The sequence below is a fragment of the Scytonema sp. PCC 10023 genome (genome assembly GCF_963920835.1).
GTDB lineage: Bacteria > Cyanobacteriota > Cyanobacteriia > Cyanobacteriales > Nostocaceae > Kalymmatonema.
The window spans coordinates 1-57,671 of sequence record NZ_CAWUDP010000061.1; the positions used below are offsets into that span (position 1 = coordinate 1).

The following is a 57,671-nucleotide window of genomic DNA, read 5'->3' on the forward strand; positions in this document are numbered from 1 at the left end:
AGCGGCAGCAAAATACGTTCCAGACATCCTCAATATCCTCAAGGATGAAAAGGTTGACGCTAACGTTCGTGCCTATGCGGCAAGAGCATTGGGCAACATAAAACAACTGAAGTTAGAAGACGTTATTCTCATCCTCAATTATGTTTATGAACCAAATCAGGGAAAGCTTTGGTCAGAGTCTTCTTCTTTTAATGATATAAATTTTGAATACTGGCGGTTTTTAACCCATTTTCTTGGAGGTGGCAATGATGAGTTGAAAACACTGCTAAAGTGGCTTGGTAAATCTGATAAAACAGCAATTCCTGAGCAACTTAAATACGATGAAGGCAAGAACACACTGGAATTATTTCGCAAGATTTGGGTGCCTAGTCAGGGGTTGAATGGATTAAGGGAAGACTTGGAAGAGCAGATTTCAGTTGTTGCATCTAACAAAAAAGTTCTTTGGAAACCGCAGGATATTAGTTTACTTGAAAGTCACTACAAAAATCTGAAAGCAGTTGGTTCCACTAAAGCTCCTGCGGTGAAGTCAGTCATAGATAATCTGGAATTTTGGAAGTGGTTTTTCCTTGCTACAAAAATCATCCTCACTCACCTTGCCATTTGGCTTACCCTCATCCTTGCTTACCCCAAATTTCCCCAAGTGCAAACAATCTTCTGGAACCCCTGGGTAAGGCATATTTTGGGTTTTGGCTACATCGGCTTACTCCTGACTTGGGTTCCTTACCTGCGTCGCCGACTGTTTGAACCATTCAAACCTGTGTTGCTTGCAGATGCGGGATTAGACAATTTCAGTTCTCTAGCATATTTTCCACAATCCGGCGTTGTAGAGACGTTGCATGGCGCGTCTCTACATCAGGATAGGGGTGAAATTCGACCAATTACGCAGGCGATTCCCAGTATCACGGGGCAAATCGTCTTAGAAGGCGACTCTGGTTTAGGCAAGTCGATGTTTCTCCGCCATTTGGTGAAAACCTCGCAGCAAACAGTCGCCTATCTACCCGCCCAAAAGTGTGACAACGGCATCATTGACGCAATTTATGCCAAGCTGCAAGGACAGGTACAAGATGCCAAATTCCTCAGAAACCTGATTTACTATGGAGCTATAGACATCTGCATCGACGGACTCAACGAAGTCACCGCCGACACGCGAGCGAAAATCTCCCAGTTTGCGGAAAGTTATTTCCGGGGCAACATTATTATGACGACTCAGCCCTTGGATTGGATACCCCCCTCAACGGCAAAAAAATATGAATTGCAGCCGTTGGAACGCGAACAAATACAGCAGTTTTTGATTTATCGTCAGCAGCGACTTCTACCAAGTTCGTCTCATAGCCCACCTGACTTTTCACCGGATGTGGAAAACCTCTCTCCAAACCTCTCCCCTGCAAGGGGAGAGGCTTTGAATCTTCCCCCTTCCCTTGTAGGGAAGGGGGCTAGGGGGTTAGGTTTTTCGTGGATTTTTCCACATAACGTGAAAAGTCACAATAGCCCACAACACGAAAACCCCACCCCGCCTTCTTTCCCCCTCCCTGCTAGCGGAGAGCAGCGCTGTGCGGGGGTTCCCCCCGTTGAAGCGACTGCGGAGGAGGGGTTAGGGGTGGGGTTCCGAGACTACGAACAAGCTTGCTCTCGCTACATAGCAGCAGCATTCAACGATCAACAATCCTCAGAAGATTTAGAAGCAGCCAAGCGAATTCTTTCCAACCCAATGGATTTAACGCTGGTTGCCCTGATGCTATCACAAGGTAAACAACCAGATTTGTTTCGCCTGCAAGAACAGCAATATCATCTGATGGCGGAAGAATACCTGCGAGAATGGAATCACGAATTTCCACTCAAGAAGTTCTCGCAAGCAGTTTACCAGATGCGGCTCAACGACGAAAGCGCCATTCCTGCTGATGAATTTAGGCAAGAGTTAATCAGTATGGAAGACGAAAAATATAAAATGGTCATCAGCCGTCAGTGGGAGGATGCTGAGGGAGAACCGCACAAAAGCTGGTACTTTCGCCACGACAAAATTATGGAGTTCTTCCTGGTGCAAAACTTTCTTGGCGAAAGTGAAGAAATTCAAGAGCGTGTCAATCAACACATCAACGACCCACGTTTTCGCGGTGTTTACTTATTGTTGGCAACCTTACTCCCCTTAGATACAGCCCTAGAACTACGAGAAAGATTAATCGAATACGCAGCCAACACCAAAGACCATACATTGAGTGATAAATATGTACAGTTATTAAAGTTACGGTTGCCACAATGGACACAAGACGGTACATTAAAGCAACTGCTACAACAACACGAACAGAAAGCTAAGTGTTTGGATTTAGCAACGAAGTTTCTGGAACTCGTAGGTGCGAAAATAAAACGAGAGAAAGAACTGCACCTGACAATCGAAACTATTGAAGGCAATCCCGACTACGAACGACGCTTAGATAATGATAGCTTCCGCTTGGCGTTCTTAAAAACTATCGAAGAACTTCGCAAGTTAAATTTTCAAGGTGTCTGCTTTCTCATCGATGGCGCTGAATTCATTGTGCGCCAAAATTGGGCAAGCGATGCTTGGTCATATCTACGAGGATTGAAAGATACTGACACTGCTATCAAACCTTTTTTGGGTCTTTTGCTATCAGGTTATCGAGATTTGAAAGAATATCAGCAGCGCGTCGGTTCTCCATTATTAAACATAGCAGAAATTGAATGGTTAACTCCCTTAAGCGAAGAAGAAACAAAGAAATTGATAGGCGATCGCGCAGAACTGGAACAAATTTCTTTCCCCGAGCAAAAAATGACCTCTATTATAAAATGGTCAGGATGCCATCCATATTTAATACAACAAACTCTCAATATTATCTTCGACCACCAAACAGACTCCTGCACGAATTTAATCAATAAATTAATCCAGTATCACGACAAAGACTTTTCCTCATGGTGGAATGAAGAACAGCACTCTGGTTGCTTTGGAGAAACTGAAAGAACAGTTTATCAAGCCCTGGTTGAGAACCGCAAAGGAACTCCTAAAACTTTGGCACAATATACAGGTTTCAGCCAAGGAAAAGTGACAGATGCTTTAGAAGTTATTGCGGGGACTGGTGTGATTCGGCTGTTGGATGAGGAGTATTATGCCGTAGGTTCTCAACTATTCGAGGAATGGGTGACACAACAGACACCTTGAGTTTATATTGATTTATTTTATTAAGGAAAAGTAGCACAAATATCTATTATTAAATTCATCTAGCAGTCCGATTTGATTTATGAAATTTATCAACCGCCAAGACGCCTTAGACGCGAAGCGGCGTGCCGAAGGCTAGGACGCCAAGAAAAGAGAGAAGAGAGAATTTCACGTTCGCGCAGCGTGCCCGCAGGGCTTATCATTTAGGCTTGCTATATAAATATTGAAGAAGACCGCAGAGTAGGAACGCAGAACTCAGAATCACTTTCGTCGGAGTAGCACCCGAAGCAATTGTAGACACCGTGTAGACGCTGGGGATTTCAACCCCCTACTGATCACCAAGTCGTACAGAAGTTCATTCTGACTTCTGACTCCTGAGTTCTGAGTTCTTTTTGTTAACTTTTTTAGAACATAAAAAACAAAAATAAAGATTTGTAAAATTCAGTTTTCTACCTGTTTTGGCGCTACCAAGGTAACCGAGACTATAATTACTTTCAAGACAAAATTTTTAGAGCTAATGGTTGAATTGCAATTTATAAAGGCGCGTATTTTTGCAGTGTTCCGAAACTTGGGTACCCTTGCATTACTGGCGATCGCTTTTCCCTTCAACTGCATCGTCGTCTTAGCAGCGTTGCTGTGGAATTTTTTCACCAGACCGTTCAAGAAGCAAATGGTTTTAACCGAGAATCCCAAAAATATCTTGATCGGTGGCGGTAGGATGACCAAAACCCTTCAGCTAGCGCGATCATTTCACGCCGCAGGACATAGGGTGATTTTAGTTGACATCCACAAATACTGGTTAAGTGGTCATCGATTTTCCAAGGCTGTCGCTGGCTATTACACCGTCCCTGAACCGCAGAAAGACTTAGAAGGTTACAGTCAAGCTTTACGTGCGATCGCCAAAAAAGAAAACATAGACTTTTTTATCCCGGTAGCTATTTTTGCCGTCAGCTACTTTGACCCCGAGAACAAGCCAGTGTTAGCAGGCTGTTGCGAGATTTTCCACTTCGATGGTGAAGTCACCAACATGCTGGATGACAAGTTTGCGTTTGCCGAAAAAGCCCGCTCATTCGGTTTATCAGTTCCCAAATCCTTCAAAATTACTGCTCCAGAACAAGTTCTAAACTTCGACTTTTCGCACGAGAAGAATAAGTACATTCTCAAAAGCATACCCTACGACTCCGTGCGCCGCTTGAACATGACCAAGCTACCCTGCGACACGATTGAACAAACAGCAGCATTTGTCAAGAGTCTGCCGATCAGCGAGGATCACCCCTGGATTATGCAGGAATTCATCCCCGGACAGGAATACTGCACTCACAGTAGCTTACGAAATGGGGAGTTAAGACTGTACTGCTGCTGTGAGTCATCCGCCTTTCAAGTCAACTACGAAAATGTTGATAAACCTGAGATTCTGCAATGGGTGAGTCGTTTTGTCAAAGAACTGGGACTTACCGGAGAGGCTTCCTTTGACATCATTCAGGCTATTGACGGAACTGTTTATCCAATCGAATGCAACCCCCGCACCCACTCCGCAATTACTATGTTTTACAACCATCCAGGGGTAGCAGATGCATACCTTGGTAGAGAGCCTCTGGCTGAACCTTTGCAACCTCTACCAGATAGTAAGCCAACCTACTGGCTGTACCACGAAGTTTGGAGGCTGACTGGGATTAGATCATTAAAGCAATTACAAACCTGGGTAAGAAACATTTTGCGGGGGAAAGACGCAATTTTTGAGGTCGATGATCCCCTACCCTTCCTGATGGTACATCACTGGCAAATTCCTTTACTCCTTCTCGACAATCTACGAAGACTCAAAGGTTGGATAAGAATAGATTTTAACCTTGGCGAGCTTATAGAGTGAGACGGAAACTAAGCTGTTCCACAAATAAGCTTGCATTATCTGGGCGGGCAAAATGCCATCGGTGTCAATTTCAGCCAAAACCCTTCTAAAATCTCGTTTCCAGGTCTAAGCAGGAAATGCCCTTGAAGCGGCTAGTACACGCAAGTAAGAGAGGCAGAGCCTCGCAGTAGGCATTCCCAGCCTGAGGCTGGGAACGAGGCAATCTCTAAAAGCTTGTTCTATAGTGGTTTAGTATCAAACATCGTATCTTGGCTCAAAACTCAAAATTGCTGCATCTACGTGTTGAAGCAGCACTTCGAGAGTAGAGGAATTATCCAACACAACATCCGCACGGGCTATTTTTTCTGTTATTGGCATTTGACTCATAATTCGGGCTTGTGCTTGCTCTAAAGTTAAATTATTTCGTTGCATCAATCTTTCTAATTGCTGTTGTTCAGAACAACTGACTACCCAAATTTCTGTGACTAAATGAGTCATTTCGGCTTCAAACAGCAAAGGCACAACTAATACTAGTGTTTGTGCTGATGATACGGCAATTTCTTCTAGAAAGCGATCGCCCACATACGGATGAATCAAGCCCTCTACCCAGTTACGTTCCTCTTGATTATTAAAAATAATCTCTCCCAACTTCTGACGGTTGAGGTTTCCATCTACAAGTAAAATTTCTTCTCCGTAACGTTGAGCGATCGCCTGAAGAATGGGTGAACCTACAGATACTGCTTCTCTGGCATAAATATCTGCATCCAAAATAAGCAAATTGTAAGCACTAGCCAAATAATTGGCAACAGTGGTTTTGCCTGTAGCAATGCCTCCAGTTAAGCCGATAATGTGTTTTGTCATGAGTTGATTAAAGCTATTAGCAATTAAGCATTAGCAATTAAGCATTATCTGTGTGCAATTGATTTAAGTCAGTGGGTGAAATTAAACATAAAAGCAGGTAAGCTTACTTTGATTTCTCGCTACACGCTACACAAGTGTCCAGATTCAACGAGGGTTTTAGCCGATAACAAGGAGCACTTCGTTTTCTTAACTTTCATGGGGAGCTATTTCACTCCAGTTATACGCCATATAATGAGCAAGTCGAGCTAAAGGGGGGTTCCATTTTTGGCGAAGAGAAATGTACTTTGAAGCACCAGCCTCTAAATCACTTGCTGTCTCTATTCCCTCGGCTTTAAACTTTTCCACCGCCTGATAATACCGCTTTCGCCACACCTGCTCTAGCGTATCATTAATATTTGAACGGCTCTTTGGCAGAACCAAGCTAGACAACTCAACAAGCAGTTGTAGACCGCCACCCCACAATTGAGCTACTGCTGTAGAATGTACTAGTGAATAATACTTTTCGGTATTCAATGCACTTTTAATTAAGGTAGCTGTATCCATTGCCAAAAGTAGTATTCGTGGCAGAGCGTAGTAAGTTTGCCGAAAACGGAAATAGATCAGCGCTGGGTAAGAGTTCTGTGATTCCAAAAGATTAATCAAATCCCTAGCTATGTCAGAAATATCCTGTTGAAGAACACCACAGTGACCATCGGCTTCAAGCCTCGCTATTATTTCCGCAGCGTCTGCTGTACCAGCAGTGCGGTGGTGCAAGCTCAAAGCAAAGGTGTTGCGTCTGATGAGTGCGCTGTAAATCGACAGCAGGTAGGTAATTGTTAAAGTGAAGACTGAGAAGCCAACTGCTGCCTCCAATATCATCAGCAGTCGTTGGAAATTAGTTTCTGGCGTAAAGTCGCCTGTACCAAGCGTTGTCAATGAAAAGCCACTGTAATAAAGCGCGGTTACAAAATCAGTATCTGTCGATCCACGGCTAGATTGTATAGCCCAACCCAGCTCACTCCAAACGATTAACGCAAACCCCCAAAGCAGCAAGCATAGCCATACCACTACAGTTGCAACTACCAATATAGGACCACTGTGAGCAAGCAGTTTTTTGTCTTTAAAGGGAATAATGTATGCAACTAACCAGAACAGCCGCCATAGTCCTTTACTGAGTCGCAAACTAAGTATGCTGCTGCCAAGGCGAGGAAACAGCACAGTCAGGTAGATATCTACCAGGGCAAGAATTACCAGCCCCACACCTATAATCTGCGTTAAAAATCTCATTATTTAACCTGCTGATCCAATTCATGATGACATTAACTTTTGTTATGAGCGTGTCTGAGTGTGACACTACTCCCGGAAATCCAGAGTGTCTTTGAGTGTGAGAATAGCATCGAACCAGTGAATGGCTCGCCGCTTGGTTGCTTCAAAAACAGCTATTTAACGCACTCAATGCCAACCATAGGCGCATAGTTAAGAAAATCTTGCCAAAACTCTTGACTCTCTTGCCTCACCCCATCAGGAGAAACTGTCGGTTTTTGCCACCGCACCTGTTTGAAGCCGACACTTCTCAACGTCGATTCGTAAGTGGCTTGGCTAAGGTAATAGTTATCAAAGCTGAATTTCTCCCCATCAACTTTGAATGTGTATTTTATAGGTGTGCCTTCTGTGAGCGGTTCATGCACGCTTTTGATAAATCCATATTTTTCAGTTATGGGATAGGACGCAGGAGGTTGTTCGCTATTATTGTTGAGAGTGACGAAACGACCGCCTGGTTTCAGGTTGGCGAAGATGCTCTGACACATTTTAAGCAGTTGTTCTTTGGTTTGGGCGTAATTCAGCAGATAGGCAGCCACCACTAGATCGAAGCTGCCAATTTCACCAAGTTCGAGTACATCACCGACAATATATTCAATTTCTTGGGGTTGGGAGGCTTCTTCGTGTCTTGCCAGTTCGATCATTTTGTCGGAATTGTCCACCCCTACTACCCGTGCAGCGCCCTTCTGTTTGAATTGTCTGGTGTAGAATCCTTCACCGCAAGCCAGATCCAAGAGCGATTTTCCGCCCAAATCACCTAACAGATTAAACAATGTATATGCTTCAATATGTAGTCGAAACGGCAATTCTTTGGATTTTTTATATTGCTGGGCAATACTATCATAGTTGGCTGTCATTTTCGTTCCCTGCTGATAACGCTGTTGTCAATATGCAATTGTGCTGAATATTGAGTGATTCAAATATTAAACTAACCGTTGCTTGTGACAATAGATACTTGTCTTACCAAAACTGCAATTATGCTTTTAAAGATTTAAGTAGGAAATATGACATAAAAACAAGTCAATCACTGCAACGTATGTAATAGCCTTGAGCCAAGAGGAAAATAAATTACAAACTGTTGGCTTTCCTCAAAGTATTAAAAATTGTAAATTAGTTTCTTCTATCACTCGGAAGAGTTTCTGTTCTCAATGAGGCATCTTTTAGCTAGAACAAAAAGAAGCCTCACATCTCACAAGCGCGATCGCTGTTGTAGCGCAGTGCCGAACAAAGAGCAATAAACCCTCGTCTTTGCGTCAGAGAAAATAATAATTAAGCGTGTGCTGCAACTAACATTTCCTTCACTGCCCGCACAGATGATTCCACTGCACCTTCTATCCAGGCGTATTGCGTTGAAGTATGTTCCCCCGCAAAATAGATGCGACCTTCAGGTGCAACTATATCCTTATACAATCCCGTTTGCTGATAGGGCTTCATGAAAGCGAAACCCGCTAGGCTCCAAGGGTGATTGTCCCAATACCAACTCTCCATCCGCCGCAGCACGCCTTCGTTATTAATTTGAGGATGAATCAAGCCCAGATATTGCTGGATAACCGCATGGCGTTCCTCTGGGGGCAGCTTCCCTAAATGGCGTGCCAGACTTCCCCAAGTGTAGGAAGCGAGTATCACGCCAGCACCAGCTGAAACTTCCGGGTCTTTAGCAGAGGCGTTGTCATTGGGATAGTAGGTTGTACCAATGGGCAAATCGCTGTACGTCCCGCCACCGTAAATCCCGTCGTCGGTTTCCCAAAAACGGCGGTTGGCTATAGCTTGCACTTTCATTGCAGAGTTATATGACAACCCACGAATCGCTTGTTGTTTGGTTCCAGAAAAAGGTGTATCGAGCCGAGACAAAACTGGGAAGGGGATGGTACAGAGAACAAAATCCCCCTCTTCCCGCTTAGTTCTGCCATTTTTGGTATAAATTGCTGCTGCCTTCTGCCCTTCATCGTCTCGTTCTATTCGGATCACTTCACAGCCCCTTCTGGGTTTCGATTTGAGGAGGTGTGCAATAGCAGCAGGTAAGCGGTCTGTACCGCCGACAATTTCATCTAAATCGTTCTTCAAGTTCTCTTCAATACGGATAATGCTGAGGGCAGAGAAGTCAACTGTGTCACCCACTAATCCTCTAGCTGCTAACATCATTTCGATCGCCTCATCCGACAATCCAGCAGCTTTACACCATTGCAGAAAGGATTGCTCATCCATCTCAAGCACGGCTGCGCTTTGGGGATACTCAGCAAATATCTCTGCTTTTTCCGACTCGGTTAGTTTGGAAAGACGGCTTTCCACTGCAAGATTCCAAACATCATCTGGTGTTAACCCACTCTCAGAACCAGACAGACCATAAATCTCAGGCAGCTTGTCTGCATCCTTAACTCGAAGACGCTGACCGCGCATATAATAGTATGTCTCTGGGTTCTCCGAAACAAATGGACGAAGTTCCAACTCGCACAACTCAATGTAATGGCGCGTCAAAGTGTGCGTTTTGGGAATTCGCATTGCACCCACATCACCATACAAACCATCTTCAAAGCGTAGCGTACGAACCCGACCGCCAATATGGCTGCGATCGGCTTCCAAAATCACGCAGGTATGTCCCCGCTTTTCCAATTCATAGGCGGCGCACAGACCCGCCATCCCTGCTCCCAAAATCACAACTTTTAAGGGTCTACCTGGATTGGGAATAGACTCTAACTCGTTTAGTAAGTTAGCAGAATTGACTGCTGCTCCTTGTGCCTGCGCCCTAGTCAAACTCCTCAACTGAGTTAAACTTGAGAAGAGTGCTGCACCACCTGTAAATGCAAGACCGCGTAAAAACCAGCGACGGTTGAATGAGAGGAATTTGTTTGGTTTACTCATAAACGCAAAATTTGATACAAATATTTTAATTTGATAAGTTTGTACTAGTACATGAGAGCGGAAATAAAGCTACCATTAAAAATCAGCATTCTTGCTTATGGTATTAGTCTTTTGACTTTTGACTTTTGACTTTTGACTTCCGCCCAGCGGTACTAGGCTCTTGAGCGCTTACATAAACATGCTCACTGCTGACTACGAACCCTTGAAAATGAATGCACTCTTACCGCTAAGTTGCTTTGTTTACCTCCAAGGCTACTGCAAACGCCTCCTGCAAAGTATCGCGCACTCGATTTAAGGCGCTTACTAGCACATTCGTCATTTGTTCGGTCTGTTCGGTGTCTTTTCTTTCAATTGCCTCTCGCACTCCTGGAAGGGGTTCGGCATTATACCCAGTGTCATAACCCGGTGCATAGATTTGATGACGATACCAGGGACGACGGGGCAATCCGTTTTGGTCTAAGAATGCTGACTCTGCTCTTAGCAGTAAATTGTTCAATCGGGATATAGCTTTTTGGTTATGTTCTAAGGAGCGATCGCTCATTGTTGCAATCTGGGCTGTTTCTGCATTCAGCTTTTGAGCCGTCGTTCTGAGTTCAATATTGGCGGCGCGAATTCTATCTATGTCTAGTGCAACTGAGTGCTTTTGAGCAACCTCGGAGAGTTCATCTATGTAGCGGTCAATCGCTTCTGAGTAGCTGGCGTAGTCAAATGGCAATACCCGTGCATCTGCCATCCGTAGCAGAAATAGCGATACTAATTCTGTCAACCGTTCTCCATAAGCAATGCCGGGATCGCCATAATTCTTAAAAAACCAGTAACTGTCGTAGCGGGAATGATAGCCGCCATAGTCATCAGCTCCGCCAAATCCAAAGTCGAGCGAGGGAATGCCCAGGTGATGCATAAACACCATATAGTCACTACCTGCACCCAATCCATCTAGACGCACCTCTTGCATACCGTTAACAGTAACAGTATTATTCTGCTGGGATTCCCGCCACGCCTCGAAAATACTCTTGTCACTATCAGGCATCTGTACTTCTTTTGTAATTTGGTTGAGCAAAGGCTGGAGTGAAGCAACACCACTGGCATTAAAGTCGGCAGCTATATAAAACTCTCTGTTCAAATAGACAACAACATTCCCCTTGAGCGTGTCTTGAAATTCTTCGCCGTACTCAGTAGAGCCAATCATGCCGTACTCTTCTGCATCCCAAGAAGCGATCGCTATCGAACGTTGTGGTCGATGTCCTTGTTTGGCAAGTTCACCAATTGTCCGGGCGCTTTCGAGTAATGAGGATTCCCCAGCAACTGGGTCATTTGCGCCAAAGCCCCAAGCATCTCGATGGCTACCCACCATAACAATCTTTTCTGGTTCTGTCTTTCCTCGCAAAATCCCAATCACGTTTACTATCGGACGCACAGACCAATCCGACTGCAACTGCATCCTGACAACAGCTGCATTGTCACCAATACGGTAGGTAATTGGTAAACCTCCCTGCCATTCCTTTGGCACCACCTTACCATCCAGATTCCGCAGGATTGGTAGAGCATCGCCGTAGGAAATTGGCAAAACGGGAATTTTCTCTAGCGTCACAGCTGATGACTGAGTCAGGCGATCGACACCCGGTTTAGAAGGTTGCATTGGTGTCAGCGGATCGCCTGGATATTTGGGTATATCTAGGACAGAACCTGTCTGCACCCCAAATTCTGGTCGCCATTTTCCTTCAGGAATCACCTTGCCTTTAACATAACCATCGTCTGCTGGATCTGAATAGAGTAGACATCCAACCGCTCCACGTTGCGCCGCCAACCTTGATTTGACGCCACGCCAACTGCGACCATAACGAGCAATAACTATCTTACCCTTAACTGAAATCCCCATTGAATCGAGTACCGCGTAATCCTCAGATAGTCCGTAATTCACATAAACTACTGGCGCTGTGACATCGCCATCCGCTGCATAAGGATTGAACGGTGGTAATAAAGCTTGATTATATGAGTCCGGATCGCTTGGAATTGGCGGTTCAATTAACTTTAAGTTGTATGACTCTGGTTGAAGCAGCGTTACCTCGCGCTTGACTGGGCGTGGTAGCAACACTTCATAGCGGTTAAAGATAACTTCATCGAAACCATACTCTCGCAGTTTCTTGGCGTAGTACTGGGCAGTTTTAGTATTGGCATCAGTTCCAGCTTCGTGTGGTTTCGATGCCAAAGCGCGAACGTGTGTTTCTATCTGTTGGGCTATTGGTTTACCAATGAGTTGTTCGAGTGTCTGCTTTTGGGTAGCAGATCCCTGCACCTGTTTGATAGCTATGACGATCACTACACAGGAAAGCAAAACTACAACGCCAAAACGAAAAGTATTTCTAACTTTGAAAAACCGTCTCCACACAACGTCAATCATTGTTACTTCAACTACACCCTATTCGATTCATTTAACCATAATGCGTTGTCCCTGGTAGCTGCCGCTTGAGGTAAACAGGGGCTTTGCATCAAAGGGAGCGAGCGGATTGACATCAGGAGGATAGCCAACACCAGTGTACGTCGAGCTAAGTTGGTTAAAGTCGGCATTGAAGGCGATAATGTAAGTGTAATCAGCTGTGGCGACGACCTGACCAGACTTATTTGCATTGCTGGGGGGAAGATAGTCAAAACTGATACAGCGCGCCGTAATTTCGCGCTCTCCAGTTCTCTTCCAAACACCCGGCTCGTCGGTAAACGACAAGCCATTAAAAAACCTAGTGCCCTGGATGCCGAAAGTATGGATAATGTCCCGTTGTCGTCTTGAGTGAATTCGTTGAAGCTTAGGTTTGCCATTTTTGGGGTGCATCCTGCACTGCTGTCAATGCAAGTGTACTAATTGATTGCTTTTGGGTTGATAGCTGTTTCAGATGTTGAGCAAGCGTCAGGGAAGAGGAACGGTCGAAACAGTAAACGGCAGTTCGGGTGCCGATCCTGATAAAAACTTGTCTAATTGAGTATTGACAACTAGCAGGCGCTTCCTAACTTGAGCAATGGTGGTTGGGACGTCAAATGACGGGTCAGTCGTACTCGAGACCACGGTGCCACTAGAGAAATCATCTTCTAGCTGCACTTTAACGATTAACTCTTCCTGGTTACGCACAACGTACAAAATCTGCTTTTTGTTAAGCAAAATACCATCACCGTTAGTAAGTCTCTCACCGCCTAGATCAATTTCAGTGACTTGCTCACTATCAATATCAATCCGGAAAAGCTTTCCGGTATTGGACTGTACAACGATCAAGTACTTGCCGTCATCACTGGCGACGATGCCATTGAGATTAACGCCTGACTGGTAATCTACAACCGTACCAGTAAAGTCGAGCCAAGCCTCATACTGAAATTCATTTGCTTCGTTGGTCGAAACTTTGTACAAAGTTGGGTCATATGAGTCGGTGAAGTATGCATCTCCACTTGGAGTGATGGCTACATCATTAATTAATGTGGAAGCCTTATGGTTATTGAACTTACTAAGTAGTTCGCCACTGTAGCTGTTGTAGACAAAGATTTGACCACTAGTAGATCCTGCTACAAACAAACGACTTTTGTGGTCGTCCAGTTTTACGTTGGTCGCTGTTGTGCGCCCATCCTCGCCACCAGGTAGGAAAACGTCTGCGAATTTCTTCCGAAGATTTCCTCGGAAAATCGTGCCGTCTCCGTTGCTACACACAAAAAAGTTGCCAGTTTTCGGTTGGTATGCAATACCTTCTGGAAAAACAGCCTCTCCAGGAATGATGTAGCGATCAAGAATGATCACCTTGGCGTGGGCACTGGCGAAATCAAAAGTAATTAATGAGATTGCTACAGCGAAGAGCAGCAAGATGAACTTCAATTTAGACATTGGTGTCATTTTCATCCCTCGCGAATAACTACATCTATGGTTGAGTCAAATAAACGGCTCACTAAGAGCGGCATTCCTACCTGCGAACCGCCCGAAAACGAGACATTCGGAGTAGTTCGTCGATGTTTGGTATCGAAACCCCCAAATCCAACCGAACTCACCCGCAGCAAAAAGCCTTGGGATTGGATTGCCACCCGTCGGTTCTGGACAAGTCTCTGTTTGCTTGAGATGGAGGGCTACAAGTTCCAGACCTTGGGCAGAAGGTAGCCCAGCAAAGGTGAGGTTGGGAATGTAGTAAGATATTGATGGATCTTGTTTGAAGCCATCATAGATTTCCAACTCTCCTCCCAAAGACTCTAGCCAAGCCGAATTTTCCAAAAGTCCCTTCACAAAGGTATCGACAAGTTCAGGCTCTGTTGTGCCGAAGTTAACTTCATTTAAGTAATCGGCGAACTTGTCAGCATCCGCAGTGTTTTTCGGAAAAACCATGTTTGCTGATGACACCAAAGAATTACCACCAGGACATAGCATTTTCTCCAGGATTAAAGTCTCGGCACCGTGTTCATGCGCGGTCAAGGCGGCAGCGGCTCCTGCTGCACCATACCCAACAACAATCACATCAACGGTGATATTAGCTTCACGAAAATTCATCTCAATTCCTTCCGTTTGATAGATGACATTCACACTTACTCATCATCTATGGCGTGTGCAGCAAATCTAAAAGTCAGCGAAAATTTTGCTCGATAATCTCGGTAACATTACGGTGAAGAATTTTGATGATCTCATCTAAAAACGATCCACCATCGGGCAAGTCGCTCAAATACGGGTTCATCATTACCGATCGCAAAACAGGCAAGGAATCCGGCGTCTGCGATAGCCCAAGACGTTTGGCATAGTTACCGATGAATGTCGGTCCGTAATCGTCAAGTTGGAAAACAGTTTTGGTGAGGAAAAATTGATACTTATGAAAGTCTTCGGCTTTACCGTTCTGGTAGTAGTGGACGTGAAAGCGATCGTAAACCAAATCAATCAATTTACTGAACAATTGGGGATCGTCGTTGATGCTATTATCGAGGCGTTTGAAGTTGAAGGCGTAGCAAATGATGTTTTGGTCGGGACCGATTTCACGTAACATCGCCATTGCCTCAGGATCTGCTAGAATCTCCGACTGGGTTTTACCGTACAACCGCTGCCTCAGCGTAGCCAGATAGCTTTCCTTGTCGCCACCAGTCCGCTCGATTGGAAGACGTGGCAATGGTACCATGATAAAGTTGTCCTGTTCCCCTGCCATCAACATTAGGCGCAGGCAGAACAGCTTGGTATTGAGAAGAGATTGGCTGATGATTTTGCCATAGCCGCTTACAGATGGTCTAATGACTTGATGCGATAGGAACACCGCAGCCGCCCTAGCACCAGGCTTAGAACCTTCAAGACCGTAGATGGAAACCGAAGGTTCTTTGGGGCGGATTGACTTGGTACCGCCAATATAGGAACCGGCAAAAATTATGAGATTTTTAATCATACCATTCCGGTAGAGGGTGCCTCCCGCCGGATATGGGATATAGCCTAATTTGTGCGGATCTATCGTTGCTGAATCGCAATTCCTCATCAGCTGCAACTGTTTGAGGGTGTGTTCATTACAGGGTACGCGGCTAAAATCATCTAAAAATAGGGGTGAATTTTCCTCGCCAAATTTGTAATCGCGGCGGATGGTTGACATCAAGTAACCACCCCAAGCAGCATCAACGTGGATGTTGAACTCCAACCCTTTTTTTCGATAGCGATCGCGCAATTCCAAGATGCTATCTATTGGATCAGCAGCGCTCTCTTCAACGCTGCCAAGAATAGCTGCGGTCAAAAGTACCGGATTGCGGGAGTCCAAACACTCAGCTAAGGCTTTGTCGAGAAGAGCCATATCAATCCGACCATCAGCATCAACGTAAACATCGATCTCGTTGTCGGTACCCATGCCAAGAGCAGCTGCCGCCTTCGGCCAAGCATAGTGTTTGGTTGACGCTGTTATGATCTTCAATTCACCAACATCTTGGCAACACTCGCGCGTCATCTTTGACCATCCTCGAGCGTTGAGGCTACGCTTTAACAAAAGATCCCAAACGCTATAGACATCTTTGAGTTTTTCATTCTCACCGCATAGTTCCCAAATTCTTTGCGGTAGGGCGAGAATATCATCCATCCGGATGTTGAACAGTTGCCATGATGTTGCTTCTAGCAATTTAGGCTGGCTACCGTCTACAATCGGCACTTCCAAGTCACGGGCTTTTGCAAGCACTGGTTCCTCCAGAAGGGCAGTTCTTGCCGCAAAGGGGAAGAATTTCATCTCTCGTGTTGCCCACACTGCCTCAATGATGGCAATAGAACCGCCTGCGGTGATATGGCTCCAAGGTTCCATACCGGACAATTCAGGAAAACCGACCATTGCACACAGATCCCGACCTACCTGTAACTCCAACAAAGTTGTTGCTGTTGAACACTGGATAGTGAGTTGGTTGGAATTGTGCAACATGGCAGCAAAGTAGCCAAGCATTGCAGGCATTGTTATGTCCCACAATACATGACCCTGGTAGCGCATACTGAAATAGGGAGTTGCGTATTCGCGCAGATAGTCAAGCAATTTGTCATAGGCGTCCATCAAAGCACTCATACCAGCCTGGTATTCTTTTGAGGCTCTTACCTCTGGTGTGATAGTTTCTGGATCGCCCGGTTGGTATTCCTGCCGATACTGAATAATATGGTCTACAGCTTTGCCAATGAGTTCTTTAAATTCGGCTCCATTTTCCGCCCGTGTACCCAAGAACCAGGTGGAGATATCCCCTGGTGGCTGCGGCGAATTGATGTTGGGAATCCCAGTGACTTGACCAATGGATAACGTACCGTTGTCGTCTTGAATGAATTCGTTGAAGCTAAAGTTTCTAAAACTATGTCCGACCATGTTTATCTGTTTTATTGACTTTGAAACTGATAATGACCAAAAAATTCGCAATCCACGAGGTGTAATTAAATTTATTTAATTGCGATTGTTAATTGTGACGAAGCAATCTGTTTTCGTCTCCACACAAGGTCAATCATTTATCCTGCCACCAACATTTCCTTAACTGCCCGCAAAGATGATTCCACTGCACCCTCTATCCAAGCGGATTGGGTTGAAGTATGTTCCCTTGCAAAATAGATGCGACCTTCAGGTGCAACCACATCCTTATACAATCCCAGTTGCTGATAGGGCTTCATGAAAGTGAAACCCGCTAGGCTCCAAGGGTGTTTGTCCCAATACCAACTTTCCATCCGCCGCAGCACCCCTTCCTGATTGATTTGAGGATGAATCAAGCCCAAAGCTTGCTGAACAACCGCGTGACGCTTTTTTGGGGGCAGGTTCCCTAAATGGCGTGCCTGACTTCCCCAAGTGTAGGAAGCTAACATCACGCCAGGACTAGCTGAGACTTCAGGGTCTAATGCAGAGGCGTTGTCATTGGGATAGTAGGTTGTAGCAATGGGCAGCTTTGTTTCATTTAGACATTAATTCGCTGCTTCTGAGTCAAATACATTGCAATTCTCTCTTGAGAGTAAGCTGCTGAATTGATAAAAATAGGATAGACAGTTGATTCCCCCTCGTAAGCAATTGTTGTACCATCAAAGGACAAAAACATTGGCTCTCCTGGGTCCAAGGCTTGATAATCTCTGTCTTGAAGCTCTGGATGAACCATAGCTCTGACTGTACCATCCTCATTTCTTGGGTAGTCTACATCCAAAAGGTATTTATACAAAGTAAGTGTTTGATTATTTGACTGAATATTGCCGGAATTAAGATTTTCCAGATAGTCCAAAATAGTACAAATAAGTTCTTCCATTTTCTGGAAAACCGTTGCACTAAGAACGCCATGAGCAATTGGACCAGCCTCAATGGCAAATCCCAATTCACACAGAGAATTCAAATATGGGTTTGACTGAGCCGAATCAATAGAGGTGCGATAAACCCGAACCAACGGGTTAATGTGGCTTAAATAAGCAGCCAGTTTCAGGTTAAAAGGATGATTATTTGACAGAATGAGTGTCAAACCCATATTAGCGGTGGTGGTATGCAAATCGAAAATTAAATCCGCCTGTTTATCCCCTTTTAAACCTAAAATTTTATAGATGGATTTGGCGAGCATTTCTTCGTAGCTGTTTTTAGTAGAGTCAAGCAAATCCTTTTGAAGAAAACAGCGATTCAAGTCTTTATCAATATACCGCAAGACTGCGTTGAAAGCTTTGGGGTTTGCCAGCAGAGTCACGGTCTCAAAACTCGCTCTGGTAATCAGGTCAGGAAACTGGGCAAACTTTTTAACTAAATAAACTCCCGTAAACTCATTGCCATGAGTTCCCCCCACAATTGCGACTCGACGTATCTTCACAACTACACCCCTTCCCAATCAGTATGTTTGATCAAAATTGTCACGGATTTTATTAGCGGTGAATGGTTGCAACCGCTCACCACTACCATTGCTCACTCCTTTGCGTAAAGCGCCTTGACTGCGGCGACAACCTGCCCACAATTTGCGATATCAGCTGCTACCTTAGCAATGTGTTCGTCTAGAGCTTGCTCGTGGTCGTTCCAAATGTAGGGACGCTCGGAGTTAGGTGGTTGTCCAACGACATCGCGTACTGCCATATACAAATCTTGAGTTGCGGGTGAAAGGGTGGCGCGGGCATCATAATGCTTGGCAACTTTGTAGGTACGTAAATCAACCGCTTGCACCCCAAACATCAGGGCTATTGCCATATATTGTTGAAAGATTTCTACGCTCACACGCGCTAAATTTGCAGAAGCAAAACCTTGGCTGTTGATATTTTGGTTAAATTGTTCAGCGTGGGTAGGAAATCTGTCAGCTATGGAATTACCATAGAAGGTTAATAACGGCATGATGGAGTTGCCCGTTATTTGCAGACCCTTCAGCCCCATGTTGACATTACGCTCAGTGTTCCCAACTAGAGAGGGTGAAAGTCCGTTGTTAAATTCCGGCGCTACGAGCGAGGCTATTTGTACATCCAGGTGTTTAGCCAATAACCCAATGTAGTAACGCAGCCGATCCATTGCTATACCAACGTACTCACCCAAGAAATTACCGCCGTGATAACTTGCGCCGTTTTCGACATCGATGAGCGGGTTATCAGTGGCAGAGTTAATTTCCACCTCAATTTGTCTTTTAATCTCCTCAATGCCATCGACAATCGGTGCGATATACTGGGGTAAGCAGCGCTGCGAATAACTGTCTTGAATCGGTTGATCGTTGCGGTAGTCGTGAGAACCGTCTAATTCGTCGCGGATTAAACGTGACCCAGCCAGCAGGTTGAGCATAGAGGCGGCAACCCATTTTTGCCCTGGATGTGGTTTGAGCTGATGAATAAATGGGTGGAATGATTGATTGGTGCCATTCAAACCTTGGATAGCTAGGGCGTGTGCCCCCACCGAGAGTGCTAAGAGAATTTTGGTGTCGTACACGCAGTTCGCAGCGATGCCTGTCATGACTGAGGTGCCATTTACCATTGCCAACCCTTCTTTCGGAAGTAGTTGCAGCTTGTCTAAACCCAGCTTAGAAAGGCTGTTGGTGCATCGGTTTCTTCGCCTTGGAAGTCAACGGTAAAGCAACGATCCACACCACTCAACGCCCCAGTGATGTAGGCTAAAGGTGTCAAATCGCCACTAGCACCGATTGAGCCAAACTCATATACGTGGGGTGTGACACCAGCATTTAAGAACGTCTCCATACGCTTGATGAGTTCAAGGCGAATGCCAGATGCACCATGCAAGTGGGAGTTAGCACGCAAGAGCATGGCAGCGCGGACATCCCTCTGCGGTAATCTTTTTCCTGCCCCTACCTTGTGATACCACATTAGGTTGTTTTGCAGCACAGCGGCATCTTCACCGGAAATCGCGACATCTGCCATACCGCCAAAGCCACTTGTTACGCCGTAAATTGGCGTTCCCGATTCCACAGCATTCTGAATGTAGTCACAGGATGCTTGGATACCCTGCAACACCTCAGGATTATCGCTTATGCATACTTTGGCACCATGACGTGTTACACTGACTACTTCGTCTATTGTCAGGTTGCGGTTGCCCAAAACTACGGTTTTGTCTGAACTGCCAAATGACATTGTGTTTTTCCTTGGAAATGCTGTATTCATTTTTACAAACCTTAAATTTTGATAACTTCTGTCTATGGTTGCAGTTTGGGAGCAAGCTGATCTTGTCCTGTTTAATAACCCGCAACGTCTGCTTATGACACCGCTGCCTTCTGCGTAGTCAATTTTTGAAAACGTGATACTTTAAACAGACTAATATCATGTTTAGTTTCACCAAGAAGCAATAACTCAGATAAAATCTTGCCCACCAATGTAGAGAACTTGAAGCCGTGTCCAGAAAAACCCGCAGCAAAGACCATGTTTGGATGCTCAGGATGGCGATCGATAATAAAGTGCTTATCTGGGGTCATGGTATATAGGCATCTACGAGTTGATAATAGTGAACCATTGGCACCAGGAAGGTACTGACGCAAAAAATGCCGCATCCGTTCAACCCATTGTGGATCGGGGGTATAATCTACTTCACTGGGATGGCTGACAGTTTCCCAACCATAAAAAGTAGAAATTTTTACTCCAGAACCTTGATGTGTGGGAATACCGTAAGGTTCTTCGCCGTAATCACGATTTATATGGGCTAAGAACACTGGGAAGCGCCCTGGCTCATAATCTGCGCTATTGTCTGGCGCGAAAAACCCCACCTGAGTGGGCATTATCCTCAAAGGCAGTTCTATGCCAAGTGGTGCTAACAAAGTTGAGGTCCAACTACCTGCAGTAATTACAATTCGAGCAGCGGCATAAGTTTCACTCGCTGTCTGCACTTCCACACTGTTGTTGTTAATCAGAATCTTGGTAACAGGTGTCGAGTCTATCAGCGTTGCGCCCTGCGCCTGAGCCAGACGAGTATGAGCCAATACACACTTTGATGCTGCCAAAAATCCAGTATCTTCCTGATACACCACTTCCATCTCTTCATCAAACCGGATTTGGGAAAAGTGAAGGCTTGCTTCAGTTGCAGTCATTTTCTGGTAGTCAAGCCCAGCAGAGTTTATACTATTCAACAGTTGCTGAAAGTTTGGCTCAGTTGGTAGACCAAAATCAATACCCCCAGTCTTAACGTAGAGTTTCTCAGAAGCTTTTTCCTCTAGGGCAAACCACAGCGGATAAGCAGCCCGCATCAAATTGATGTAAATTGGATTGTCGTAGACATAGCGGATGATTCGCGCAACACCATAAGAACTACCGAGTTGATGATCCACTTCAAACTGCTCTAGCAACAAAACTCGTTGTTTGGCAAGGGTTAGGTAGTAGGCAGCAGCACTACCCATAGTACCTGCACCGATAACGATCGCATCGAAGTGTTGTGTCATCAAGCTTCTTCCTACAAACCAACTATGCTTTTGGAACATTCAAAGCCGGATTGCGAGTAAAGAAACCTGTGGGCAATATCTTAAAGCCAACCGTTTCTACAGGCATGACTGGGTAATCTTCAGGACGAGTGATATGAGTTAACCCTACCGTGTACCACAACACCACATCTTCCCCAACCAAGGATTGATCGTCACTTACATAAGTGGGTAAACCTTGCCCTGGCTGTCCTTGATTCGGATAGTCCCCAGCCGCATATAACTCAGTAGGCTTGTATTGTGTTACCCAAACATGGTTGTTCACGAAACCCGCCCGTTGACGTATATACGATTCCGGTGCGGCATAAGGCACTGTGTTATTTTCCGGTTCTAAAGTGTAACCGATTTCTCCACCCAAAGCATTTTCCTTAGTTGCATTAATCACCGCCCAATGCCGACTGGTTTGGATGTTCAGGTTCCGCGTTGCATTCTGTTCCCCCGTTAACAATGTTTCTGTCTCAACAAAGGCATTGCCAAGTGGATTAGTCTCACTTATTGGCAGTCCCTGAACATTCGACTCCTCTACAGAGTTCTCTAAGCCGTCCACATCAAAATCAAGACGGTAGTTGAAGAAATGTTGGTGATTGGGTCCTAACACGTTCGGTGCGACTATAGGACTATATTTATATTCATCGCTTTCATCTAGTTCAGAAGCGTTTGTGGCATTTGTCCCCTTCAGCCAAAGAATACCCGTCAGATCCACCTCAACTTCAATGCTGCCGTCCTGTTTAAAGATCCAATCAAAGGCATAATCATAATTGCCAATCGTGGCGACTTGAGTCAGAACGAGTTCTCTACCTCTGCGTACTTCAGTGCTTTTGGTTTGGGAATTGTAATGCTGCCAGAGTATGCCACTATCTCGCTCATACACGCCTAACGTATCTTCTGACACATAGGCTTTCCCAAAGTCATCCGCAAAGACGCTATCCAGCAGCACGGCATTACTAGGAACTTGTTGACCTAATTGCAAGGTGTTGGAGAATCGTCCTAGTTGGTAATCACCAACGTCAAAGGAACTTCTGAAGTTCCAGGTAGGGCTTGGATCGGCATAAGGCACTACCATTTCGGAGAGGGAGGCGCGGTACAAGATGGGGCGGACTGTACCGTTGTCGTTGTAGCTGACTTGATCTAGCACCAATCCAGTGCGTGGGTCCATTCTGTAGTGGAAATTCCAGTTGTCCCAGGTGATTTGGTTGCCCTGAATTTGGAAGCTAGCTCCCTCAGGTTGATTAATTTCTAGGGGGCGCAGAGGGTTGCGTAGATTGCCAATGGACACCTCATCTAGTCCGGCGTTGTCTTTTGAGATGGGAACAACGCCCGTATCGATGAAATTGATGACTTCTTTAGTGTTAAGATTGACTGTGGCGAGGACACCTTCTATCGGATGCGCGTAGTAGTTATTGTCCCCGGTTTGCAGGTAGGAGAGTCCTCGAATTAGACGCACTCCACTAGCACGTTCTTCGGCTGTAAGATTGCCGGGAGCCGAGCCAGTAACAACTATATCATCAAAGTTGCTGATGCCGCGTTCTCTCATGGCTTCTTGCCATCTGGGGTCAGCTTTGACAACAGAGGAAACGATTTCCCGCTCTTCGGGTTCAGTAAGATTTGGTTGGACACCAGGAATTTCTTGCCAAGAAGTCAGTTGTTGGGCGTTAAGGTCTACGATACCCTCGAAAACTTTATTTTGTTCTCTTTCCAGAACGACGATTTTGGCTTCACGGTCAATGGGGCTGCCTGGGGTGTATGCTAGGACAGAGGCTTTGTCAGGTTCAAACAGGTTGACGCTAGGAAAAAGCGCTGAGTCGCTGAGGTTCTGAGTCTGTTTAACAATACCTACGGCGGTGGTAATTTCTTCTGCTGTCAGGGGATCTAGCGGATTGGTGAACAACTGGGTTGGACTATAGTTGCCATACACAAGTCCTCCCATCGAGTTGTTTGATGAAAGAATGAGTCCGTCTGTTGTCAATTGGCTTGTACCGTCAAGACCATAAGCCCAAGTCTGAGAACTATTATTATTTAATAGCAACCCTTCTGAAGTTTCCATTTTTTCCTTGACAATCAGGTGTAAATCAAGTCATTTTATGCATACCGCCTGAAAAAAGTCTCGCTCACACAACATGGCATAGCGGTAAATCGAATGTAGCTGAGGTGTAGCGCTCGTGTATTGATCCAAACTTTCCAGTTGTTGTCCCAAGCGATACAGGCTTATACTGGGTAAGATAGCGGTGATCGCTGCCTACATCACTACTCCAAGCGGTAGCCAGCAAAAAGTTAGCATAACGACAGTTTCCATAAATTGATGTCGTCAGTAACAAAAGCAACGCAATTAAGGTGAAGTGGGTACAGAGAAAATATATAGTCCCAATTCTAGTCAATGCGATCGCTTAGCATATGTTTGTTGACTGATATACTAGTAGCCATTTTTCCGCATTCCTAAGTCATTTCACGCTTACTCTTGCTAAAGGTGAGAGCGAGCCGAAAAGGCTTGCCATTCTATCAGATGAGTGCGGCTGTCACTTAAAAGTTGCGATCGCAGCATAAGGTGAAGCGCTCTTACAGTCAAGTTATTTTTTCCCTTTTCTCGTTAATTGTATTTAGATAGAGAAATTCTTTTTTTTACATGATATTTACTGTTTAATTGGCACAGTAATAATATCGTATTACTACTTGCATCGCTTTATCTACTAAAAAGCAGATGTTGTACGGAATATTGATTACTTCTCCAGATAGAGATTATGTGAGTGGTCATCTGACCAAAAGTTGATACCAGCGACACCAAAGATATGCTTAACGCCAATCTCTTTGAGACGAAGCAGCAGATATTCGCCAACAGTAAAATTTGTCATTCTTATCTCTTACCAGGAGAAGCATTTTAAGCAGTAGGCGTATTAGTGCAGCCTTGGTTGAATAGCTCTGCTCGCAGTTGGGATACTTTGTCTGTAAACTGCTGTAAATAATTGGAGCGCGCCGCCGAGTCCATAAAAGCCGCGATAAAGCTATTTTGTGCCAGCTTCTCGATATCATCGGCTGTTAAGTTAAATGTGTCAGCTACCTGCAAATAGTTTTCAACAACGTCTGCATGAAACATCGGCGGATCGTCCGAGTTGACGGTGACAAAAACGCCAGCATCCATCAGTCGCTTGATTGGGTGAGCTGCCATATTTGGGAAGATTTTTAACTGAATGTTACTAACTGGGCAGACCGTCAGGGGAATTTGGATTTCCACTAAGCGCTGTAACAGTTTATCATCTTCTATAGAGCGCACACCGTGGTCGATGCGTTCAACACCCATATCGAGTGCATCCCAAACACTCTCTGGACCTGCGTCTTCACCTGCGTGAGCAACAAGCCTAAAGCCTAATTCTTTTGCCCGATCGAATGCTACCTTGTGACGGGAAGCAGGGTTAAGAGCTTCCTTACTGTCCATCCCAACACCAATGATTCCGGCTTGTTCTCGGCTTTTGTGAGCTAGTTCCACCATACTCAGGCTCGCTTCTGGATCGGTTGTCCTGTCCATGTCTGCAATAAACCACATTTCTACACCGTATCGTTCTTTGCTCTCAATGCGACCAGCAGCAATACCCGAAATCACTGTTTCCCACTCAATTCCACGGTTTCGATGAGCATCATAACTGAAAAACACTTCGCGGTAGGCAATATTTTGTCGCGCTGCGTCGGCACCAAATTCAACGGTAATGGTCTTAAAGTCTTCTGCTGTTTGTAAAGTTGAAGAGGTGAGCGATAAGATATCAATAAACTGGTTGAGGTTTTCAAATTCGTAAAACTTTTTAGCGCTTTCTTCGTCTTCAAAAGGTAACTTAATAGAGTGGCGTGCAGCTAACTTTAATAAAGTTGCTGGTTGAATTGAACCTTCTAAATGACAGTGCAATTCAGCTTTAGGGATGCGTTGGATAAACGCTTTGAGCTCTTTTGTAAGCATGAAAACCTCTATTGATTACAAATACTTCGGTTTAGGAGCTAGTACCGCAAGGCGGAAGTCAAAAGTGAAGGTAACAAGTCAAAAGTATTATGGAATGAGGTTTTTAGGGATTTTAAATGGTGAACCAGCGCTGCAGGAGGGTTTCCCGACCTAGGCGACTGGTGAACCCGAAGGGTTGCCCTATTTACGCCGCGTTGTACTAGATTATTAAATACTCCTGCAAGACATTCAAAATGGCATCTACTTGCGGGCGTGGAATGTTATTAAGAACTCAAGCATTTAAAGCTCTCCAAACTCTTTCTGGTGTCATAGGAAGTTGAGTCAGCCTGACACCCGTTGCATGAAAAACGGCATTGGCGATCGCAGGTGCAATACAATTAATCCCAATTTCTCCTATCCCCTTAGCACCAAACGGACCATTGGGATCTGCTTTTTCTACCAAAATGATTTCCATTGGTGGTACATCCTGTGCGGTGGGAATCCGGTAGGTACGCAGTGCTGGGTTAAGAATCCGCCCGTAGTTGTCCTTGCGGAGTTCTTCCCACAGAGCATATCCTAATCCCATGACAATTGCACCAGTCGCTTGACCGTGGCAAATTCTGGGATTAATTGCAGTACCTATATCAAAGGCTTGGACGCAACGCACAACTGTAATCCGTCCAGTCTCAGTATCAACTTCGACTTCGACCCCCGCAACTGTAAAGCTCAAAGAAGACACATCTGCTGTATAATCTATCTCTACTTCTAGAGATTCCTGTTCTTTTTGAGCCAATGCCACAAGTTCTTGTAGAGAAATTTCTTGCTGTTTTGCCTTGACAGTTAACCCAGCAAGGGTAATTTCTTCTGGTTGAGCATGCAAGAGTTTTGCCGCAAATTCTACCAGACGCGATCGCAATTTTTGCGCGACTTTATTGACAGCTTGACCTGATATGCTAGTGGTGGAAGAAGCATAAGCTCCGGCATCAAATGGTGTGCGGTGCGTATCAGCAGCGAGGAATTCAATATCAGCAACCTCTGCACCAAGAACCTGGGCAGCAATTTGCCGCAGGGAAGTATCTGAACCAGTGCCAACGTCAACTGATCCAGTTCTCAGTTCATACTTTCCGTTGGCTTTTAGTGATAGTTTAGCCCCAGCATGATGTATTTTGGTTAAACCACTGCCCTGCATTGCAACTGCAAACCCAACAGAGCGTCGCAGATGTCCATCTATAACTCTTGGCATTCCAGGAGCATAACCCAGCGCCTGCGTGACAGCATCAAAGCATTCTTGCACTGCGTAGCTGCCAATTACGTTGATGTGATCTTCTTTTTCACTTCCTAGTTTGATTTCATCGTCTGGACGAATGATATTTTTCTGATGGATTTCAATCGGATCTATACCTAGTTTTTCAGCAATTTCATCCATATGGGATTCAACGGCAAAGGAGCCTTGAGTTACACCATATCCACGAAAACCCCCACCAGGCATGATATTAGTGTAAACAGCTAGCCCCAGAAATCGTTGATGGGGACAACGGTACAAACCAAGAGGAAAGCGACCTGTGTTATAAATAACAGTTGGACCATGATTGCCATAAGCTCCCGTGTTTGCTATGACTTCCATATCCTGAGCCACCAGCGTACCATCTGCTTTCACCCCAGTTTTCAAGTGAATTGTCATCGCATGGCGGCTATTAGTTGCGGTGAATTCCTCTTCCCTTGTGAATTCCCATTGCACTGGCTTTCCGGTACGTAGCGTTGCTAAGGCGCAAAGGTCTTCTGTAAGATACTCTTGTTTGTTGCCAAATCCTCCACCAATCTGTGGTTTGTAAATCCGAATTTTTTCCTTTGGCAACTGGAAAATTTGACTAAGCTGCCTTTGACAGTGAAATGGGACTTGGGTGCTGGAGCGTATTACCAGTGTTCCGTCAACTTCAAGCCAACTGACACTAACGTGAGGCTCCAAGTGAACGTGCTGAACAGCTGGAAGATGATAAGTGTTTTCGACAATCAAATCAGCTTGTGCAAATCCCTGTTCTACGTTGCCATTCTCTAGAACAACTTTAGCTGCAATATTGTGCTGGGCATCATAAATTTGGGACGACTCTTGTTCATCATGAATCACAACAGCGCTATCGTTCATTGCTGCAATTGGATCGGTGACATGGGGTAGGATTTCGTAATCCACTTCAATCAACTGACACGCGAGTTCAGCAATGCTTGAAGATTCGGCAACGACAGCTGCAACGCGATCGCCAATAAAGCGCACTTTGTTGTCCAGCAAATAGTGGTCCAAGGGGTCTGGCACTGGCTCTCCTCTACCAGCAGTGCTGTAGGGTATTCGCGGTACATCCTCATGGGTAAAAACTGCATGCACCCCACTTAAGGCTTTTGCTTTTTCTGTGTGGATACAGCGGATGCGGGCGTGGGGATGAGGCGATCGCAGTACCTTCAAATGCAACAACCCTTCAGGCGTCCAGTCTGCTGTGTAGGCTGGTTGACCTGTGACGATTTTTACACCGTCCTGCTTGGGAATACTCTGCCCAACTGGTCCGGAGGTAGTCGTCAACTGCAAGCGTTCTGGCGTCCGACAGCTGCCCTTACCAGTCCGCATGAGAATGCTATCGATGATTGCCTGGTAACCAGTGCAGCGACATAAATTTCCTTCTAAAGCTCTGCGAATTTCTGCTTCTGTCTCTTGTAGAGACGTTGCATCCGAAAGTTCTACAATTTTCTCGGCACTCATAATCATGCCAGGGGTGCAGAACCCACACTGGAACCCTTGGCAATCTAAAAAAGCTTGCTGCATCGGTGCCATTTCACCATCCACCACAAGTCCTTCAATCGTGGTGACAGAGTGACCTTCAATTTGCATGGCTGGGTAAATACAGCTATGAATCGGCGCGCCATCTACCCAAACAGTGCAACTGCCACAATCGCCAGTTTCGCAAACACGATGCACACCAACCCTGCCTAGATTGCGTAACAAACTGAGTAAGCTTGTTCCTGGGGAACAGGTTTCGCTATAGGTCTTGCCGTTGAGTTGAAAAGTTATCGATTCTGGCATAAAACTTCTGAGAGTGTTCGCTGCATTAAAACTTTCGTGACGTGTTGGCGATAAGCCGCACTTGCCCTTTCATCTTCTAGAAAACAATCAACCGGAAGCTGCTCGAAGAGTGCTTCGCAGAGTTCTTTTGGAGTGGGAGGTGCTGCAAACTCCACGATTCGTGGTGCGGGAACACTAGCACCGAGTCCAAACCGTACTTGGGCTGTTTTTCGATTATAAGCTGCTACCACTATTGACACTGCATAACCGGCAGTGGCAACGCAAATCCGCTGATAGCTAATTTGCCATTCTAAGTTAGATACAGGAATCAAGATTCTTCGCAAAAGTTCTCCGGGTTGCAGGATTGTTTGCTGCACCCCAATTTGGAAATCTCTGGCTGGAACAAAGCGAGGTGGAGAACCTGAACTCACGATTTCGTAGCTTGCCCCCAACGCAACCATAACGGGTGCAAAAGTACTTGCAGCTAAGGCTAAACAAAGGTTGCCCCCCACAGTCGCTTTATTGGTGACTTTAAATGATGCCAACTCGTCAATGGCGCGGTGAAGTGCTTTCACAGATGTCCAATTGAGAGGACAGTCCCATTGGCGCAATTTTGCCATAGGGCAAGTTGCACCGATCGCTAAACCAGATGGCATGATTTCAATTTCTGACCAGCCTAATTTCTCCAAATCTATTAGCACTTTTAAATCAGGTTCCTGGTGGGAGAAGATCCAGGTGCCGCCAGCAAGAGGTGCCCATCCCTGCTGCCAGTTTTCGACTGAGAGTAAATCTGTTGGACTAATGTACGTTTCGATGTTAGGCAAATCCATAAAAATCTAAAAAACTAACTTCTTGGGTTAGAAAAACTAGCGATCGCTCCTTTGATTCTATATTGAGGTTTTTACTTAACTTTTAGCAGCATTTTTACCCGCGATCCGCCCGTAAACGAGACATTCGGAAACGTTCGTCGATGTTTGATATCGAAACCCCCAAATCGAACCAAACTCCCCCGCAGCATACAGCCTTGGTATGGGATTGCCATCTGGATCTAGAACCCGCGCCTGTTTGTCACGTCGCGGACCACCTTGTGTATTGTATAGCAGTGGCATCAGTTGCATTGCGTAATATGGGGGTTTGATCGGTTTCAAAGTCTCTGGCTTACGCCCAAAATCAGAGTCTACGCCAGAGCAGCAGAAGTGATTATATTTACCAATAGACAATTGCAAAGCTGTCTCATCAAGCTGTAGCAATTTACTCAGTTCGTTCAGATTATCCGCTTTCAAGATCCAACCTTTTTCAATTTCCTTGGAGTTGTCCTCACTCCACTTATAGTCTAAAGCAACTACATTATTCGAGAAAATACTTAAACAAAGCGATTTGCCGCGTGCATTTTCCTCGTCCATAATCACATAACAAGGTAGGCGAGAGTAGGTGTAGGTTCGCGTATCAAATTCACTAGTTGCGACACCCGCTTCATGAGCTTCGAGTCGTGTCTCATCGAGAAAACGGTTCCCGTACCGATCCACATAAATGAAACCCGGTTTGCGGAGCGTAATAGCAAAACCAGTTTCAAATTCCGCAGGCTTGAACCCCAGTACAGTTGCTTGGGCGTTCATATGCCAAAGTTGGGCACCAACTTTTTGTACCATTTTGATACCATCACCCGTATTTCCCGGACTTCCAAGCAAGCCAATATCCTTCTTCGGGTCCAAATTCTCCGATTTCATTTTTTGATTATTCTCGAAACCACCGCAGGTCATAATGACACCTTTCTTCGCGCAAATGAAGATTTCTTGCCCTTCTGTCTCAGCAATCACCCCGATAATCTCACCGCGAGAGTTCTTCACTAGCTCTTTGGTGGGAGTGGAAACCATGACTTTGATACGACGCGATTTTACGTGTCGATCTAAAAGTTTCCAAAGACGATGACCCCCCGTCGGTTCAGGACAAGTCTCTGTTTGCTTGAGATGGAGGGCTACAACTTCCAAACCTTGAGCACTTGGTAGCCCAGGAAAAGTGAGGTTGGGAATGTAGTAAGAAAGTGAAGGATCTTGTTTGAAGCCATCGTAGATTTCCAACTCTCCTCCCAACGACTCTAGCCAAGCCGGGTTTTCTAGCAGCCCTTGAACAAAGGTATCAACAAGTTCACGCTCTGTTGTGCCAAAGTTAACTTCATTTAAGTAATCGGCGAATTTGTCAGCGTCCGCAGTATTTTTAGGAAAAACCATGTTTGCTGATGACACATAAGAATTCCCACCCCCGCGCGGCATTTTCTCCAGGATTAAAGTCTGAGCGCCGTGTTCATGGGCGGTCAATGCCGCAGTTGCTCCTGCTGCACCGTAGCCAACAACAATGACATCAACTATAATATTAGGCTCAGGAAAACTCATCTCTACTTCCTCTGTTTTAAAAAGACATTTAAAGCTCTCATCGATCCACCCAAGTGATGGCATTTTTTGACTTCGCCAACAGTATCAGTTATTGTTGGAACCTAGATAGTTTAAACAAACTCGTATCATGCTCTGTTTTTCCGAATAGAGCCAGATCCGCTAGTATTTTGCCAACTAGCGTCGAGAAGTTGAAGCCACGCCCACAAAAGCCTGCCGCAATTACTATATGTGGGTAGTCCGGGTGGGAGTCGATGATAAAATGTTTGTCTGGAGTCATAGTGTAGAGGCAGCGGCGGGTAGACATTAACTGTCCATTAGCACTAGGAACGTACCGACGTATGAATTGGCGAATGTCTTCAATCCACAACTGACTGGGAGTATAATCAACCTGAGTGGGACTACTGACCGTTTCCCACCCGTAGCAGGTTGAAACTTTCACACCGATGCCGCCATCATCAGCAATGCCGTAGGGCGTGTCTCCATAGTTGTCCTTGATATGGAAGTAAAACACCGGAAAGCGCTCTGCCAAGAACTCCGACTTTGGGGTTGCCTGAAAAAAGCCCAACTGCATAGGCATCACACACAGCGGTAAATTCAATCCCAGTTGTGCTAAGAGTTCGTTGGTCCAACTGCCCGCAGTCAGCACTAGTAGGTCAGCTGTGTAACTTTCTGTGGTAGTAAAGACCGTAACTCCATTCTCGCTCTTGCTGATGCTCGTTACTGGAGTTTGGTCAATGAGTGTTGTACCAAGCGTTTGCGCTCTTCGAGTGAAAGCTAGAACGCAGCGAGAAGCCCGAAGATACCCTGTGTCTGGGTGGTACAGGGCGTGCATTCCTTCATCTGGGTGGAATTGGGGAAATCGTTTGCAAACCTCAGAGTCTGTGAGATATTCATATTCCAACCCCGCCTCCGAAGCACACTTTAGCCTTTTCTGGAATGTTGGCTGCTGTGGGAAGCTGATATCCAGCCCTCCTGTTTTGACGTAAAGCTTTTCTCCCGTCTCGTCTTCCAACGCAAACCATAGCTGATAAGCGGCGCGTGCCATATTGATGTAAATTGGGTGGTCGTGCGTATAGCGGATGACTCGTGAATAACCATAGGAACTTCCTTTTTGGTGGTTCAACTCAAACTGTTCCAACAGCAGCACTCGCACTCCGGCTTTAGCTAGGTAGTAGGCGGTTGCACTTCCCATAACACCAGCACCTAGAACAATTGCATCAAAGTTTTGTGTCACTATTTTTGACCATATCCTGTTGCTAAATTTATATATCTACAGCAATCCGCTCATCATTCGTAAAATTCCCGCTTAGGGTAGAGACGCGCTTGCAGTATCCCTGCGGGAAAACCTCCGGTTTACGCGTCTCTACATTTATGTATTTTTTACAAATTATATATATTTAGGTCACTGAAGTTGTTGTAAACCTTGTGACAACGCAAATTGTCACGAGTGAAGTTGACTCAAAAAACACAACATTTCATTAACAAACGTTTTTGGTTGGTCTATGAAAGGCCAGTGACCTGCATCTTCAATTGCTCGCCATTCAACATCTGATGCAGTCAGCATAGAACGAGAAAGTTCTGCCGTACCGCGTGGATTTCCCAGCAAATATATCAAAGGAATTTCCAGGGTACCGAGCCTTTTAGCTAACTGAGCGCCTCTAGAAAGTTCAACTAATTCTTTGCTGTTTAAATAGTATGTCTGTTGCTGACACAAGCAGAGGCTGGCATAATAACTACGCAGTGCAAAGTCTTCCAATCCATCAGAGTATATAGAGTTGCGGATAGTGTTGAACCCATATTTCTGGAAATCTTCTAAAGAATAGGACGCAGCTTGACTACTAAAGGTACAGTCTTCGATAGAAATATTACCTTCAACGTTAATGAAACCTTGCACAAGTTCAGGGTATTTCTCAGACAATATCAAACCAATCACTCCTCCCATCGAATGACCTAGTATTATTACCTGGTTGATACTTTGAAATTGCAGCCACCTTGCCAAACTATCAGCGTGTTCTTCGAGAGATTTTGGCGTCACAGACCAAAGACTTTTTCCATAACCTTCAAGGTCTAATGCAATGTGAGACCATTGGCAAAGATGCTCATTTTGAATCAGTGATTCAAAGCAGAGACTAGATTCACCCAAACCATGAATATATAAGATAGTTCCTACAGAATTGTCAGAGTTGATCCATCTGCAGAACATATTATGTTCAAAGCTAGTGTAAAACATGGCAGTATAAGGGTAATTAACAATTGTGGCTACACGCCTACATAAACTTTTGTCAAATACATTTTTCGTTCAGTGAGGTTTTTATAAATAGGGCATTTCATTCTTTGAAGAAGTAATAGATAGTTGCCAACAGTACAATTGCCATTGTTTTATTTTCCATTTATTGTCACTTCTTGCTGTTCAGGGGAAAATGTCTTCAATTCGTGCTTGAGACAACGCAGCCGTGGTTTTTGGGGGTCAGTCAAATCCAGCTTGTCCCAAGGCACTCTGTACCCGCCTATACCTTGACGCGCTCCCAAGAGGTGCAAAATTTTGAGTCCAATTGTCCAAGCTGATAGCCGTTCTAAGATGGCAGCAGAGCCAATCAGATACTCCTGGACGATCCATTCATTCCCTTGCTTTTGGGCACGTACCTCTTCAATACGTCCGACCTCTTTGCCTTCTCGATCCAGCACCGCTTTGCTAAGCAATAATTCAAGATGAATTTCACCCGAAGCCATTACTTTCCCCCTGGAATCCGTTCGATAATGTGTTCCCGTAGCCATTTTTCGTTAGCTAACACTGGCGTTGCTTCGGCATCGAGGTCAACATTTACATCAATGCCAACGTCGCGCACTTTTGAAAAAGGAATCCGAAATGACTCACTGTGCTTGGTACCCCACTTGCTTGCAAGTGCTGCTACCCAACGTTCTAAGCGTGGATGCAGCCTTCGGGCGAGGGTTGGCATACCCACTTCGATGTAAGCCAGTCGTGGTGGTTGCCCTTCGGGTAACTCCATCACAATCCCATCGACTCTGCCCATTTTGCAATTATTGCGGTCAACCAACTGGTTATCCAAAACATCTCGGATCACGTCCATCTCAACCTCCAAGAATTTCCAAAGGGATGGCAATAATTGCCAAGACAAACGAGAGGGCGATCGCAAAGATGATTACGCTATTACTAATCCAACCATTACGATACTTGCCAACGTAGTGGTTATCATTCATCAAGACTAGCAAAGGTACGATCGCCGGCGGTAAGATGAGTACTGTAATCGCCATTGTGAACAGCGTCAGTTTTAAGGGGTCGATGCCAACGACCATCAGCAATGATGCCAGAAAGACGAACACCGTGTAGACGAAACTAAACCGTGCCGCTTCCTTCGGTTTGAGATTTTCGCCCCAATTCCACCCCAAAGCTTGAGCCACAATATAGGTGAAGCTAAGGCTTGCCTCCAGTGCAGCCCCAAAGCAGCCGATACCCAGCGACGCTGCGAACAGCACGAAGCCCCAGTAACCGAAGGGTTGGGTCAGCATCAGCGCTGCTTGCAAGTAGTTATCAACTTGGATACCCTTGGGGTGAAGTACCATCGCTGCTACAATCAGCACACCCAGCGATACTATGTTACCGAAGCCCATGCCTAAAGAGGCAATAGCGCGATTAGCACCGATATTCTTTTCATCCCATTGGTCTTCTACTACAGTCGATCAGTAGAAATAAAACAGGTGAGGTCCTATCGATGCGCCGAGGATACTAACCGCAATGTATAAATAATGTGCGGTGTTAGAGTGTGGCAGAGTCGGCAACAAGCCAGAACCGATTTGTGTTAGTTCAGGATGAAGCTTGAAAGTTGCGAAAACAAAGGTCAGCGTGATCAGTCCAAGCAGGGAAACGCCATTAGAGATGATGCCCAAGTTGCCTTTCCAAAGTACCAACCAAATCACCATAGCAACGGGCAGAGCAAACCATTGAAAGCTAATCCCCGTTAGCAGTTGTAGTGCGATAGAAACGCCACCGATTTCAACCGCCAGTCCCAGAAAATCGACCACAATTTCGCCGCATAGTGGAATGACAAAATAGTTGAACCCAAAACGCTCGCGGATCGCCGAGGCTAACGTATGTTTGCTTACGGCTGCCATCCGCCCTGACATTTCTACCAGAAAGATTACGCAAATCGCGCCTAAGAGGATTGCCCAGATCAGTTGGAAGCCAAACACAGATCCAGCTTCTGCTGCTGTAGCGATCGCGCCTGCGCCCAGAAAGCCACCGATACTCGTGACGATGCCAAGCGTAATTTGCAGAATTTTATTCATGGCTGCTCACCTGCTACCGTGGCAAACGTGCTAATTGTTTGCTTTTGGGTTGATAGCTGTCTTAGCTTTTGAGCAGTCGCAGTGCGGTCTTTTTGTTCCACCGCCCTTGACATCTGACCCACTGTGGATTCGAGACGCTGTAGATGATCCAGTATCGTGCGACGTTGCGTGGGGTCAGATAATGACTGTGCTATCTTTTCTGTTTCTTTATGAAGTTTTTCAAGCGTTGTAGAGAGTGTTTGTTTTGCGTAGACCGTCGGGACATTGCCGCGTATCCAGCCATCGCCAGTCATCTCGGCAGTTGCTGCCCATGAGGTCACTGTTTGTAACTCTTTTGTAAGTTCTGAAGTGGAGGATTTGCTACTACACGCGGTCAATAGTGTCAGCAACAATAAAGCGCCACCTATCTTGTTCAACAAAAATCTGGCAGGATTGCCCATTTGATTATCTCATAAAATAGCGTCGAGTTAAGAAATAAAAAATTAGAATTTGTTTGCTATCGTTAGAATATTAAAAATTGTAAATTATTTATTTCTATCACTAGGTAGAGTTTCTGCCCTGAGTTCGCGTGCTTTTAGTCACTCATAGTTTCTGACTAAACATAGCAATCCGTGTAGGAGTTACGAACAAAAAGATCCCCGACAACTTCGGCGAAGTCGGGGGAAGCATCATAAATTGCAATGCTTTGACATCCTCTCCCGCCTGAAGTCGGGAGATTCCCGAAACAGATGGATAGGTTCCTAATTCATCGACCCAGCTTACTATCAATTGTCCTTTCGGCTTCGCTAATTACGATCAACTTGTTTTTCCGCTTTTATCGCGCTAGTGCGTTGAAAAAGTAGTTGACACTCTCCGCCCTATAAGGACGGAGAGTGTCAAATCTGCGCTACCGCCAGCATGAAATGATAGTAGAATATTGCATCTGGGAGAAAAGTAGCGATCTGCCGTTCGCGAAGCGTGTCCGTAAGGACTCAGGGACTAACGCGAGTGCGTGCGCTTTGCGCTTAGGCAGCAGCGAAGCGATCGCCGAATTCGTGGGGATTTTGTTCAAAAAAGATTCGTTAAATGATGCTGGTTGCATTTAACGCGTTCAAGCTGTCCGTTGGCAACAAGGCATTTTGGACTACATCTTCGCCTAGCATTTCTCCCAGTCCAAAAGATACTTCATGGGTGAATCGATAGTGAAGCCCAGCGTAGATGCGGCTTAAAGAAGCTTCTAAACCGGCTTCGGAGAAACTATCATATGAGCGAACAACACCAGGTAGTTCTGGCGAAGTCGTACTAAAGCTGTAATCTTCACCAAAAAAGTCTTCTAAAACTGCGACGGCAGCCCCGGCAACAATCGAGTGCCCTCCTATATACTCGGGAGTAGATGAAAGGTTGATCAGTGATACCCAGTCCGGATCGGCAACTGTGTCTAGATTGCCATCAGTGTCAGCTTCCCTAATGGCAGTAATCGGTCGCCAGAAATTATGGAAGTACTTGGAATCGATCACAGTAATGCCTGCGTCAGCCTGTGCTAAGTTTAGCAACGCAAAAAACCGAGCGTTTTCGACCAACGTATTCCCCTCTTTCAGGGCTATTTCTTCCCCAATCTTGTTCCAGAAACCCTGAATACTGAAGGAGTATGTGTGGTCAAAAGACCAGAACTTAGCAATTTCTGTTTGTTCTGGTGTGCGCGTTAAGCTATTGAGGCTGCCCAAAGACTTGACCTCATTAAGGTTCTGTGCATATAACTCACTAGTCAAATCAGGAGGACCATCCGTCCGATAGTCCAAAACTGAGGGGATGACAAAGGGAGTGACTTCGCCCCAATTTACAAATCTTGCAGGCAGGTAGTTAGGAAAAGTTGGTCGCCACTCACCTGGTTGATCGCCTGGTATGTAGTCCTGCTGGGAATTAGACGAACCATCTTCGCTACGAGCAGCAAGGATGCGATCGGCAACAAATTGTCCTAGAACAACGCCTTTATCCTCAGTCAAACCATCAGGAATTGCCGCCAGTGACTTAGTTAGCTGCTGGTTCAACTCGACAGCTTGCTGTGGGTACAAATTGAGTAGTACACGATGTGCGGCAGCAGCAGCAGCAGCCTCTGGCGATGCCCCTTTTGCTTCTTTTGGCTCTACTTCTACCAGATAAGGCATATAGCTTCGATCAATCGCGTTCACAGCGTCGTACACTGCCCCGTGCATAATAGCTAAATTGCGTGCTAAAACTGGCGGAAACAGCCGCTCAGTGTCGCCGGCGAGGTTCAAAGCTACTGCATTCCAAGTGATGATGACATCGCTACCTTCTGTAGAAACTTGCGTGCTAGCTAAATTGTTTTCTTCATTGCTTTCAACAACGGTGTTAGCAGGGTCAACTTGTGCAATCAGATGGTAAGAACCGGGCGCTACTATAGAGGGAACACGCAGCCTGGAATCGGCAAAATTTAGAGTAATGGTTTCCGACTCACCTGACCCCAAGCTTATATCTGGTTGAATAAAGCCTAACAGTTCATCTCTACCCTGTTGGGTACCAGAGTTCAGAGGTAGTTCAAGAACTGAGTTTGTTGATGCATACAGGTTGACACCGAAACGACCCTCGACACGCTCTTCACCTTGATTTGCGATCGTAATCTCCACGAATCCTTGGTCATTAGGAAGGCTTGTGATTCCCCTAATGTCACCAAACTGTATGACCAAATCCGCAAACGATCCCGCTGTAGTCATAGAGGCTTTATTCCTTTACAAATGATGTGCTGATGTTCCCACAAAAAGCAGAAAATTTAATAGCTTTTTACAAGCATCTGATTTTTAGAGACATAACTAAAATTATTTATGTCGGAAAAATTATGTCGGAAAAATTTTTCTAACTACTAGGCAAAAAATGCTTTGGTCTATGACAACCCCTAATCGTCGTCTGGTAAATGTATAGTAATTGAATATACCATAAGGAGGCATAGGGGTAAAGGCGATCGCCCATGACAACACCTTTTAAACAATGGAGCATTTCAGCCTTTGTTGTACGAGTTCTTTCGCTATTTCTACGACATCCATTGCGCACCCCCATGATAAAGTTACACCCGCACCGCCATGTCCATAGTTATGAATGATGCTTGTGTCTTGTTCTCTTTCCAAACGGACATTCTGCCTTCTAAAAGGACGCAAACCTACACGAACAGGCTCATTAAAATCAATTTGGGCATCTTTTAGCGCTGGCATAAACTCAACACATCGCCTCAGCATATCCCTTACTGGATCGTAATTTTCTAAGCCAATATTCAAATCCCATTTATCTGGTTCTACCAAACCTCCAAGAAGGAGTATGTTATCTCCTTTTGGCACTATGTAAATCATGTCCTTGTCGGAGGATTCATCGTGGGATAACCAATGAGCCTTGGTGATTCGAGGTATCGTTTTCCCATCGTTATAAACACGAATCCATGCTCCTCTAAGAGGATACATATCTTCATTAGTAAGTTCTATAGCTCCCAGACCTGCACAGTTGACAATCACGTCAACACCAAAGTCTTTTTTGAGCTTTTCTTCTTCATCTTTTAAATTGCCAGATATTTTCCTAGTTAACACCTGACCATCAGCTTGCTGAACTTCTTTAAGCAACCAGCCCATGTAAACATCCATATCAATCATGGGCGCAAGATGTGAATAAGCGTCTAGTAAACCTATCTCAGTATTGATTTGATTTTCTGTTATCAAAGCAGGAGTATGCACAAAATGATGCACTTTATCTTGCAGTTCGTTCATTCTCGACCGATCACTAGGATTATCCTTGACCAGATGCTTAAAATAAACTACTACAGGTCGCATAAAAACACCTGTTTCTGGCGAGGAGGCAAGATTAGCAAAATAATCGTAGGAAGCCATGCACCATTTTTTGGAGCGTGTGAGCAAGGTTTGGTCATGATCATCTTTACCTAGCGCTGGAGGCGGCCATTGCCACAAAGCTGCTGCGACAACTGAAGTTATTTCTGGAGCAAAATTAGACGCTACCAGTGTTACCTTAAATCCATTTCTTTGCAAACAAAGCGATGTCACGAGACCACTTACACCCGCACCAATAACAAGTACTCTGCCTTTATATTTTTGATGACTCTCAATTGTCATTTTTTTTCCTAAATTTATTGTCTTGCCAAAACTTCAATCATGCTTTGAAAAACTTTAGTAGTAAATCTGATATGATAATTAGTTAAGTTTTACAAATTAGGTCAAAAAATAGCGTGGAGGTAAAAAATAAAAAATTAGAAATTGTTTGCTATGGTTAGAGTATTAAAAATTCTAAATTACTTACTTCTATCACTAGGTAGAGTTTCTGCCCTCAGTTCGGGTGCTTTTAGTTACTCATAGTTTGTGAGTAAATAGGTTACGCGTGAACGAGGGCGTGAATTGCAGCGAAGATTTTGTGCGATCGCCTTCACAAATTCGTCACACTTAAGTGGTATAGCTTCATATCCATCTACCAACCCCATGTAATTGACCTCTGGTCCGAAATAGGCGAGATACCAGGGTAAGGCATCGGCGGCATTCCAGTTACTCAACATTGTGTCAAAACCACCCGCATAGCGCATGAATTCGTAGGCTTCGTTGCTGATCACATTGAGCACATTCCGAAACCTCACACTGTGCAAGCTCTTTGGGCATACCGGGTGGCACAAGCGACAATAAACGCCCACCTTCGGCGATCGCTTTGCAAGGGACACGCCGATTTTCAGTTTGCCTGTTCGACTATCTTTAGCCTCTGCTTTGAGGGCTTCGCATGTACTTAGGTCACACTGCATCAGGCGTCAAGCGCTGTATACTCCGGAAACACCACCGCCAACAATAGCAACATGCAACTTGATCGCTCTTCAGTGTATTATCTGTTGTTAGTTTCCATAAATTGGTGTCGTCAGCAACAAAGCCAACGCAATTATTAAGGCTTTGTGTAACTCCTGCTACCAGTACCCTTCATCTATCTTAAATATGATTAACAGTGTATAAATAATCTCCTTTTAAACTGATTTAGAAATATAATTTTTGTTAAAAAATAGACAACAGAGTCAAAAGTATGGCAAGGCCAAATTAAGTCCTGCGGTCAAGCACAACGATATCCGGGAGCGTGAAACGTAATATTCACGCTCAGTACTCTCCCAGATAGTAAGTTCTCCACGGGGTGGCAGAGAAAAATTAAGTAAAATTACTTATTGACACAGTGGTAGATTTAACTTCAGATCAATGATCCAAGGTAACTTTTAAGCGAAACAACATCAACTTCATTAACTCTAATTATGCTCAATCAAGCAGAATTCCCACAGCAACAAACAAAGCCAACACTTGATTTGATTAATTTAACCCTATTATTTATAGCAGTATTGATTTTATCCTTCGCTGCAATCTTTATCAAATTGAGCGAAAACGAACTTGGTCCAAATGCCACAATCTTTAATCGCCTTTGGATAGGGAGTTTAACACTCTTGATGTGGAAAGCGATCAACAGGGCACGCAACACAAAATCCCACGACTATGAAGTGCAACCAAAGCCATGGACAATTCGCGATCTAGCCCTCTTTGTGGTATCTTGTGGTATTTCTGCGCTGTGCTTACTCTCTTGGGCTTGGTCTCTGACTCAAACCAGCGTTGCCAACTCAAATTTACTACATAATCTGACTCCAGTTTTCGCCACTATAGGAGACTGCCTATTTTTGGGTCATTACTTTGATGGCAAATTTCTCATTGGCTTAGCACTAGCATCGGGGGGAGCGATCGCCGTTGGAGTTGAAGATTTGCAAGTGTCTCCCGAACACTTCATCGGTGATGCTGTTGCTTTACTTTCTGCTGTGTTCTATGCTGGAAGCTTTCTGATTAGCGAACAGCTACTAAAGAAGTTTTCAGTGACAACTATACTCCTGTGTAATTGCGCTGTCGGCTGTTTGTTGACCCTCCCAATTGTCTTGCTAAGCGAAAATAAACTTTTCCCCAATTCTGGTTTGGGATGGCTAGCAGTCATCGGTCTAGGTGTTCTTTGCCAAGTGATAGGTCAGGGAATTGTAACTTATAGCCTCAAAAATTTTTCTGCAGGATTTGTTTCCCTTTTCTTGCTGTTGGAGCCAGTCATAACTGCAATCTTTGCCTGGGAAATCTTTGGAGAAAGGTTAAGTATCCTCAACTGGGTAGCTTTTTTCGTGGTTTTAGCTGGCATATACCTAGCAAAATCAGGTAAAGGAGCTGAGCAGTAATGGGTGAGCTACTTCCGGCAGCAGCCCCACATCTGACCCGATAGTTATCTATAACTCATACCGAGTTGCGATCATACGTATGACCTCACCCCAATAAAGCTGCGCTTTATTTCCCCTCTCCTTCCTAAGGAGAGGGGTTAGGGGTGAGGTTTTGATCTGCAACTTAATATCATAAATAATCTTAAATAACAACAAGGATTATTTATGAGTTATTCTTATGCATCCGTTGAGCAGTTCAAACAAATTCGTAACTACTATCTACCAATTTCAGGCGCGGGTAGACTTACAGATTAGGCATTTCATTCTCTATTGATGCAACATCTTTAAGAGAACCTCTGGGCTGTCCATTTTGTCCATCACCACCTCAATGAAGGCAAGTTTGTCCCTAGATTGTTCAGCTTGTTGCAGTGCTGACTCTAACTCTGACTCGGTGCCTACTTTAACGCCCCAGCCATTGTTAGCAAAAACTTCATGGAGCTTGTGATATTTCCACGGCTGGATGTCATTGTATGGCATCTTCTCACCGTGGATATCACGCTCTATTGTGTATCCATCATTGTTGATAAGAAAAATAATTGGCTTGAGGTCGTAGCGTAATATCGTTGACAATTCTTGTGCCGTCATTTGGAACGATCCGTCACCAACGAGTAGGATAGACCGTCTTGAGGGAGCTGCACAAGCACACCCGAGCAAAGAGCCTACTGAGTAGCCAATAGAACCCCAAAGTACTTGTCCAACGAAGGTGGTTCCTTTTGGCAAAGGAACTACTGCGGCTGCAAACAAACACGTTCCAGTCTCGGCGACGACAATGTCATTTTCTCTGAGGAAATGAGCCAGTCTGTACCAAAAACGCTGCTGTGTAATAGCTGCTGTTGAGTTGGGTTGTCCGGGAGTCATGAAGCCAGCATCCAAATTCTCCCTCTTCGGCTTTAAGTCCAGCGTTTTGGCATCGCGGTGCTTCAGGTGTTTGCTTAAAGCAGGTAGAAAATCCCCCATCGCTACATTGTTGTACAGGGCACGCTTAATTTTCAGATACTGCCCATGCACTTCAATCGTTCGACCTGGATCGAGTTTAGCGGAAAACTTTCCTGTGTTGAAATCAGTCATCAAAGCACCGATACTCAACACACAATCTGCTTCTTCGATACGTTTTCGCACATAGTCCTCAGTAGCAGCACCGTTATATATACCAATGAATTGGGGATGCGTTTCTTCAAGAAGCCCCTTTCCCATGTTCATGGTGGCATAAGGGTATCCAGTGGCTTCTAGAAGCGATCGCAATTCCTCATGTAGGCGAAGGCGATCCACACCCACATCAGCGAGAATGATTGGTTTAACAGCCTTCTCCAACATCGCCACACTCGCATCAACAGCCTCAGCTAAAGTGGCAGGATCGCTCTTAAAGACAGGGGGTATGAATGAATCTGACGGTGCAGCCACTTCGTGTGATGCAACGTCCATAGGTAGGGAGATGTAAACAGGTAACTTCTTGAGAAGGCAGACACCAAGAACTCTGTCGATTTCTGCTGTTGCATTCTCTTGTGTCAAATATGCTTGCGCCTCCGTTACCTTCTCATACATCCGGGCAAACATGGTAAAATCACCAGTGCCAAAAGTATGGTGGACAAGCGCCCCAGATGATTGTTTTTTAGTGGCAGGAGATCCAGTAATCGCTACAACAGGGACGTGTTCAGCGTAAGCGCCGGCAATCCCATTAATGGCGCTGAGTTCACCAACACCAAACGTGGTGACTAATGCTGCAATACCATTAATTCGACCATAGCCATCAGCAGCGTAGGCTGCGTTGAGTTCGTTGCAGGCTGTAACCAACTCTATGTCCGGCTGATTGACAATAGAGTCAAGAAATTCCATATTGTAGTCACCTGCGACACCAAAGATATGCTTGGCACCAATCTGTTTGAGACGAAGCAGGAGATAGTCACCAACAGTACAGTTTGTCATTGTTTTAGATCCTTGTTCGTCATTTATAAGAACAACCAGCGCGGTACTCGTAGCCTGTCATCGGTTAAACAGATCTGCTCGTAGTTGGGATACTTTGCGTGTAAACCGCTCCAAATAATCGGCTTTAACCGCATCGTCCATGAAAGCCGGGATAAAGCTGTTCCGTGCAAGCTTTTCGACATCGTCGGCTGTTAAGTTAAACGTGTCGGCTACCTGGAAATAGTTTATGTTGTCAAGCGCGGGTTGTGAAGTATAAAGAAAACAGAGAAAGAACGTAAAAGCATTTCAATTACCAACCGCGCAAAAAGCAGCCCAGTAGAAAGGGTCGTGAAAAGGTTGGTCACTATTTACTGGTAGCGGTTGCCGATCGAGTACTGGAATTGCTTTACGTAGTGTTAATGATAAATGATGTTGTTCAATCCAATTTTTCAGTTGGTTTTTTGTAGCATCCCGCAACCAAAGTTGCGCTTGATTGAGAGCGACAGCTACAGTCAAATCCTCGTGTAGATTTTCGTAGAACTTAATCATTAAAATTGCAGTTGATAGATCGTTAACTGTCCAAAGAGAACTCACAACGCTAGAACTACCTGCGTACAGAAAGCCACTGGGCAAACTAATGTATTCATCGCTGGTGCTCGTGGGGTCAGCTACGCCAGTTTCACAAGCGGAAAGAGTGACAAGGCGGCTATGAGTCAAATTCAGTCCAAAGATTTCTGCTAAAGTGAGGCGTCCATGTTCTGATGACCTTTCTTCTTTTGCTAATAACAGGGCTGATTCTAAAGGTGATATCGGGTTGAACTCCCCATGACAGGAGAAGTGCAGACAGTGGGATGATTGTAAGTTTTGATTGGTCTTAACAGCAGTTTCGGTAGCTTGCTGTTGAACTAACACTTGAGTAGAATCAAAGAATGATTGGATGGTTTCTACTTCTAAGTTAGCGTATTTAAGGTTAGAAGACGGATCTTGCACAGCAAACAGCGTTCTCAAATCAGACTGTTGTCGCTTTTGGTTAAGTTGTAGCAATTGACAGCTCGGGGCATAACGGACGCCACATTCAAATTTGTCCAAAAGGCATTTGTCTGCCTCTTTAGGCAAAGGTAAGGCATGAAGGGGTAACAACTGCAACCAGAGATAGGGAATCAGAATCAACTGGTTGCACCCTTGTGGGAGTTGTGCCAGAATTTCATCAATATGAAAAATCTCGGCTAATTTACCAAGTTGTTCTTGTGTGTTACCAGACCACGAGATGCGATACTGAAAAAAAGCAAACTTTGTCAAAGTTTCCCATTCCTCTTCCTCGGGTGTAGATTGCAAAACTTTTGGATGCGGACTGTGATGAGTGATAATGAAGCACAAAATCTGGTTTTTAACGATATACCACTCAATGATGGCGGTGTCCTCATTAAGCAAGGCTTGCATATCCCTAAAGGGGAGGGTTTCAACTTGTTGAGTTAACTTAAACTCAGGATCGACCTGGTTGATTGCCTCAAGCAGATTATCCCGTTGTTGTTGCAAGTTCTTCAACTGTTGTTGCAAACTCTGTAATCTACTGCGATTTACTTCTTCAAATTCCCGACCTCTGGCAATCTCAATCTGCCGCTGTTTTACTGGGATTTCCTGCCGTAGGTAGTCAAGTATACGGCAAATTTCCTGGTAATCCTTAGGGTTGGGATAGAGGTCGCGTTTGGGATAAAGATTTTTATTAGCCAGTAGTTCGACTAAATTGCGGGCTTTGCTACGCTCAACGTATTCAATCGCTTCGGTGGGCTTGCCTAACTTAAGGCAGACTTCCACCATGCTTTGATAGAGTTGGTTCCATTTTTCAGCGAGTTTTTTCTTGTCCTCTTCTATTCCAGAACCAGAGGCGATCTCACTACGCAGGAATTTTTCAACAGTGTCAATCGCGGCGGCAAAAGCAGTGTAGGCGTTGTGGAACTGCTCGATATTCAAATAGGTAACACCAAGACCCGATTTAGTTTCTACATAAGCTTCGGGGAAAGCTTGGCGAGTACGTATTTCCAAGGCAGCTTGAAAATGCCTAATTGCTACTTCCAAATTCTCTGTCTTTTCCCCGTCTATACGTCTCACATAAGCACCGCCCAAATTATGTTGAGTAAGTGCCCAGTACTGAGGAAAGGCTTGGCGGGTGAGAACCTCCAAAGCAGCTTGAAAATACCTAATTGCTGCTTCCAAATTCTCTGTTTTTTCCCCCTGTATACGTGCCTCATAAGCAGCGCCCAAATTGTTTTGAGTCATTGCCCATTGTTCCGGGTAGACTTGGCGGGTGTATATTTTCAATGCAGCCTGATAATGCTTGATTGCTGCTTCCAAATTTTTTGCCGTCTTCCCATAGATGCGCTGACGATAGACTTCACCTAAATTGTTGTGGGTATCCGCTCGTTCCTGGCGGAAAGCTTTAAGCGTTCTGCGTACCTTCAATGCAGCTTTATAATGCTTGATTGCTGCTTCTAAATTCTCTGCTTTCTCCCCCCGGATGCGGTAAACGTATGCAACTCCCAAATTATTTTGCAGCAGTCCCCATTCTTGGGGGAAGGCTTGACTGGTATATACCTCCAAAGCAGATTCGTAGTAGTGGATGGCCGCTTCTAAATTCTCTGCCCTCTCCCCACGGATGCGGTCACGATACACCTCACCCAGATTAATTTGGATCTTTGCCCATTGTTCGGGGAACGATTGGCGAATGTGAACCTCCAATGCCAACTCGTAACAGCGCATAGCCGCTTCCAAATTTTCTGCCCTCTCCCCCTCAATTCGGTAAAGGTAGGCAGTTCCCAGATTCATTTGAGTTTCTGCCCATTGTTCGGGGTCGGCTTGGCGAGTGATGACCTCCAAGGCAGATTCGAGACAGCGGATAGCCGTTTCCAGCTTTTCTGCCCTGTTCCCCCCAATCCGGATAATGTAATTAGTTCCCAAATTGCTTTGAAACTTTGCCCACTGTTTGGGGTCGGCTTGACGAGTAAATACCTCTAAGGCAGACTCGAAACAGCGAATCGCCGCTGCCAAATTTTCTGCCCTCTCTCCTAGAATGCGGTAGTTATATGCATAGCCCAGATTATTTTGGATATTTGCCCATTGTTCGGGGTCGGCTTGGCGAGTGATGACCTCTAAGGCAGACTCGTAGCAGCGAATCGCCATTTCCAAATTTTCTGCCTTTTCCCCACGGATGCGGATACGATACGCCTCACCCAAAATAGATTGCGCTTCTGCCCATTGTTCGGGGTTGGCTTGACGAGTGATGACCTCTAAAGCAGACTTGTAACAGCGAATTGCCAGTTCCAAATTTTCTGCCTTTTCCCCGAGAATGCGGTAATGATATGCGTCGCCCAAATTAATTTGAGTTTCTGCCCATTGTTCGGGGTCGGCTTGACGAGTGATGACCTCCAAGGCTGACTGAAAACAGCGAATCGGCACTTCCAAATTTTCTGCCTTTTCCCCGAGAATGCGGTAATTATATGCATAGCCCAGATTAGTTTGGATCTGTGCCCATCTTTGAGGGAAGGCTTGGCGAGTATGTATCTCCAATGCTGACTCGAAACAGCAGATAGCTGCTTCCAAATTTTCTGCCTTCTCCCCTAGAATACGCTTAAGATAAGCACTGCCGAGATTCGATTGCGTATCTGCCCATTTTTGGGGGAAGGCTTGGCGAGTCAATACCTCTAAAGCCGACTCGTAATAGCGAATCGCCGTTTCCAAATTCTCAGATGTTTCCTCACTTAGGCACTTAAGATAAGCATTACCCAAGTTCCCTTGTGTTTCTGCCCATTTTTGGGGGAAGGCTTGGCGAGTGAATATCTCTGAAGCCAACTCGTAACAGCGAACTGCTGCTTCCCCACGTTTGCTTTCAAGGTAAGCATTGCCTAAATTAATTTGAGCATCTGCCCAGCCGTTGGGGAAACTTTGGCGAGTGTATACCTCCAACGCCGACTCACAACAGTGAATTGCCACTTCCAAGTTCTCAACTTTTTCCCCACGTATGCGATCTTTATATGCATAGCCCAAATTATTTTGGATATTTGCCCATTCTGTAGGGAAGGCTTGGCGAGTACGTACTGCTAACGCTGACTGGAAATAGCGAATAGCAATTTCCAAATTTTCGGCTCTTTCCCCACCTATGCGCTCAAAATAAGCAACACCCAAGTTATTTTGGGTTTCTGCCCATAGTGTGGGGGAGGCTTGGTGAGTAAATACCTCCAATGCTGACTCGAAGTGGCGAATGGCAACCTCCAAATTTTCAAATCTTTCCCCACTTATGCGATCAAGATAAACATTGCCTAAACCTAAGTGGTTAGCGGCCCATTGTTCGGGGAAGGCTTGGCGAGTAAATACCTCCAATGCCGACTCGTAACAGCGAATCGCCGCTTCCAAATTCTCGGCTGTTTCCCCACGTATTCGCTTTTTATGGTAAGTAAATCCCAGATGCATTTGGGTAGTCGCCCAGTTTTCAGGGGAGATTTGATAGATGATCTCCAAGGCTGACTCAAAACAGCGAATTGCCGCTTCTAAATTCTCGGCTGCTTCCCCACCGATGCGCTCAAGATAAACGTCGCCCAGATTTATTCTGGTCATTGCCCATTCTTGAGGCAAGCCTTCGCGAGTATATACTTCCAATGCCGACTCAAAACAGCGAATCGCCACTTCCAAATTCTCGGCTCGTTCCCCACGTAGGCGCTGAAAATAAGCACTCCCCAGATTCGTTTGAGTAGTTGCCCATTGTTCGGGAAAGTCTTGGCGAGTGCGTATCTTCAAGGAAGATTTGTAACAGTGAATCGCCGCTTCTAAATTCTCGGCTTTTTCTCCACTTATGCGCTCAAGATAAGCATCGCCTAGATTATGTTGGGTTGTTGACCATTGTCTGGGGAAAGCTTGGTATGTAAACATTTCCAATGCTGACTTGAAACAGCAAATAGCAACTTCCAAATTCTCTGCTCGTTCCCCACGTGTATACTCACGATAAGCAATGCCTAGATTCATTTGAGAATCTGCCCATTGTTCCGGGAAAACTTGGCGAGTGTATACTTCCAACGCCAATTCCAAATAGCGAATGGCAGCTGCCAAATTTTTGGTTCTGTTTCCACGTATGCGTTTAATATAAGCAACACCCAAGTTATTTTGATTTGTTGCCCATTGTTCGGGAGAGGCTTGGCGAGTATATACTTCTAAAGAAGACTCAAAACAGTGAATTGCCACTTCGATATTTTCTGCTTTTTGACCATGTACACGCTGAAGATAACCATAACCCAGACGCAATTGGCTATCAGCCCATTGTTCGGGGGCGGCTTGGCGAGTATATATTTCCAACCCCAACTCAAAACAGCGAATCGCCACTTCTAAATTCTCGGCTCTTTCCCCACGTATACGCTCAACATAAGCATTACCCAAACGATTTTGGATAGTTGCCCATTCTATAGGGAAGGCTTGGCGAGTATATACTTCCAAGGAAGACTCGAAACAGCGAATCGCCACTTCCAAATTCTCGGCTCTTTCCCCACATATGCGCTGACCATAAGCAGTGCCCAAATTTGTTTGGTTCTTTGCCCATTCTATAGGAAAGGCTTGGCGAGTACGTACTTCTAACCCCAACTCAAAACAGCGAATTGCCATTTCCAAATTCTCGGCTCGTTCCCCATGTAAGCGCTTAAGATAAGCAACTCCCAAATTTGTTTGACTCATTGCCCAAAGTTCTGGTAAGACTTGGCGAGTACATACTTCCAAGGCAGACTGGTAATGGCAAATAGCTACTTCCAAATTTTCGGCTCGTTCTCCATGTATAGGGTCACTATAAGCACTACCCAGATTCATCTGACTAATTGCCCATTCTGTGGGAAAGGCTTGACGAGTGTATACTTCTAATGTGTTTAATAAAGAGTGAATGGCTGCTTCTACATTTTCGACTCGATCCCCTTTAAGACGGTAAAGATAAAGATAGCTTAAAATGTTTTGATTAGCTGCCCATTTTTCTGGAAATTTCTCACGAGTTAAAACTGTCAGTGCTGTTTGAAGACTAGTAATGGCAATCTCCAAATTACTCGGTCTATTGCCTAGTGGAAAATTCCACATCAAGTTACCAAATTCGCTAATAACTTCCGCAAGGAATGCTGCTTCATTCAGATCGACTTTCGACAGAGTTGCAGTTGCCCATTGTTGCAAAATCTTAGCCAAATTATCATCCAGTTTGTCCAGATTTGCTTGCAGCGTGAGGTAAACCCTCTGCTGGTTGTTCTTATTTGCGATCGCCTGCAAAACCTGCAAGAGGAAGTCAAGTTGGGAGTTGGGAGTCGGGAGTGTAGGAAAAGTGGAAGCTGATGATGACATTTCCAATGTTTCAGCTAGTTGACGAGCAATATAGATTAAAAAATCAGCAGTGTTCGTGTCACCACTTGCTGCCAATTGTTTTCCTACCTGTGCCATCGTCTGCACCAATTCCGCATCAACCAATTCGTGATGGTCATTCAAAATTTGGTTGATTTCTTCATCACTAGAACAACTTACCAGTGTTCGGATAAGATTGAGATAAGCGTTAGTCTTTTCTTCATTCATGAGTAACGACCCTTTTATCTTGTTGAAATACTTAGATAGAGGCTTGCGGACTACAAACCTCTTAACTTACTGCGCTGTTAAATTGACTGTGACGTGTTTTGTAGTCCATTCTTGATTCGGATCGATAACAACTTTTGCAGCACGCTTATTAGTAGGTGGCTTATCAACATCAGATCCGATCGCAGCAAGAAGTTGTTCCAGTGGGCTGTCTCCTCTTCGAGATCCCGCTCTACTTGTGATTTCTTCATCAAGAGAAGGTAACTCTAACCAGCCAAAGTCAGCAGCCCCTACCATTGCAAAAACTTTGAGGACTTCTTCTACACTCTCGTAACCATCCCGATCCGGAACAACTAATTGGAGCGGAAGTTCTAGCTGTTCACCTGACTGCAACTGGTAAAATTGCTGGCCTATTCCCAAGATTTCTATTTGAGAAATAGCCCATGTTGGCTCTATATCTAGTATGACAATATTGAGATTTAAGGGCGATACATTCTTAATTCGTAATAAAGCATATCCTCCAGATACTATTTTAAGTTTTTTAGGATCGGGGAATGGTTGCGGATTTAAGGGCAATCCTGGTTGCCAGTTTTCTTGCATGAGTAATTCAACTTCAAGCCCATTTGTTAGATATGAAGAGGGGTTGTCCAACTCCCGAACCGCTTGATACTTTGCAAGGTGAACTAGACGTTGTACTACTTTAAGAGCAGCATCGGGAGCTCCTATTTCTATTGGTGGTCGTAAGTTTTGAATTGGCGTTCCAACACAAATCTCATACTCACCTTGTTTATTAATAGCAACTTGGTAGTCAGCTGTTTGGTTGTCATCAGAAACTAACTTCAGCCAACCACTTTCTTTTATCGCCTCCTCAACCGCCTGTAGTGCTTTATCTTGCTTATCCACTAGTTCTGGAGGCAGTTCATTGTCTTTATGACCTACTTGTTTTTTAAATAAACGAACTTCTCGAACTAAATTAATAGGAGCCGATCGCATGACTGCTTGAGCACCCATTTCGATTTTTCCTCTACCCAAGTTCTCACTCACTTCAGCCCATGCATCAGCTGCATTAACTTGCTTGACTTCAACAATAGCGAGAATGTCTTCTTTGTTTGTGAAGTCCCTAGCCCCAACTGGATAAATCGCAAACAGCGCACCTACGCCAAGACCATTGACCAAACCCGCGTTCAACCGGACTCGCTTGGGTACTGCATCTTGCTCAACGATCTCAAGCACATTGACTGCATACTGTTGTTGTATGCGATCGCTGCCAAAAACAGAACGGTTACTTTCCCCTATTAACATGGGTATCTGCTTTTGTGGAAACCTGCTTTGAATTTTGGCAGTAACGCGATCGTAAAGTGATTTGTAAGTTAAAGCTGAAACGCTACTTTTAAGAGTGTCTATCATCCAGTATGTAAGCGCTCCGTGCTTCTGCTTACCATCAACATTATATTCATGGGCAGACTCGCTAGGACGACAAGCCGCCAATAAAACATACTCCCTATTTTTTTCTGTTGATTGCGGGAGCCATTCCCCTAAAGTCCTGTTGGTGTTTGCTCCTTGTGTTAACAAACGCCAGTTTTGAATCAATTGCTCATAGGGTGCTACTAAGCTATCTTGAGAGCGCGGTGTATCGTCAACAGATCCATCCTCCGGTCCACGAATGCCAAAGTCGTCTCCTCGTGTTGCACCTCCTGAATGACAACTGTCTAAAACAATCGTTACGATTAAACCTTTATCTGTCATCCTTTTGATAAGGGTTGCTAACTCAACATCACGTAGATAGCGACCTTGCGATTCACCAATATCCATTGGTACAATCGCCTCATCTAAATGGTCTTGCTTGATTTCTGGGTAAATGGTTGTTGCAAATGCTCCATGACCGGAATAATGTATGTAGACTTGACTTCCAGAAGACGCTTCTTGAGTTATTTTGTCAAACGCCTTCACGATATTCTCATAAGTTGGCAAAGGTTCGTTGGTATTATTGTGATTAGATGCATCAGGATTAGGAGCCAATAGCTTGTAAATATGTGGCGTATTTTGTTGTTGGACATTTTGCAAATAATCCTCTACGAGAGTAATGTCTCGCACGCAACCTTTAAGATTTGCGAACTTTGGATTCGACAGATAGTTGTCAATTCCTATTAGCAACGCTTAAGAAGGCAGAAGTACGAAGGCAGAAGGCAGAAGGCGTCCCCACGAATGAATTCGGGGGATTTAATAAAGTTGCTACGCGTTTATTTTTCTCCATAAATAAATTCAGGGGCTTTAAACCTTATGGCAGAGAACAGAGGACTTATTTTTGTATCAAAGCTTACCTTCTTTCCTTCTGCCCTCTGCCCTCTGCCCTCTGCCTTTCTTCGGTAAAAGTTTTGTGTTGGGTTTGCGTGGTTAGTCATTATTGCCTGTAAGAGCTAAACTTTCCCTATTCATATATAGCGATCGCAACAACCAACTTATGCACCAATACAGTTCAGTTCGCGACTAAAACATAAAGCTGCGTAGGTTGGGGAGCCACCGCCACCGACGGGTTCCCCGGCTTGAGGCGAGTGGCGTTTGAGGAACAAAACCCAACATTATCAAGACTTTGTTGGGTAACCCGTAGGGTTTGCCCAACCTACAATTTCAGTAGACCGAAAAGTTTGGCGATTGCCTTTGGCAGTGCGCTCCGCGCAATCGCCTTGGAAAACAGACTGCATATCAGAATGCTGTTTCCTTTACTGTATTTTTGAATACATTTTTTCAGATTTTCTGGAAAAATGATATGATAAGCAAACCTAATAAATAAACTTTAGAAGCGCAGTGCCGAAGGCGATCGCTAACTGACAGTACAACCAGAACCAGCAGCGAAGGCTATAATAAAAGCTTATCAATAACCCGAAGATTCAAAAATGTGAAAGTATAGACGTTGAAGGTTATCAAGAATTTTTAATATTAAGAATTCGTCGCCCATTTTATCACTGCTTCAGTCAATCCATCTAAAGTATATTCATCTGCTTCTACATCCACGCGTCCGAGTAAGGAACGACAAGTTTTAGAAGTTTGGGGACCAATGGAAGCAATACAAACTTCTTTTAAGGCATCAGCTACCCCAGATGATTGATTGTCTTGAGTATTTTCAGAATATATCTTTTCTGCTAGTTGATAAAAAAATTGCACAGTTTTGGAACTAGCAAAGGTAATGATATCCACATTTCCACTTTGAAGGGCTAATTCTGCTGAAGGAGGTACACTTTTGGGACAGCAAGATTGATAAGCCGCCACTTCTATAACTTCTGCTTTCTTAACGGTTAATTCTTTCACCAAAACTTCGCGTCCGCCGCTTTCGACTCTGGGGAATAAAATCTTTTTACCTGTGAGTTCTTCGGGAAAGTTTTCCACCAAGGAGTCGGCGACAAAGTTGGGAGGAATAAAGTCTGGTTGCAGACAGCGTTGATTAAGACTTTTGGCTGTTTTCTCACCGACAACAGCAATTTTGATCTCAGCCAAAGCGCGAGCATCTTTACCCTGTGCAAACAATCTTTCAAAAAAGTAATCTATGCCATTGGTGGAAGTGAGAATTAACCAATGGAAGTCGGATAAATTGGCGATCGCATTATCCAAACCTTCCCAACTCGAAGGCGGACAAATTTCCAACGTTGGCATTTCAATGACAGTTGCGCCGGATGCAGTCAGAAGTTGCGTAAATTGGCTTGACTGTCCAGCTGCGCGTGTCACCAAAATTGTTTTATTGGATAAGGGAAGTTGGGTAGATGGGGTAGATGAGGGTTGGGTAGTGGGCATAGTTTTGGGGTGCAAAGCGTTATCTACTGAGAAATCCGCTAATGATATTTTCTCAGGTTGTAGATAACTGCGTAATCCCACAACCTCCCCAATCACAATAACCACTGGCGACAACGACACACCAGATGTTTGCTCAAGTATATTGTCTAAAGTGCCTGTCCAAATTTCTTGTTGCCCAGTTCCTGCCCATCGGATAATGGCGATGGGTGTTGATCGGGTTCGCCCTTGTCGCAGCAGCCGATATAAAATCTCAGCCAGATGCTGTCCGCCCATTAAAATAACTAATGTCTCCAACCGTGACAGCGCTTCCCAATCCAAAGCATCTGGCTCATGAGCAGTAAACACAGCAAAACACCGACTCATGACTGGATCTGTCAGAGGAATTCCTGCAAACAACGGCGCTGCTAACGCGGAGGAAATTCCCGGTACAACTTCAAAATAACAACCAGCAGTTTTCAACGCTTCAATTTCTGAAGTGCTGCGACCAAAAATAAATGGATCACCAGACTTCAGGCGAACAACTTGTTTTCCCTGCTGACAATACTTTACCAGTAACTTGTTAATTTCAGCTTGAGGCGTACTAGGTTGACCACCGCGTTTTCCTACATTGATCTTCAAACAATCAGGCGGTATGCATTGCAACAACTGGCCATCAACTAAGGCATCGTAAACCAAAACTTCAGCATTCGATAAAAGTTTATCAGCCTTTAGCGTCAGGTATGCTATATCTCCAGGTCCAGCACCTACGAGGTAGACTTTGCCCAATTGTTCAGCCATAAGTTACGAATTATTTTTACTGATTTTTTGAAGAATACGATTAATTTGTTCTGCTTTTTCCTGTTGACGCTGTGCTTGACATAAATCTCTAGCTTTTTCTAGATTAGAAATTGCTTCCGCTTTCTTTTCTTGCCGCATGAAAGCATTCGATAGACGCAAATAAGCATCAACTTTTTTAGGAGCGCGATTAATCACTTCTTGAAACTGTTGGATTGCTTCTTCTAGTTTACCTTGTTGCATCAAAGTATCTCCTAGCAACAAGTGAACAACATCATTCGTAGAATTCAGAGAAATCATTTGACGAAAAGCTGCTTCTGCATCTTTATAATTTTCTTGCTTATAAAGATTCACTCCTTTTTGGAAAACATTTGACGTAATCAAAGTTTTCCAAGAAAAATAGCCAAGGATGGCGATACTAGAAATGACAGCAGTTACGGCAATAATATAACTTGGTTGAAAGTTGTCAAACATCGTGTTAAGAGTTCATCTATAAAATTCATTTTATAGCGGTTTGCATTTAGGTGCAGTGCGCTTTAACCCCACCCCTTACCCCTCCCCGCAAGCGAGGAGGGGAGAATATTCCCTTCTCCGCACTGCAGAGAGGGGGTTAGGGGGTGAGGTTCCTACCGTATTTTCAAGCCAAAAGACAAGCTATTGGAAAAATCAGATATTCCAGGAAAAACAGTTTCCAGATGAATTGGTAAAAGCGAGCGATCGCGCTTTTGTCTTGCAAGTCCACTTGTCTACTTTGCCACCACATCCAAACCAGTGCCACCAGATGAGTGCTCACCAAAAAAAGAGAATTCACCTCAGCAAGGCGCAGGCTCCCAACCAAAATCATCCCTACATAGCAAACAGTTAACACCCAAAGAGCGAGATTGAAAACCGCTTGTTTACCGAGTTTGAGGGTGAAAGTTTGTATATTGTAGAGCAAGTCTCCTTCCATATCGGGGATGTCTTTGAAGATGGCGATCGCGAACGTAAAAACCAAAATAAACAATGTCAGCAACCACACAGCAGACGGAATTGATAGAAACGCTGAATTTTGCGTTTCATCACCACCAGACAACACCCAATTAAAGTGCAAAAACAACCCTAAATTAACAATTGACCCGCGCACTGAAAAAATACACAGCGCCGCCCAAAAAGGAAACCGCTTTAAGCGAATTGGCGGCAAAGAATAAGCAGTGCCAATCGCCAAACTCATACCCACCATTCCCAACAAAAACGGTCCTTGAAGCCAGGCTAACAGCAACGCCAAAACTCCGGTAATAGCTACAATCAATTTACCTGTAGCTGGGGAAAACTCCCCAGAGGCAAGAGGCAAATGCGGCTTATTAATCTTGTCAATTGCCACATCCTCAAGTTGATTCAGCCCCACAATATAAACATTGCCACATAGACAGGCAATCCACGCTCCCAAAAGAGGGAGTATGGGCGTAGTGGCTTGCGCTTGTACAGGATTGGAAAATAGAGACAGGGCAATCAAATACAACCCCAATACACTCAAACTCGTGCCAATAATCGTGTGAGGACGCGAAAACTTCCAAAAACTATAAAACCAACTAGCCTGAAACCCTGGCTGTGAAACCTGACTCATCGAAAATTATGGGTCTGAAACCCCGTCCTTCAGCGAAGCGGAGGACGGCTTTACAAATCTAGTAAGTTACAATTAACCCGTTTGAACGACGGATCAATTGAATCTTGCTAGATACTATCTGTCCTAACCGTCGCCAGTTAGCATCGCTAACAGATATTTGTTTTTTGGTATCGCCTGACACAAAACCGATGCCCTTAGGAGACCTAACCAAGTCGCCCTTCCTGAAACCGTGACGGGTACAAGTACCGCCGTACTTGCGCCTTACTCCACCGTTTGCAGCAACCATGAGATGAAGTTGACGGCGCGAGACGGTCGGACGACGGATCACGGCAAAGGGCGCAGGGGTTACAGTAACATTGCCGTTCCATCCCATCGTGTGACGGTTAAGAACGCCGTACTGGATGAAAGTGCCACATGCTAAGGCAATACCGTCTACTGCATGAGTCGCGGGTATCGCGTCCCCTTTTGAATGCTTCTGTTTTTGCAGCCCTAACTGCTGCCGGATTTGTGCTGTTTGCCAACCCTCAACTTGTTGTACTTCGGCGTAATCAGCAAGGTTCCCCAGTTGCCACTTTTGACCAACCATCACAGGACTAAACGCTTTATCACCACGCGCTTTGATAATTTCGTACGCAATAGTAGTGATTGGGTAGATCAAAGATAGCTCGTCAATGATTCGTAACTCTAGCTCGCGATTAGCCCGGATACTGGGCGCGATCTTATATTGACGCCGATTATCAAACCTAGCTTGACGATGAGCGCGTTGATTGTAAGGTAACTTACGGTTGATCCGTCGCCCTCTGCGACCACGCCGCATCATGGCGCGTTGGTCCATCCGTTTTTTGACTATTTCAAACGGCAACTGTAAATGAGCAGTCCACAAAGTGAACTTGGCAGACTGAACACCAACACCGGTGTAGAGTTTGCCTGGGTCGATACCGACTGCAATTGGTTGCGCGTCTGTCGTCCTGGGACACTTGATCAATTGGATCTGGAAGATCCCAAGGTCGTTATAAGCAACTTTTGCTAATCCTCGTTTTAGCCAACGCCGCGCCCTACTGGGCTTTGTTGGCATTAATGGTTTACCTGATGGTGTTAACACCGGAACTCGTTGCATGGAGATAATCCTTACGAGTAAAGTTAATAGTTCCCTCGCTCACCTAACTCAAGATGTCTTGGTGAGACCAGTGCTGAAGGAGGGTTTCCCTCCGTAGGCAACTGGCGAACCCGTAAGGGCATTACCCAACGCCGCAGGCAAGACGGCTTAAAGATAGACCGGACTGGGAAAGCATCCGGCAGTTTGTACCAGAGTTAGGCTCAACTGAGCTAGTCAAACACGTAAGCCCTGCCGCTTACAAGCTCCGTCCCTTTTAGGGCGGAGTTATTGACCCTCTCCTCTCTTTGCGCTCTCTCTTGCTTGGTACGGTAGCCTGCGGCACGCCGCTGCGCGTCTACGTTTATTTATTTCCACACAACAACCCAAACCGAATTAACCCGCGCTCATAACCCTGACGCATCAACCCCAGAGACAGCGCCCCTTGGATAGTACTCCAACCCGAAAGTAGCAAACCCCAAATCGCCTTTGGAGAAAACGCTGAATCAATCACTATATCCCAAAACGGAGCAACAGCTTTGGACCAATCAGCAGTCCGAATGTTTTGTAACCCAAGTTGATGGGCGATCGCTTCATACTGCGGTAAAGAAATCACATAAGGCAAGCAATACACTCGATAAATCTCCGCCAAG

The 57,671-nt window shown here is 45.0% G+C and carries 37 protein-coding genes and 3 pseudogenes (1 of these 40 running past the window's edge); 4 read left to right on the forward strand and 36 right to left on the reverse strand.

What is annotated here, in order from left to right; all coding sequences use genetic code 11:
* Both ACM0OZ_RS30435 and ACM0OZ_RS30440 read left to right on the forward strand, forming a co-directional pair.
* A pseudogene (locus tag ACM0OZ_RS30435) lies at positions 1-3,169 on the forward strand (hypothetical protein); the annotation flags it as partial.
* Between the two features lie 514 nt (positions 3,170-3,683).
* Complete coding sequence (locus tag ACM0OZ_RS30440) at positions 3,684-5,033, forward strand: ATP-grasp enzyme (RefSeq protein WP_414586573.1); 1,350 nt, start codon at positions 3,684-3,686, stop codon at positions 5,031-5,033.
* A 234-nt stretch (positions 5,034-5,267) separates the two neighbouring features.
* Here ACM0OZ_RS30440 and coaE read toward each other — a convergent pair whose 3' ends face one another.
* From coaE to ACM0OZ_RS30565, 25 genes and pseudogenes are all read right to left on the reverse strand, one after another.
* The gene (gene coaE / locus ACM0OZ_RS30445; protein WP_414586574.1) at positions 5,268-5,873 is read right to left on the reverse strand and encodes a dephospho-CoA kinase; all 606 of its coding nucleotides are present in this window, start codon (positions 5,871-5,873) and stop codon (positions 5,268-5,270) included.
* Between the two features lie 186 nt (positions 5,874-6,059).
* Complete coding sequence (locus ACM0OZ_RS30450) at positions 6,060-7,139, reverse strand: potassium channel family protein (RefSeq protein ID WP_414586576.1); 1,080 nt, start codon at positions 7,137-7,139, stop codon at positions 6,060-6,062.
* A gap of 152 nt (positions 7,140-7,291) precedes the next feature.
* Positions 7,292-8,029, reverse strand: a complete 738-nt coding sequence (locus ACM0OZ_RS30455) for a class I SAM-dependent methyltransferase (RefSeq protein ID WP_414586577.1) — start codon at positions 8,027-8,029, stop codon at positions 7,292-7,294.
* A gap of 412 nt (positions 8,030-8,441) precedes the next feature.
* Positions 8,442-10,031 (reverse strand): flavin monoamine oxidase family protein, encoded by a 1,590-nt coding sequence (locus ACM0OZ_RS30460; protein ID WP_414586578.1) that lies wholly within the window; start codon positions 10,029-10,031, stop codon positions 8,442-8,444.
* A 226-nt stretch (positions 10,032-10,257) separates the two neighbouring features.
* A complete protein-coding gene (locus ACM0OZ_RS30465) occupies positions 10,258-12,432 on the reverse strand; it encodes a transferrin receptor-like dimerization domain-containing protein (RefSeq protein WP_414586579.1) in 2,175 nt (724 codons plus the stop codon).
* A gap of 27 nt (positions 12,433-12,459) precedes the next feature.
* Positions 12,460-12,858 carry a hypothetical protein gene (locus ACM0OZ_RS30470; protein WP_414586580.1) on the reverse strand — a complete coding sequence of 133 codons (399 nt, stop codon included), beginning with the start codon at positions 12,856-12,858 and terminating at the stop codon, positions 12,460-12,462.
* A 75-nt stretch (positions 12,859-12,933) separates the two neighbouring features.
* A complete protein-coding gene (locus ACM0OZ_RS30475) occupies positions 12,934-13,890 on the reverse strand; it encodes an SMP-30/gluconolactonase/LRE family protein (RefSeq protein ID WP_414586581.1) in 957 nt (318 codons plus the stop codon).
* A 45-nt stretch (positions 13,891-13,935) separates the two neighbouring features.
* Entirely contained in the window at positions 13,936-14,541 is a 606-nt protein-coding gene (locus ACM0OZ_RS30480) for an FAD-binding protein (protein WP_414586582.1), read from the reverse strand.
* A 73-nt stretch (positions 14,542-14,614) separates the two neighbouring features.
* On the reverse strand, positions 14,615-16,840 hold the full coding sequence (locus ACM0OZ_RS30485) for a pyridoxal phosphate-dependent decarboxylase family protein (RefSeq protein ID WP_414586583.1): 2,226 nt from the start codon (positions 16,838-16,840) through the stop codon (positions 14,615-14,617).
* Positions 16,841-16,977: 137 nt separating this feature from the next.
* Positions 16,978-17,403: a flavin monoamine oxidase family protein gene (locus ACM0OZ_RS30490; RefSeq protein ID WP_414586617.1), complete on the reverse strand. Its 426-nt coding sequence runs from the start codon at positions 17,401-17,403 to the stop codon at positions 16,978-16,980.
* Between the two features lie 11 nt (positions 17,404-17,414).
* Positions 17,415-18,296, reverse strand: coding sequence for an aspartoacylase (locus ACM0OZ_RS30495; protein ID WP_414586584.1), 882 nt, complete (start codon positions 18,294-18,296; stop codon positions 17,415-17,417).
* A 92-nt stretch (positions 18,297-18,388) separates the two neighbouring features.
* Positions 18,389-20,070: pseudogene (locus ACM0OZ_RS30500) on the reverse strand (HAL/PAL/TAL family ammonia-lyase).
* A gap of 92 nt (positions 20,071-20,162) precedes the next feature.
* A complete protein-coding gene (gene solA / locus ACM0OZ_RS30505) occupies positions 20,163-21,335 on the reverse strand; it encodes an N-methyl-L-tryptophan oxidase (protein WP_414586585.1) in 1,173 nt (390 codons plus the stop codon).
* Between the two features lie 22 nt (positions 21,336-21,357).
* Positions 21,358-23,415 (reverse strand): primary-amine oxidase, encoded by a 2,058-nt coding sequence (locus ACM0OZ_RS30510; RefSeq protein WP_414586586.1) that lies wholly within the window; start codon positions 23,413-23,415, stop codon positions 21,358-21,360.
* A 670-nt stretch (positions 23,416-24,085) separates the two neighbouring features.
* Entirely contained in the window at positions 24,086-24,217 is a 132-nt protein-coding gene (locus ACM0OZ_RS30515) for a hypothetical protein (protein WP_414586587.1), read from the reverse strand.
* A 26-nt stretch (positions 24,218-24,243) separates the two neighbouring features.
* On the reverse strand, positions 24,244-25,311 hold the full coding sequence (gene add, locus ACM0OZ_RS30520; RefSeq protein ID WP_414586588.1) for an adenosine deaminase: 1,068 nt from the start codon (positions 25,309-25,311) through the stop codon (positions 24,244-24,246).
* Between the two features lie 271 nt (positions 25,312-25,582).
* Positions 25,583-28,357 (reverse strand): molybdopterin-dependent oxidoreductase, encoded by a 2,775-nt coding sequence (locus ACM0OZ_RS30525; RefSeq protein ID WP_414586589.1) that lies wholly within the window; start codon positions 28,355-28,357, stop codon positions 25,583-25,585.
* Positions 28,342-29,166, reverse strand: coding sequence for an FAD binding domain-containing protein (locus ACM0OZ_RS30530; protein ID WP_414586590.1), 825 nt, complete (start codon positions 29,164-29,166; stop codon positions 28,342-28,344). Before ACM0OZ_RS30530 ends, ACM0OZ_RS30525 begins: the two co-directional genes overlap by 16 nt.
* A 75-nt stretch (positions 29,167-29,241) precedes the next feature.
* Positions 29,242-30,726 (reverse strand): FAD-binding protein, encoded by a 1,485-nt coding sequence (locus ACM0OZ_RS30535; RefSeq protein ID WP_414586591.1) that lies wholly within the window; start codon positions 30,724-30,726, stop codon positions 29,242-29,244.
* Between the two features lie 88 nt (positions 30,727-30,814).
* Positions 30,815-31,960: an N-methyl-L-tryptophan oxidase gene (gene solA, locus ACM0OZ_RS30540; RefSeq protein WP_414586592.1), complete on the reverse strand. Its 1,146-nt coding sequence runs from the start codon at positions 31,958-31,960 to the stop codon at positions 30,815-30,817.
* Positions 31,961-32,167: 207 nt separating this feature from the next.
* Complete coding sequence (locus tag ACM0OZ_RS30545; RefSeq protein WP_414586593.1) at positions 32,168-32,929, reverse strand: alpha/beta fold hydrolase; 762 nt, start codon at positions 32,927-32,929, stop codon at positions 32,168-32,170.
* 176 nt (positions 32,930-33,105) lie between these two features.
* Positions 33,106-33,456 (reverse strand): hypothetical protein, encoded by a 351-nt coding sequence (locus ACM0OZ_RS30550; protein ID WP_414586594.1) that lies wholly within the window; start codon positions 33,454-33,456, stop codon positions 33,106-33,108.
* Positions 33,456-33,815, reverse strand: coding sequence for a hypothetical protein (locus ACM0OZ_RS30555; RefSeq protein ID WP_414586595.1), 360 nt, complete (start codon positions 33,813-33,815; stop codon positions 33,456-33,458). Before ACM0OZ_RS30555 ends, ACM0OZ_RS30550 begins: the two co-directional genes overlap by 1 nt.
* Before the next feature lies 1 nt (position 33,816).
* Positions 33,817-35,031 (reverse strand): annotated as a pseudogene (locus ACM0OZ_RS30560) (NRAMP family divalent metal transporter).
* Positions 35,028-35,471, reverse strand: a complete 444-nt coding sequence (locus tag ACM0OZ_RS30565; RefSeq protein WP_414586596.1) for a hypothetical protein — start codon at positions 35,469-35,471, stop codon at positions 35,028-35,030. The pseudogene ACM0OZ_RS30560 and the gene ACM0OZ_RS30565 overlap by 4 nt, the downstream one beginning before the upstream one ends.
* A 432-nt stretch (positions 35,472-35,903) precedes the next feature.
* Here ACM0OZ_RS30565 and ACM0OZ_RS30570 point away from each other — a divergent pair, with 432 nt between their 5' ends.
* On the forward strand, positions 35,904-36,116 hold the full coding sequence (locus tag ACM0OZ_RS30570) for a hypothetical protein (RefSeq protein WP_414586597.1): 213 nt from the start codon (positions 35,904-35,906) through the stop codon (positions 36,114-36,116).
* On the opposite strand, the gene ACM0OZ_RS30575 is transcribed toward ACM0OZ_RS30570, so the two are convergent.
* From ACM0OZ_RS30575 to ACM0OZ_RS30585, 3 genes are all read right to left on the reverse strand, one after another.
* On the reverse strand, positions 36,093-37,742 hold the full coding sequence (locus ACM0OZ_RS30575; RefSeq protein ID WP_414586598.1) for a CARDB domain-containing protein: 1,650 nt from the start codon (positions 37,740-37,742) through the stop codon (positions 36,093-36,095). The two genes, ACM0OZ_RS30570 and ACM0OZ_RS30575, sit on opposite strands and share 24 nt — an antisense overlap.
* Positions 37,743-38,006: 264 nt before the next feature.
* Positions 38,007-39,137, reverse strand: coding sequence for an FAD-dependent oxidoreductase (locus tag ACM0OZ_RS30580; protein ID WP_414586599.1), 1,131 nt, complete (start codon positions 39,135-39,137; stop codon positions 38,007-38,009).
* A gap of 230 nt (positions 39,138-39,367) precedes the next feature.
* Complete coding sequence (locus tag ACM0OZ_RS30585; RefSeq protein WP_414586600.1) at positions 39,368-39,808, reverse strand: hypothetical protein; 441 nt, start codon at positions 39,806-39,808, stop codon at positions 39,368-39,370.
* 489 nt (positions 39,809-40,297) lie between these two features.
* Here ACM0OZ_RS30585 and ACM0OZ_RS30590 point away from each other — a divergent pair, with 489 nt between their 5' ends.
* A complete protein-coding gene (locus tag ACM0OZ_RS30590; RefSeq protein ID WP_414586601.1) occupies positions 40,298-41,245 on the forward strand; it encodes a DMT family transporter in 948 nt (315 codons plus the stop codon).
* 306 nt (positions 41,246-41,551) lie between these two features.
* Here ACM0OZ_RS30590 and ACM0OZ_RS30595 read toward each other — a convergent pair whose 3' ends face one another.
* The 8 genes from ACM0OZ_RS30595 to ACM0OZ_RS30630 all read right to left on the reverse strand — a co-directional run.
* On the reverse strand, positions 41,552-43,207 hold the full coding sequence (locus tag ACM0OZ_RS30595; RefSeq protein ID WP_414586602.1) for an alpha-keto acid decarboxylase family protein: 1,656 nt from the start codon (positions 43,205-43,207) through the stop codon (positions 41,552-41,554).
* Positions 43,208-43,492: 285 nt separating this feature from the next.
* Complete coding sequence (locus ACM0OZ_RS30600; RefSeq protein ID WP_414586603.1) at positions 43,493-49,765, reverse strand: CHAT domain-containing protein; 6,273 nt, start codon at positions 49,763-49,765, stop codon at positions 43,493-43,495.
* Positions 49,766-49,831: 66 nt separating this feature from the next.
* The gene (locus ACM0OZ_RS30605) at positions 49,832-51,916 is read right to left on the reverse strand and encodes a caspase family protein (protein WP_414586604.1); all 2,085 of its coding nucleotides are present in this window, start codon (positions 51,914-51,916) and stop codon (positions 49,832-49,834) included.
* 783 nt (positions 51,917-52,699) lie between these two features.
* Positions 52,700-54,325: a uroporphyrinogen-III C-methyltransferase gene (gene cobA, locus ACM0OZ_RS30610; protein ID WP_414586605.1), complete on the reverse strand. Its 1,626-nt coding sequence runs from the start codon at positions 54,323-54,325 to the stop codon at positions 52,700-52,702.
* Between the two features lie 3 nt (positions 54,326-54,328).
* Positions 54,329-54,796 (reverse strand): tetratricopeptide repeat protein, encoded by a 468-nt coding sequence (locus tag ACM0OZ_RS30615; protein ID WP_414586606.1) that lies wholly within the window; start codon positions 54,794-54,796, stop codon positions 54,329-54,331.
* A 163-nt stretch (positions 54,797-54,959) separates the two neighbouring features.
* Complete coding sequence (locus ACM0OZ_RS30620) at positions 54,960-55,925, reverse strand: homogentisate phytyltransferase (RefSeq protein ID WP_414586607.1); 966 nt, start codon at positions 55,923-55,925, stop codon at positions 54,960-54,962.
* Between the two features lie 58 nt (positions 55,926-55,983).
* Complete coding sequence (locus ACM0OZ_RS30625; RefSeq protein WP_414586608.1) at positions 55,984-57,042, reverse strand: RRXRR domain-containing protein; 1,059 nt, start codon at positions 57,040-57,042, stop codon at positions 55,984-55,986.
* A gap of 340 nt (positions 57,043-57,382) precedes the next feature.
* Positions 57,383-57,671, reverse strand: the 3' end of a protein-coding gene (locus ACM0OZ_RS30630; RefSeq protein ID WP_414586609.1) for a methyltransferase domain-containing protein. The gene runs 554 nt beyond the window's last position; 289 of the gene's 843 nt are visible here — the last part of the coding sequence; the start codon falls outside the window, past its right edge; it ends in the stop codon at positions 57,383-57,385.

Bases quoted from the DNA above. Each gene is read 5' to 3' on its own strand.
- ACM0OZ_RS30440 (WP_414586573.1), top strand. From the start codon at position 3,684: ATGGTTGAATTGCAATTTATAAAGGCGCGTATTTTTGCAGTGTTCCGA.
- coaE (WP_414586574.1), bottom strand. From the start codon at position 5,873: ATGACAAAACACATTATCGGCTTAACTGGAGGCATTGCTACAGGCAAA.
- ACM0OZ_RS30450 (WP_414586576.1), bottom strand. From the start codon at position 7,139: ATGAGATTTTTAACGCAGATTATAGGTGTGGGGCTGGTAATTCTTGCC.
- ACM0OZ_RS30455 (WP_414586577.1), bottom strand. From the start codon at position 8,029: ATGACAGCCAACTATGATAGTATTGCCCAGCAATATAAAAAATCCAAA.
- ACM0OZ_RS30460 (WP_414586578.1), bottom strand. From the start codon at position 10,031: ATGAGTAAACCAAACAAATTCCTCTCATTCAACCGTCGCTGGTTTTTA.
- ACM0OZ_RS30465 (WP_414586579.1), bottom strand. From the start codon at position 12,432: ATGATTGACGTTGTGTGGAGACGGTTTTTCAAAGTTAGAAATACTTTT.
- ACM0OZ_RS30470 (WP_414586580.1), bottom strand. From the start codon at position 12,858: ATGCACCCCAAAAATGGCAAACCTAAGCTTCAACGAATTCACTCAAGA.
- ACM0OZ_RS30475 (WP_414586581.1), bottom strand. From the start codon at position 13,890: ATGTCTAAATTGAAGTTCATCTTGCTGCTCTTCGCTGTAGCAATCTCA.
- ACM0OZ_RS30480 (WP_414586582.1), bottom strand. From the start codon at position 14,541: ATGAATTTTCGTGAAGCTAATATCACCGTTGATGTGATTGTTGTTGGG.
- ACM0OZ_RS30485 (WP_414586583.1), bottom strand. From the start codon at position 16,840: ATGGTCGGACATAGTTTTAGAAACTTTAGCTTCAACGAATTCATTCAA.
- solA (WP_414586585.1), bottom strand. From the start codon at position 21,335: ATGACACAACACTTCGATGCGATCGTTATCGGTGCAGGTACTATGGGT.
- ACM0OZ_RS30510 (WP_414586586.1), bottom strand. From the start codon at position 23,415: ATGGAAACTTCAGAAGGGTTGCTATTAAATAATAATAGTTCTCAGACT.
- ACM0OZ_RS30515 (WP_414586587.1), bottom strand. From the start codon at position 24,217: ATGACAAATTTTACTGTTGGCGAATATCTGCTGCTTCGTCTCAAAGAG.
- add (WP_414586588.1), bottom strand. From the start codon at position 25,311: ATGCTTACAAAAGAGCTCAAAGCGTTTATCCAACGCATCCCTAAAGCT.
- ACM0OZ_RS30525 (WP_414586589.1), bottom strand. From the start codon at position 28,357: ATGCCAGAATCGATAACTTTTCAACTCAACGGCAAGACCTATAGCGAA.
- ACM0OZ_RS30530 (WP_414586590.1), bottom strand. From the start codon at position 29,166: ATGGATTTGCCTAACATCGAAACGTACATTAGTCCAACAGATTTACTC.
- ACM0OZ_RS30535 (WP_414586591.1), bottom strand. From the start codon at position 30,726: ATGAGTTTTCCTGAGCCTAATATTATAGTTGATGTCATTGTTGTTGGC.
- ACM0OZ_RS30545 (WP_414586593.1), bottom strand. From the start codon at position 32,929: ATGTTCTGCAGATGGATCAACTCTGACAATTCTGTAGGAACTATCTTA.
- ACM0OZ_RS30550 (WP_414586594.1), bottom strand. From the start codon at position 33,456: ATGGCTTCGGGTGAAATTCATCTTGAATTATTGCTTAGCAAAGCGGTG.
- ACM0OZ_RS30555 (WP_414586595.1), bottom strand. From the start codon at position 33,815: ATGGACGTGATCCGAGATGTTTTGGATAACCAGTTGGTTGACCGCAAT.
- ACM0OZ_RS30565 (WP_414586596.1), bottom strand. From the start codon at position 35,471: ATGGGCAATCCTGCCAGATTTTTGTTGAACAAGATAGGTGGCGCTTTA.
- ACM0OZ_RS30575 (WP_414586598.1), bottom strand. From the start codon at position 37,742: ATGACTACAGCGGGATCGTTTGCGGATTTGGTCATACAGTTTGGTGAC.
- ACM0OZ_RS30580 (WP_414586599.1), bottom strand. From the start codon at position 39,137: ATGACAATTGAGAGTCATCAAAAATATAAAGGCAGAGTACTTGTTATT.
- ACM0OZ_RS30585 (WP_414586600.1), bottom strand. From the start codon at position 39,808: ATGCAGTGTGACCTAAGTACATGCGAAGCCCTCAAAGCAGAGGCTAAA.
- ACM0OZ_RS30590 (WP_414586601.1), top strand. From the start codon at position 40,298: ATGCTCAATCAAGCAGAATTCCCACAGCAACAAACAAAGCCAACACTT.
- ACM0OZ_RS30595 (WP_414586602.1), bottom strand. From the start codon at position 43,207: ATGACAAACTGTACTGTTGGTGACTATCTCCTGCTTCGTCTCAAACAG.
- ACM0OZ_RS30600 (WP_414586603.1), bottom strand. From the start codon at position 49,765: ATGAATGAAGAAAAGACTAACGCTTATCTCAATCTTATCCGAACACTG.
- cobA (WP_414586605.1), bottom strand. From the start codon at position 54,325: ATGGCTGAACAATTGGGCAAAGTCTACCTCGTAGGTGCTGGACCTGGA.
- ACM0OZ_RS30615 (WP_414586606.1), bottom strand. From the start codon at position 54,796: ATGTTTGACAACTTTCAACCAAGTTATATTATTGCCGTAACTGCTGTC.
- ACM0OZ_RS30620 (WP_414586607.1), bottom strand. From the start codon at position 55,925: ATGAGTCAGGTTTCACAGCCAGGGTTTCAGGCTAGTTGGTTTTATAGT.
- ACM0OZ_RS30625 (WP_414586608.1), bottom strand. From the start codon at position 57,042: ATGCAACGAGTTCCGGTGTTAACACCATCAGGTAAACCATTAATGCCA.